Origin of the sequence: Dyadobacter frigoris (genome assembly GCF_005280585.1) — a bacterium.
In the GTDB taxonomy this organism is placed as follows: Bacteria; Bacteroidota; Bacteroidia; order Cytophagales; family Spirosomataceae; genus Dyadobacter; species Dyadobacter frigoris.
This window is the reverse complement of record NZ_SZVO01000002.1, coordinates 461,371-519,041: the sequence shown is the minus strand read 5'-3', so window position 1 is coordinate 519,041 and position 57,671 is coordinate 461,371. Positions and strand designations below refer to the sequence as shown.

Sequence of the window (57,671 nt, the reverse complement as noted above, 5' to 3'; positions counted from 1 at the left end):
TGAAGTTTTGGCTGCTACCGCTGCTATCATCACCTCTGGCGCTCTCGAAACGATATGGTTGGCATGGTGTTCAGAAAACCAAATTCTCTCGTATCCAAGAAATTCAGCTTTTTGTGCAAGCTTCACGCTATGTTGAAGGGTCTGACCCGGATGGTCACCTGGCTGAATCACAGCCATATCTACGATAGATAATTTCATTTTAATTGTTTGTAAACTTAATTAATAGAAAAAATGTCACGCAAAAGTATACTAAAAAGTATACTTTTGCGGCAAAAAAAATTAACTTTCCTGATAAGACAGAAGTTCCTGTTTGAGACCAGATATGATCTGGTGCATTAGATTATTGTTCTTCAAAAGACGGGCTACGAGAATGCCGCCCTTAATAGCTGAAAATATTTTCAGGGCCAACTGGGAAACATCAATATCATCCCGAAATTCCTTTTCGTTTTTACCCTCTAAAATTACGCTCTCAAGCGCTTTTAAAGTTTCGTTTACAGCCCTAGCTACCTTAGTTGCAGTATGGGGATCTCCGTCATCATATTCAACGCCAAAATTTAATATTGGACAGCCGCCGTTGATATATACTTCACCCGTAACCGGGCCCGCACAGTAAGGGTTCTGGTAAAGGTCAAGGTAGGCAAACAAACGGTTTTGTGCACTGCCGCTTTTCAGAGCAGACCTGGTTTTGGCGAGTGTTTCATCCAATAAATATTCAACTACTTCTTGTGCCAATTCTTCTTTGCCCTCGAAGTGCTTGTACAGGCTGCGTCTTGTGACATCAATTTTCTCTACAATTTCATCTACGGAACTACCGGCAAACCCCTTTTCGTTAAATAAGGATGCGGACCGGATAACAATCTGTTTTCTTGTCCTTTCTGATTTTGTCATTCTTCGAAATACTTAAAACACTGTAGTAGAACTAAATTATGTGCCTAAAATTGTGAAATGTTGGTTTTTGCCATTTTTTCCACGATGTTCACGAGTCAGGCAAGGTATGAAATGCTGTCCATTCCACTAAGCTGCTGCGAATCATTTCGGAGTATCGTTCATTCTGCGCTTTTAAGGCTCCGTCAAGGGCGATTCGGGCTGTTTCTACGGCAGACTTCCAGTCACCCGTTTTTGCGTCGAGAAGCGATTTTAGCCAATAATAAAAATAAGGCAGATCTTCATTATTCTGAATTACCGAACTGATACTCCACAAGGCGCGGACAGGGTCATTGCCTTGGCTCGCATAAAATTCTGCGGCGCAGTAATAATCTGTCTCGGGTATGCCTCCTAAAAGGATGACCTCTGATTCCTTTTGTGTTTGCACAGGGATTCTGAAAATAAGTTTGACACTCGTTTTTTCCCAAAGAATCTCCAGTTCTCCGGATGAATTGGATAATAAATTAAGGTTAATCGTCATCGCTTCGGTGTGATAATCCAGGGAATGCCTTTCTACACTCACTTTTAGAACGACATCATTCGGAATCCAGGGCCTTGGTAGCCCATAATTGCTGTAATTGCTATAAAATATGATGTCCCAGCTGCTTGCACCCGGAACTGTATAAAGGGCATAGGTGCCTTGTCTTAAAATTGTTCCTTGTATCAGGACATCACTGGAGAAGGTTATCATAGTATTACCATTGGCACCTGTACGCCATACTTTGCCGAATGGAACAAGTCCATCAAATATTGTTCGTCCCTTTGCCAGCGGTCTGGAATATGAAACCTCGACTTCTGTTATCTCCTTGTGGCCGATAAAGGTCGCTGAAGTTTTGCTTTTTAACATACTTTTAAATTTAAATCCGCCACAAAGGTATATTAAAAAGTATACTTTTCAGTATACTTTTTAATTGATTTTTATTTTTAGGCAAATATGATTGTCTTTCAGAGCTGCCTTTGTGGATTAATTTTTTCTATTGATTTTAATTCGCCTGAACAATTCAGCCATTTTTTAGAAAATACAAAAATCTTCCTCCAGCAAATTATCGCAATCAATTTCTACATATTGGAGTGACCGGTTAAGCTCACGAGGCAACTTGGATCCATTCAATTCGCCTTGAACAATAAAAACTGTTTCACTAAATAGCACTGGCATGTGGTATAGCATAGCATACCGAATGGTATACATTGTTATGTTAAAGTACGGAAATATGTAACTTAATTGAAATATAACTTAACTAAACAAAGTTTTTGTGATACGTGTCTAATTAATAGAATAATAAATTTTTTATAATTAAATACCAATCGGTATATTTGAAGAAAAATGGTATGGTTGATAGACTCAATTGACCTGAAAATATTTAAAATAAATAATAACTTATGAAAGCGGCAGTATATTACGAAAATGGTGGACCTGAGGTCTTTAAATATGAAGACATGCAGGACCCGATATGTAAAGCAAACGAGGTTCTGATTAAGATCAAAAGCATCAGCATAGAGGGAGGAGATCTAATAAACCGTGAAATACGCCCGCTACCTCAGGTACCTAATATTGTAGGTTATCAGTGTGCAGGCGAGATCATCAAAGTTGGAATCGAAGTTAAGGATCGATTTGTTGGTCAGCGTGTGGTTTCTTTGGGCAATTCCGGTTCACACGCTCAGTTCATTGCAGTTGAAACTTTTCGGACTTATCCAATTCCAGAAGGGTTATCTTATGAGAGCGCCTCTGCAATACCGGTCGCGTTTGTTACGGCTCATGAATGCTTGTTTGGCAGCGGTAATTTAAAGGCCCGAGAAACTGTACTCATTCACGGAGGTACAGGTTCCCTTGGCTTGGCGGCTATTCAGATGGCAAGTCAGGCGGGAGCCATCGTCATAGCCACAGGTTCAGACGAAACAAAGTTGAAAAAATTATTGCAGTTCGGCGCAGGTCATGTTATTAATTACAAAACGCAGAGCATTGTTAATGAAGTTATGGCGATCACCAAAAATGTTGGTGTCGATCTGGTCATTGATTCAGTCGGAGGTAAGAACCTTGCCCTGAGCGCAGAGGCTCTTGCTTACCGCGGGCGAATTGCGTTTGTAGGTTTAAGCAGCCGAGAGCCAAATCTATTCGATCCGTTCCTTCTTTGGAAACAAAATGCAACACTCCATGGTGTATTTCTTCCGGGAATTGTAGAAACCGAAAAAAAGGAAACTGCAGAATTACTAGCGGAGATTTTCAAAGACGTGGTATCCGGTAAGCTCATTGTTACAATTGATCAAACATTTCCCTTAAGCAAGGTGAGGGATGCACATCAGTATGTTGAAGAAAGAAAAGGATTTGGAAGGGTGCTCTTAAATCCAGAATTATAGTGAAACTTCTAGCAATTTAGATTGTTGGTAGGGGCTTAAATTAGGCTCAATCCAATGAATTGTCCAGAAAAATTATAAGCAATTAAGAAGAAGCCAGAAAACGGTATATAATTTCATATGAATAGGAAAGTATTAATAACAGGCGCTACTGGTGCGACCGGGAGTAATGCAATAAACAGGCTTCTTGAGTTGGGTGTGTCCACCCGGGCAATGGTTCACCAAATTGATGACCGCTCTAAGGATTTAGAAAGAAGAGGCGTTGAGGTAATTAAGGGAAACATCACCAATCTGGAGGACCTGAGCAACGCGTTGAAAGGAATCGATGCTGCCTATTATATTTATCCGTTAGGTACTGAAGGAATTGTTGAATCCACCGCTTTTTTTGCACAAGCTGCAATTGAACAGCAAGTTGGCCATATTGTGAATATGTCTCAAATTTCTGCACGACGGGATTCCAAAAGCCACACGGCTCAAAGGCATTGGGTTGCCGAACGGATCTTTGATCGCACGGGTATTCCCATCACCCATTTGAGGCCAACTTTTTTTGCGGAAACAACGCTTAATTACGTGATGGAGGTCAAGAAAAACAACCGTCTTGCTTTACCTTTCGGGGACTCAAAATATGCGCCAATTGCTGCAGAGGATCAGGGTAATGTGATTGCAACTATTTTGTCAAATCCGGAAAGGCATGCCGGAAAGGTTTACCCACTCTACGGCCCAGAAGAACTAACACAGTACGATACTGCAGAAATTCTGAGTGCTGTTCTTCGGCGCAAGATTACATATATACCTATGGAGATCAGTGAGTTCGGTGAATATCTGAAAGGCAAAAGAACTGACCTTCAAATTCAGCATCTTGAAGCTGTTGCTCAGGATTGCAGGGATGGCTTATTTGCAGGGACAAATGATACTGTCGAAAAAATCACCGGTCAAAAGCCGATTAACATGCGCGACTTTATTTCCAGCCATAAAGAATCCTTCCAATAACCGAATATATAGTCTGTGGTAATTAGCGTGAATTATTGGTGACAGTGACGGTCGAAGGCTGGGCCATTTTGGGTGTTGTGACTTTGTTTTTAGAACATGCCTTCGGCCGTCAGTATTAAGTTGAAATTCATTTATCTATTGAATCTCGATCTATAAAGGCAAATGAATTGAAAAGGCGAAATTGGAATCTGACGAATTTCTAATGCCCGAATAATTAACGCAAATGAAAACTTTATGTCAATAGAAGCCTCAGAGCAATCACAACAAGAGAAAGGCGGTTTTGCAACCAATTTAGTTGATGTCGATCAATGGTTTTCAACATATTTTCAGACCTTTATCGATATCGGTGCCGGGTTGAAAGATCCGAGTGAGATATTAACATATTGGGGTGTGCCCCTTCACAGTTCGAGCCCCAAGCATTCCAAGTGGCTTAAGTCCGCCAAAGAAGTTATGGACTTTCTTCAGGATATGCAGAAAGGCTTAAAAGAAGTAGGATACACACACACTGTTGCAATAGACAAAATGATTACGATGTATAGTGAAAACGCAGGCAGGGTGGAAACGATCATGTCACGTAGGGGCAAAGACGATTTAGAAGTTGATCGCGCCGCAATATCTTTCGAGCTCAGGCGTGGAGGTAAGGAGTGGATCATCATTAGCACTACCGCCCAACCCACCAAATTGACGAAATTGCAGGACGTTTGGTTAGAGTTCTAAGTGGTAATTGAATCAAACGCTGCAAGCATTGATCTGTTATAACCAACACTAGATCTGATGGTTAAGTTTTTAGGGATTGCTCAAAAACGATTTTTGAAGAAGGGGCTGGAAAACTGACTGTCCCTTCTTCATTTCGTTGGTCAGAGTATTCCTGACAAGCTGCTCTTCTGCAGTGCTCTTTTCCGCTTTCTGCGGGCACGCAAAACCTTGCACTGATCTATGGCTTTCAATTCGAAACCGGCAGAATTTTAATAAGTATTTTGCCCATCCTCTGATAATCTGATTAAGCCTTCTGGTCTAAGGTAAACAGGTTGCTACGAAATCTCCAGCCCGGGACGGGCGGTCCATACCCTCAGCATTTAAATTAGTGACATGTAACGACAATGATTTCTTTCCGTAAGATTTCTAAATTCTCATCGCATATAATTGCTATGCACTTAAATAAGCTGTATTCCAGAAGGCCTTGTGATTCAGGGATATGATGGGATTTGAAAATGATACCTCCTCATTAAAACAAAATGCAGCCCGTTAAAAATTTAAAGGGCTGCATTCTTCATGTGACATTACGCTATCAATAGTGTTTCGTTTGTGTCAAAAAAGGGTTTAAGCGGGTTCTGCTTCGGCTTGCAAAATCTCATTATTACCTTCTATGTATTCTTCGTTGTTCTCTAGGCTTGGTGGAATTAATTTATACATCACAGGGGTTACGATCCGTGATAAAATAGTTGAACTGGTTAACCCTCCAATCAATACAATCGCCAACGGCGCGATCTGTGGATTAGGATTAAATGCCAGAGGAATCAGCCCACAGATTGCAGTGATCGAAGTTAATACAACCGGTAGAAACCGCGTCTCACCTGCTATGGCGATGGACTTCTCAATACTATGCCCCTCTAAACGCAATTGATTGGTAAAATCAACCAACAAAAGAGAGTTTTTTACCTGAATTCCGGAAAGTCCTATGAATCCGATAATAGATACAAGGGATATCGGATATCCGGTCATCAACAGTGCAACGACACCCCCGAAAATTCCCAATGGAATAATGGAAAGCACAATGATTATACCTTTGAAAGTTTTGAACTGCAAAAGCAGCACGCCTATAAAAAGGAAATTGCTCAGGATGATAACAGAAAGAAAATTCCCTCCCAGCGTATCTCCTTCTGTTTCTTTTTCACCAGATAATTTGTAATAATAGCCAGGCGGCATTTTTAGCTCGTTCAGTTGAGGAATAACATCTTTGAGGATATCATTGGCCAGTACATGTTCCTTCGTTAAGGAGGTAACTTTTGCAAATTTTGACTTATTAAAATGATTGATTGCTGTAGGCGAAGTTTCGAATGAAATCGTCGCGATCTGATTTAAGGCTACGGGAACACCCTGGGTATTATTAATGTACAGGTTTTTAAACACATCCAGATTTGGATACTTATCCCGGTTCACCGTGACAACAACACTACGGGTATCCCCGCGGTCATCAATATAATCACCCACTGCAAGCCCGGCTACCGCCATTCTCACTGTGTTATCGATATCCCCTGTGAGTACACCAAGCGTGTGGGCTTTTTCCTTGTTAATAGCAATTCTTACATCGGTTTTATAAGTTGTCAACTCGTTATTTACATATTCTGTACCCGGATGTTTTCGCAAAATGCTATCTACTTTAAAAGAAAGGCCTCGTATCACATTCAGATCATCGCCAAATAGTCGGACAACAATATTGGCCTCTATCGGTGGCCCCTGTTCAAAATCCTTTACTTCAATCTTCGCATAAGGAAAAGATTTAAATTTAGCCCTTAGTATCCTGATCAGCGCAGTCTTTTCAACAGGCGTGGCATGGTCTGAAAGTTGGACCAAAACCTGAGCGAAATCTGGCTTAATGTCCTGTTGATGAACATTGTAATATACCTGTGGATTTCCCTTTCCAACATTTGTTGTATAATAGGCGATCTCTTTGTAGTTCTTTAATTCTTTTTCCACAAGTTTTGCTGCCCGGTTGCTTTCTTCAATATTTGCCTGTAAAGGCATTTTAAGATTAATCAGAAACATTGGTTTTTCAGAGGTTGGAAACAATTTAAAACCTGCTTTCCCAAACATCATAAAACCAGCAATACTGATCATTACAGAAAGCAGTATTGTTGTTTTAGGCCATTTTAATGCTGCCGGCATGACGTGCTTGTAAGAGCGGTTCAAAAATTTCTGCAGGTATTGCAAAAAGATATTTCCTTCACCGTGAGAATGCGTTTTCAGCATGATGCTTCCTAGAAAGGGGACCAGTGTTAAGGCCACTACCATAGATGCCAAAACACTGGTAATGATTGCCATAGGTAAACTTCGTACGAATTCCCCTGCACTGTCGGGTAAAAGGGCCAATGGGATAAAAGCAATCACCAAAGTTGCGGTACAGCCAATAACTGCATTCCCGATTTGCTTAGTGCCTTTCAATACCGCATCCATTTTGGAATGACCCTCCCTTAACCACCGTTCTATGTTTTCCACAACCACGATGCTGTCATCTACCAATAAACCCAGGGCGACCACGAGCCCGACTATGCTTAATTGATTCAAAGAGAAACCGCATAAATTCATCACGATCAGGCCAAGTGCCAATGACAACGGAATGGCAATCATCACCATGAGAGATGCTCTTATTCCTAAAGGCAAGAGCGTAATGAGAACCAATACAATTGCCAACGTAAAGTCAAACCCCAAATGGCCCAGACGCTGCGAAACCATATTGGCCTGGTCAAAGTTCTTGACCATCCTGATGTTTGCAGGAAGACTGGTTTGGAACTCATCCAGAATCGGCTGGTACTCTTCCATGACCGATGCAATGTTTATTCCATCCTTGAGTTGGGCATTAACCAGAACACAGCGGTGTCCGTTAATCCGCGTGATGTGTGTTACTGTTTCCGCCTTGTAGTCCACAGTAGCCACATCTTTTAAATAGACAATTTTACCATTTCCGTTATAGATAACGGTATTGCCAACGTCATCCGCATTTTTAAATTTACCACTGGTTTTTACATTAAAAACCTTGGTATCCATGTGAATGCTTCCACCGGACAAATCTTCGGCTTCACTTTGGAGGCTTCCAATGACAACGGCCATAGGAATATTCAGTTGAGCCAGTTTATCGACTTGTATATCCACTCTGATCTGCTGTTCCGGCGCACCGGCATAATCGACTTCTTTTAATTTGGTTAATTTTTCTAAAAGCGTTTTCAGTATATCAGCTTGGTCTTTCAATACTTTCATAGGCGCATTGTCTGAAATTAATGCGACTTGAATAATATTCACATCGGAAGCCGATATTTTTTCGACTTTGATTAACCGTATATTTTTGGATAATCCGCCATTTCTCAGCGCATTTACTTCCGTGGAAAGTTCCTGGTATTTATTGTCTACATCCACACCATATCTGAATTTGGGTTGTATGACTGCAACACCATCTTCGATGGTCGTTAACATTTTTTCTATATCATCCATTTGAAAGACCTTGTTTTCAATGGGTTTGACTACCTGATCCTGAAGGTCCTTGGGACTTGTGCCAGGATCAATAACAGTAATCAGGAATTCCGGGGGATGGGTCGAGGGATCTTCCGACCGGGGCATAGTCAACAAAGTCAGAAAACCTACCACTGCAACCAGAAGGAAGATTACCAATGTGAATTGATAATTTTTTACGGCAAAATTTGTTAGTTTCATCTTTTAAAAAATTAACGGGTGATCTTAATAACGGACTGTTCGTTCAGAAAAGCACTATTGGATACGATGATTGAATCTGTAATTCCCAGCCCCGAACGGATATAGGCTCCGCGGTTGTCAAAACCCGAAATCGATACAGGTTTGCGTTTAACCGAATTCTTTCCTGCTGGTACAAATACAAATGCTTTGTCACCATCAATTTCCACAAGCGCGTCATAGGGTATGACCAACACATTGTCAGCTTTGCCTGTTTGTATAACTGCCTTACCGAACATACCCACTGCGGGATGGGTTTTGTTAAGAGCGATCTTCAGTTCAATTTGAAAAGATCCTACGGCTTTATCCGAAGCCTGCGATTTGCGAAATACAGAGGCATTAAAATGCTCACCTGGATAGCCATCAAGAGTAACAATGGCTTTCTGCCCCGGGCTGACCGCTGCCCATTCTTTGTCTGTGACACCGACCTTCAGTTCATAATTACTATTACCCTTGGCTTCATTGATTAATAATACAGGAGTTCCGGGCGCGGCAACCTCTCCCTCGTTAGCCATTTTCTGGGCAACAAAACCATCAGCTGCTGCATAAATTCTGGAATACCGCTCATTGAATGCTACTGCCTCTTTGGCGTGCTGGGCAACATCTAAAGCAGTTTTTGTATTTTGCAGCTGTTCAAGGGTATAAACACTGTCTTTATATAAATTTGCCGCTCGCCTGTAATCTCGCTGAGCTTTTTCAACATTTAAACCGGATTGGGAAAGACCGGCATTAATTTCTGTTGAATTAAGCGTAGCCAGTACCGTTCCCTTACGAAAAAACTGACCTTCATTCACAAATATTTTATTGATTACACCGCCGATTTTAAAAGAATATTGTGCCGTATTCTCCGTAGTGACAAGCCCTGTTGCACTAACAGTATCGGGCAGGCTCAGGGAGGATATGGCTGCAATTCTTACCGGGATAATATTCGCTTCAATCTGATTTTTGCTTTCGTTTTTTTTGTCTCCACATGAGATTACAAGCATTGAAAAAACAATTAAAGTCGGACAGATTAGGATTATTTTTTTCATTTTTGAATCAGTTAATGATTAGTGATTATTTAATGGGAAAACCAGCTGTGGCACGTTCAATCTCTGCATGTGCGATCCAGGTGTCGTACAACGAAATATTCATCCGCAGACGGGAATCAATCAATTGGTTCTGTGCATCCAATAACTCGATATAAATCGCCAGACCTTCTTTGTAGAGTTTTAATTCATCATCGTAATAAGTTTGTGCTGTCTTAACCTGGGTTACGGCGGCAGCGTATTGCGCAATTGAGCTGATTAAGCTGTTCTTGCGTACATCCAATTCCGTTTCAAGTTGTAGTCTGACGTATTCACTCTGCGCTCCAATACTTTGCTGGTCTGCGATGGTCTGATTGATTCTATGCGTATTTTTACCAAAAGCAAACAGGTTCCATTCCAGATTTACTCCAAAGAGATAATACCTGCTACTTCCATTAAATTTCCAGTCAAAGGCCTGAGAGCCAAGATTCAGCGATGTGCCAATTTTGGGTATGATATAAGATTTTGCCAAACCTGTCAGATTTTGGTTTATATCAGACACGATACTTAATTTGGATAGTTCTTCTCTTTGATTGACACCTTGATCTGAAAAACTATCGACCGGAGGTTTGGAAAAACTAGAATCCACCATAATGCTATCGGTCAGCGGTCTGTTTAAAAGGAAATTGAAGTAATCTCTGGCGGAGTCTCTGGCCTTTTGCGAGGTAGTAAGTGACGCGCTGATGCGTGAAACCTCATTCTCGCTACGCAGAACGACTGTCCTGTTAACTTTATCATTTTTTAGCAAGGAGGCGTTAACCCGCAACTCCTCCTTTACCAGCGTAAGGGAAGATATATATATATCGGAGGCGTATACAGCTTTTAAATATTGGTAATAAGCTGCTTTAATGTTCTTGACCAGCTCCCGTTTATAAAGCGACACTTCTTCTTTCTGCAAACCGACCTGTTGTCCTTTAATTTTTTTGTTATAAATCAGTTCCGCATTAAGGATAGGATAAGTAATTCGGAACCTGGTATCATAAAAATTATCGGGGTTGATCAGGATATGCTGATTCTGTACCTGTGGAAAAGCGCCGCTTCCGGTTAATTTGTTCAGGGACGAATAAGCATTATTAAGCAGGTCGCCCAATGGCAAATCAATAGTCCGTCCGCCATGTGTTTTGGTATAAGATCCGCCGAATGAAACGTCCGGCAGGAACATCGACTTAGCCTCCTGCAAGGCATACAAGTTCTTTTCTAAAATGAACTTCTGCTGTTGTATGCTCTGATTTGATTTAAGCCCGTACTCTATGTAGTTGTCCAACGTCGCCTGGGCTTTGGCGGGCATCGTAAAAAGCAGTCCGTAGGCCCCGGTACATGCCAATCGAAAAATTAACTTTTTTATTCTCATTTTTAAATGATGTTATAAATTTAAACACTGTTCAATAATTAAAAAAAATGTATAGAAAATCAATTAATATCTTGATTTATATCAATACCATTACAGTATATTATTTTTATACACTGTTCAATATTTGAAGAAAAATTATCCCCTTTCGAGCAGGGCTAAAAAGCAGTCATATCCATTTAGCATCAATTCCTCGTTTGTCTTATTAATAAAACTACTGGTACGATCTTTACAAAAGAGTGCGCAAATTCCGTGTACAGAAGAAAGGAACATGAATGTCAGGTATTCCAGATCCATACCTTTAAAGCGGCCTTTCGCCTGGCATTCTTCCAGCACTCCTGCGAGATAACTTATTGCCACCTGAGCAATTTGAAAGCCTGGTTTGGCAGGTTGAACACGTTCATCCACAATGAACATTAGATTATAATAATCCCTGTGATCCTGTGCAAAGTCAATGAATATCAAGCCAATAGCTTTGAGCCTTTCAAATGGATCCGCGACTTTGGCGAGTACTTTTAAACGGCCCATCAATATATGAAAACCTTCCTCATGCAATTCATGGAAGATTTCCGATTTATCCTTATAATAAAAATACAGCGATCCCGGACTATAATTAATTTCATTCGCAATATTGCGCATGCTGGTATGTTCGTAGCCTTTTTCCAGAAAAATCTTTCTGGCCCCATCCAGTATCAGCTTGCTCATTTCCTGTTTCTCTTTCTGTTTGCGTTCTGCTATACTCATGTGCGTTGTTGTTAATCCTAACAAATGTATTGAGCACTGTTCAAAAATAAAATATTATTTAAAATTATTTTTATGATGCATTTCCCTGTATATAATTACCCAAGTTGCCGGAATTGGTCAATCCTGTTATAGGCAGGCCAATGCCTTTGTTTTTTCTGGGAATTCCAAGGATATCCTGTGCGTCGCCCGGATAACTTTCAATGATCGTATACCCCAGAGATCTTAACTTTTTTGAAAGCGCAGTACCTATTTGGGTGAGCTTCTGCATACTTTAAATTAAGGGAGGATAGCTCCTGATTCCCTGGCAACGAGCAACCTTTCACAAGATCGGTTGATACTGACTCCATTAGTTCAGAGGAATGGCGAGGCAAGGGAGAAAATCGTTTTACCAAGGGGATTATAATAGTTACGAGGGCGTAAACAGATTAACAGGATCAACAGGGAAAAATTACTCTGATATTGATTATGCTGACATTAAGGCCTTGCTTAGAGATGTACCCCCGTTAAAGACAAGGTGATCGCTGACGCTCATTTCGAAGATGATCGCCAGTGTTTCTGTTACCCACTAATCTTTTTCAACCGCGAATGCCGGCATTCCGGTTTCATTACTGATGGTGTCGAAAATTGCCTTTTTTTTCTCGGCTTTTAAACCATTAAAATTACTTCTCGACATCGTGCAAAGCTTTACTCATTATTTTCTGAATCCATACCGGAGCCAAAGCAATACCCTGTTTAAGGGTAGCTTTATCTTCTGTATGCAACATCTTTAAAATCATTTTTTCTTCATGCTCACTGATATTTTCCTTGCCCAGTTCTTTCAGTGCCTGAATTGCCAGCCTGCTAACTTTCCCCTTTGCAAGAAGATTCTTAGGCGAAACCTTTTTAAACTTAATGGTTCGCCTGCCCACTTTGATTTCGCGGGGGGACCCATCGGTTAAAGGAACAATCTTCATTGGAATCTGCGTACTTAATCCAAGGGCATTCAGTGCATAGCTCCCGCTGGGGACTGTTCTTACTTTATCTCTTTTTGCAATTGCCTCCGCGACCTCCTCTTGCAGTTGGGATCACAGCTCCAATTAAGGGGCTTTCTTTGGGCCTTACATAAATTCCCTGGGCCACCCGTACAAGCACATTTTTATCCTCCTAGCGTTCCAGCGCTTTTCTTACAGCTTCAGATGAACCATATGAGGAGAAATCTTCGGGGAACATAAGCGAACCCCGATGTTTTGCCTTAACTATTCTTTCTATCTGTTTCTCAGTGCCTAATGTCGCCATGATAATTGATTTCTTGTCACAAATATTGACAAGATTTGTGACGGAATGTTTACTGGGAAAATGGATTTGATCCTAAGCAGGGATTCTTTTAAACGATTTGCTTTCAATTTTCTGAAAAAATCACGGTAATACGTAATGCCCAGCGTAGCTATTTAGACCGGATAGAACGTATTTTTCTAAAAATTTCCTGGATGTGCTAGTGGCGTCGGTGACAAGTCTACTTAATATGACCAAACATTAAAAACGAATTATTTTAATGTTAGCTAGTTGGTTTGACCTTAAAATTTATCTAAGTAAAAGATTCAACATATAAAATATGATAATGTTAGACTACTAGATTATCATCATAACATTTACAGCAAAGCTGTTAACTGGCACTGTGTGTCAAAGGAAATTTACTAGTAAACTGAAACAATAATAGATTGCGGTGTTAGCCATTAAAGCGCCGGACTGAACAGAAGATAATATGGTAGTTGTCTCACAAAAAGCAATCTTTCATCAAGTAGATTAAATGCTTCTCCCCTTATTTTAAACTAGATGGATACATAGACACAAAATCGTCATACAGGTCCGAATTTCTCCATAGCACGCATCAGGAAATCTGTTAAACATATGTTCGTTTTACTCGTTTGTTCGTGTTCAGCGAACAAATCGAAATAATGAGGAATTAAAATCAGTGCTTATATCTGTTAGTTGTCAGGGCTTAGGTGAAATCCGAGAAGGAAAATTTTTACGATGATTGGATGAGATTATTGAGGTATTGCATTCAATTCTCCTACCTATCAACTATTCAAGTGAAGTTTATCAACAAGTTGTAGAAAATGCTCGTGAATGAAAATACATCAATGCTCTCACTTGCAACCAGGCTAATAAACAAATTTGTATTGCACAAAAAAGAAAAAGGATCTAGTGAAATTCGCTAAGTTATTGATTTTAAAGTGTCCCTACCTGGAATCGAGCCAGGAACCTACTGATTATGAGTTAGTAAATTTGATGCGCTACGCGATTAGTTACAACGGAATGCCAAGACTCCATATTTCGTATCCAATTTTTTCATCATTCTTAGAGGTCGTCACCTATTTGGTTTTTAACTAGGTTGCAGTAATCTCTACCTGCTTTTTTAAATTTGGTACAAAGTTTTTTTTAACAGGCATTGTATAGGTTAATTGTGTAGAACGAAAACGGAGAGAGAGATGAACCTACATTCAAATTTACAGTATCCCTTACTTAAGTACCTGTCAGAGGAATTTACCGGGGTATTTTATCAAAATGAGCTCACCTGTCTGAACAGGATGCTTATTCTTTACCATAATCGGTATATATTCTCGATTTATGATGATACCGAAAATTACCTGGATGATTATGAAAGGTATCTGGAAAAACCCCTGAACCTCTGGTATCTAACAGCTTTCAAAAGAGAGCGGATCGAGATGGTAAGGAAAAGAATGTATTTTCTTCTTAAAAATAACCGCCAGATCTTTGATCAGCTTCTGGCCCGAAAGGATTACAGCTCCTGGGAAGCCAAAAAGCAGACAATTCTTGAAATTTACAGATGGCTTGAAGCATTACCATCCGGAATCCAGCCGCCCTCAGATATCGATTGTAACCAATGGAAGTTGGAGTTAGAAACGGCAATTGCACCTTTTCTATCAGCATCAACTCAGCCAATGGCTGTAAAATCTTCGAAAAAGTCTGCGTATGAACATTTCTGTCAGGTACTTTCCGGTGCAGACCAGAGAGAGAAGCGGCAGAAATTCGAGCGGTTGATTTCAGTTCTAACGCGGGAACAGTGGATCGCTCCAACAGATAACGATGGCGTTTACAGATTCCGGAATACCGGCAGAGGCGCAAGACTGCAACTGGCGGCTTTGTATTATGTGCTCAACAAACAAGGACATATTGCCCAGGAGCTCATGGCTACACAAATCGCAGCGCTCTTTGATAGCTGGCTTTCCCATCATATTTCAAGGGACTCATTTGTCAAGGCGTTTCAACCCGAACAGCAGGATGCTTTTAATTGCAGTGTCCGCCAGCCGCGGCATAAATATGTCCAGGATTGTACGTTGCTGATTCGGGATTTATAGTGCCGATCCCGGCCTGAAATTTCACTTTTATGTTCTTTTCATTCCCGCCGGAACTGCGGGAATGTTTTTGTGATTTGCCCGGATCAACTTTGCAGCATGTTTTACTAAAACGAGCTGCAATATGATAAACAGTCAAACCAAAGTTTCGGATCTAACAGTCGTCGATTTGGAAACCATTTTAGTCCGGGTTAATTCATCGGACACCGGACAACACGCCGCTATGCTTCTGGATACCCGCCAGGCGCGCGTCTTTCTGGGTGGGATTTCAAAGCATGCGCTTTACTACCAATGCGCTCACAACAGGATCCCGCACATCCGTCAGGGAGGTCGGTTGTATTTTTTCAAAGATGTTCTGCAGCAGTGGAAAATACTGAATGGCTGGCAGGATGTGTCTCTATCATCTCAAACCCAGCCGGTATGAAAGCAAGCAAAGAGCAGCTCATCCGGCTTTTAGAAAGCAGGGATGTCAGAAGGCGCAGGAAACTATACGAGTATTACGAACACTATTTTCAGCAGCAGCATTCCGCCCGGTTTACCATCGAGCTGATCAATGCCGATCTAGGCTTTGCATTGGTAAACCGTCAGGATGTCAAATACATCCGGGCCCATTGCAATCAGTGGAAAACAGCTCAGCCAGAAACTGCTGAAAAAGAGCAGCATACGGTAGAAAAGAAAAGCGTAAAGAAAGAAATCTGGACAAACCAGGAAGAATTGAAAAATCCAATTTTCACAGGATCTAAACTTGACTCATTATGAAAAAGCTACATTTTATTGCCCAGTCTAAAGGGGGCGTTGGTAAATCGCTTCTGATGTATCTGATGGCTCTTAAAAACCATCACAAAGAGAATTGTTTATTTGTAGACATGGATGCCTCTACGTTTACAAGCAGACGTCAGCTGAGCTTTGTAGATGAAGACAAGCTTGATACAGTAAGTCTTTTGAATGAAAGAGCAGCCATTCAGCGGGACAATCTTTTTGTTTATTTGGATAAGCTATCCCGGAGCCGTTATCAGGAAGTATACATTGATCTGGGTGCACCGGAAAGCGAGCAGCTTCCGGCATTAATTGAGTTTGATGACGTGCAATTGCCTCTGAGAGAATTTGCCGATGACATGGACATCGAATTTCACATTGTCATCGGTGGCGCGGGTGCATACAATGCTTCGGTTGAATATCTGCTTAAAATGGTAAAAGTTGTAAGAGATGACTTTAAGATTACGGTGTGGGAAAGTGTTACCGGATTTCGTAAGTTTCCTGAACTGGCAAAGGAACTCGCTGAGAACTGTGAGAACATGGGCATCACTTTCCGAAGGTTCGGTGACTTTGAACCGGAGACATACGTTGGTACAGAAATACTCTCTGGAGTAAGCAAGGGGCTAGCCCTGGAAGATTATGATCGTGGTCCAAGAAAAAGACTGATAAGAGAACTTGATATCAACTTTCGCTATGACTGATCAGACTCCACTGCAGCAGAAAGAACTGCTGCTTATCAAGGCAGATTACCTTGCCCGCTACGGCATGGAGATGGATGACTGGACGGCGATCACGATGCTGGACAATCAGGTGCAGTTTAATAAAATGAATATGCAGCTGCTGGCAAACCTGAGAGAAAACAAAAGGCTCAGTGAAACCTTCAAAGGCTCCGTCAAACAGATACACTTCAGCTCAAAACCGGAAGCTTTTCGTTACGGTTTTGGGCGGAGCCTTCCGTACGCTGTCTGCGCGTTGATCCTGGGTATTTTCTTTTACGTTTACATGAGTACGTATAAGGATTATGAAAATCTGAAAGACACTGTCCGCAGCTACCGTAACGTCACCAGCTATGAATACCTGATCAGTCAGGGGGAATTGACAAAGGATGACGGGGTTGTTTACCTGATCTTAAAGCCGGTCAAAAAGGGCAGACACATCTTCGGACAGACCTACGAGTTTGACGAAAGGCAAAAAGTGGTCAAAGTGCCCCTAAAAAGGCTAGAATGATCCCAAACCTTTCCTATTGATCTCAAATAGTCCAAAAATTAAGCACAAGTACGTCAAGGCAGGCGACAATAAGCCAAAGTCAGCCCGAAAGGGCAATCATAAGAGCCATTTTAGAAACATTTCAGCTGCAATAGATCATAGGCGTTGGCTTCTCCAAATCAAGCTATCGCCGGTACGCCGTAAAAACGGCGACCGGCGGAAGCTTGCAAGGGGCACAGCCCCCTTGACCCCCAGCTATTCGCCTTTGGGCTCATAGCTCATTGCCAGAGACCACTTACAAATTTTCAAGATTATGGAAAAGAAACAAAAAGGCAGACCAGCCAAAAATGAAAAGATTGTCAGAAGATCCCATTTTTCTATATGGGCGACCAAAGAAGAAAAGGAGCTATTGAACCAGCACATTGAAAGAAGCGGGCTTTCAGCCAGCCAGTATTTTTTAACGCTCGCGCTGAACAGCCCGATTAAACGGCCACAGAAAAAATCACTTCCGGCAAGGACTGCCGAAACCATCCTGATCCTTGAAAGGCTCAGCGGTATTCTTTCGCTGGCCGTGCTTAAAACAAGGGATTCGGATATGCTCTCGCAGCGCTGGCAGGACAGCAGTAAAAATGTAAGGATGCTTTCCGATCTGATTACCAAGTGGGTGTTTGAAGATTTTGAGATCTGGACGATCAGAAAGAGCCTGTCAGATATCGAGGAGTGGATGCAGCAGCTTGAAATGTATCTGGGAAAGGTGCTGCCGGAAAGTGAAAACAAAGCCAGTGTGTTGGAAAAGACAGCCGATATTTTAAAAGTAAGCAAAGAGCTGCTCGAAAAATACGAAGGCTATTATCTGACGGAAGAAGCTGTCCATACACTGAAAGCCTGGAAACATACCCGGCTGGAAAATCCTCAGTTGGTGCATGAAGCGGTTAATCAGTCGATGCAGGAACTATTAAAAAACAGACAGTCATGATCGGAAACGTAAACCTGGGCAATTACCCCAAAGAGCTGCTTTATTACTGCTACTATGACAAACTTCTGACACCGGAGCAGCGCAAGCAACTAGGTCCGGATGATGTTCGGGGCGAAATCCTTTATATTCAGAATCTATCACTTGAAAAGCTGCCGGACGGTCGTTACAATATGGATAGTCTGACAAGGCAGTTTCTGGGTAACCGGGATAAAAATAAAAAGCTCAACAAGTTCGTATGGCACCAGTCATTCAGTTTTCCGCCTGGCGAAAAACCGACGGTTGATCAGATCAGGGAAATCTCCGTCGCATTTGCCAAAGATTTCGGTTTTGAAAACAATCAGCTGATTGTTTTCCGGCATCTGGATAAGGCCCATGAGCACATCCATGTCGCTGCAAACCGGATCAACTACAACGGAAAAAACACGGCGGATCATTTTAACAATTATGCCAGAACGGGAAAATTTTGCCGGAGGATGGAGCTGACTTTGGGGCTTCAGGTTACGCCAGATATGTATCTGACTAACCCTGAAAGGCAAGAGGAGCAGCTTGCAAATAAAGCGATAGTAAAACTCAGAGAGTTGATCGATCAACATTTGTCGGTAGTCCGCTCCCTTCAAGAGCTTAAAGAAAAGCTCAAAGGTCAGGGCTATCGAACCTACCTGGGACGCGGTATTGCGTTTGTCAACACTAAAAACGGAACGAAGATTAAGGGTTCCGAGATCGGAAGAGATTATTCGTTGAGCGGTCTGGAAAAACGATTGGGTGTAGGACTGCAACCAGATTTAAATCAGAAACAGGAAAGGAATTTACGTAGAAGAAAAGGTCTCAGTGTTGGATGACCAACCGGAAATCAGTTTCCATTGTAAGCTATGAATGAAGAGATTGTCAATTGATTTTATAAAACATTCACAATCAGGTGACCTTACATGAATTATAAATAACTTTAAGCCAATTACTATGAAAGTTAAACCGATAAATTTCTTCTCACCAAAGGATAACGTACCAGATAAAAAAAAACTGTCAAATCGAAAACGGCACCAACGGGATACATCTCTGCTCGCTCCTAGTTATGCTTCCTGGCTCCGCGATGCATAATCTTGAGTATGCCCCAGCAATCAACAGTCCCTAAGTTATCTTTTATAAAAATTGGATAGCCTAAAGGGCTTTTTCGTAGAAAGGTACTTGTTCACAAACTCATCTTCGTGACTAATAGATTTTTCTGTTTCAGAAATCTTGGTTTTAAGTTCAGCAAGGTATCGTATCGCATCAGGCTCCTGTGTCTTGATGGTTTCCAGTAGCGCTGCACACCCCCGAACGTTGGTCTTTAATAAATCCATCGTGGTGCTTAGCTGCGGATCAGACCACTGTGGTTTTCTAAACTGTTTGTTTTTTGCAGTGATGTAAATGTTGTACTGAATGATCACCGAGCTGAGCGAACTGTTAACTAATTTCAGATTCTCAGAGAGGGTGCTGTAAGATATATTGCGCTCTAGAATTTTGGCATACTGCTCAATCAGCTTGTTTGTAACCCCGACACTCTGTATACGTGTAAGCCTTGATATGAGGGCCAGCTTCTCAGGTTTTGATATATCGGTGGTAATTGAATCCTGAAAATTGTAGTTAACGGACTTGCCCCGGCTAAAGTCGTTAGCTTTGATCTGGTGATTGGAAAGTGGCGGATTTAAAAGCTGCCATATAGGATCAAAGGGTATATGGGTCAGAATAAACTCCTGCGGTGGAACCTGATACCATGTGTTATTGAGATCCTTGACGAACTGAAAATTTCCATCAACGGTGCCAGAAGACCATGTAGGATCATACAGATACCAGCCTCTCGAAGTTCTCACAGCATTCCATGCGTGGGCCAACTTGTCATTTATTTTGGTCGGACCTCTAACATAGCCGGAAACGGTGTAAGACTCATAGCCAGCACGCCTGAGCAGCGCATTAAAAAGCTCCGCATAGTGCTCACAAACGCCCTTATGCCTTCTAATTGTCTCCAGTACAATTGACTTTGATGACCAGTTAAGTTGATAACTGGGCCTAAGCATCTGCGCTTTTTCAGTATCGTACTGTATCTCATCAGCCACATAGTCAAAGATCGACCTAATTGTGTCTGATTTATATTTGATAATGCTTAGTACAGAATCGAGCTCCGCTGTCTGGGCTGTGGACAGTAATGGGCACATCAGCAGCACAAATGCGTAAATAAATCTGTTGATGTGCCTTAAAGGGATCAATGCAACCTGATTTTAGTAGTTATGCCTTGTCTTTGCCGAGAAGCGTCTGCAATAATTCGACTTTTTCTTTTTCTGATTGAAGCAGACGTTCGTATAACTTCTTGTTTTCGTCAAGCGCTTCCATCAATTTGTCGATAGGGTTGAAGGTACAGTTAATTGCATACGCTGGGCTTGAATTAACAGAAGATCCCTGATAATTATTCTGAATATTTACAATCGCCGCCTCTTCATCAAAATTTTTGATTGCTTCGGCAGGTACTTTAAGAATTTGAGCCACCTGTTCTAGAATGTCCTGCTCAATTTCTTCTTTCTGTTCTAAAAGAGACACCCTCTTTTGGCTCCAGTCTTCTCCCATTTCAAAGGCCAAACCTTCCTGTTTGATACCAAGCATCTCTCGGAAACGCTTGATGTTTCTGCCGTGATGGATTTTGCTCGTTTTGTCACCTGTCATATTCATAATAGCAAGTTAACCGGTTTTAGCCAAATCTGCAAAACATTCTCTTCTGTGCCCATTCGGTATATTTTATTCCTCAGCAATTCTAAAATAGAAAAATCCGGAATGGATTATACGCTGTCAGCAGATTTACTTCACCGTGTCATTTCTGTTAACAGTCAAAAAGAAGCATATTATGGAGCTGAACGGACATATATTAAGCGAAGATCAGCAGCATGATCTATCTGGCATTGTCGAGGCGATCTGCTTAAAATTTGACATCCAACACATCTTCCTGTTTGGCTTCCGGCAAGCGGCATCTGCTGATTGCAGCTGCTTTGCCACAAACCAGTATTCAGAGTTTAAGGCGTATTGTATTTTGGTAGTTACCCACACCCGTCAAAGCCAGCAGCACACGATTCAGGACTTTCTGACTCATCACTTCCCCGACCTTCAAATAACTGTCCTTTCCCACTGGAGCGGACAGGTCGACAAACTCCTCGCTGAGGGCAACCGCTTTTTTTGCGAGGTATTCAAAACCGGACTGCTATTAACAACATCGGACGGTTATAACGCCCTGTCGTATACTCACACTGGTACCCCTGGCCAGTACCATGATGATGCCCAGCAGTATCTTATCCATCACAGCACACTGTCCAAGGGATTTCTTGCTTCTGCCCGTCAGCGCTTTACCGGTCAGGATTTCAAGCTCGGTTTGTTTTTCCTGCATCAAGCCATGGAGCAGTCAGCCATTGGTCTGATCAGGGTATGGATGGGATACCGGTACAATATACATCATCCTGCCAGGTTGCTTGCACTCTGTTACTATTTCTCACCAAAGATCCCTGAGATCTTCACCAATAGTAAGCAAGATCAGATCTTGCTCCAAAAGCTAAACCGCGCCTATCTGGATACTCGCTATCAAAGCGATTTTCAAGTCACCGCTCAGCAGGCTGAGGCGCTACTGAAAAAAGTGGAAGTATTCAAAGACATCACGGATTCGCTTTGCATCAGTAAACTCGCTTCACTCCAAGAGCAAACAAATATGGTAGCTACACTTTAAACTCCTATTACTATGAAAAATCCTGCTCTCATAGCTGAGCCAACCGTGCATCGCACAGCCGCTGTGGATTACCTGATCCCATTTGAAGATCAAAATTTCACACTCACAGAGCAAACCATTGATGCTCATCATGTGCTTGGTAACACTGTCCGAAACAATAAACTCTCTTACTTCGACATCACCTTTATCGGATACAAACATCAAGTTCTCGATCTTCAAGTACCTTTCGGCAAACTGTTAACAAGGCTACAGATAGCGATCCTTCCCACGCATCTGCTAGTTTCGTGCAGCTGTAATGAGCAAACAGAAAAACTGTGCGCACATGCCCACAAAGTCCTGGTAACATTGGTAAGTCGCAGGGGGCAGGACTACTTTTCGAGATTCTACAAGCCTGACCTATTCAAACTGGCAGAAGGATATCCGGATCTGTTTGAGCTGAAAACTGGCTTGGAAGGTATCCGGTTCGAATCGGCCAAAACGCTTGGCACTGTTTACATACCGAGCCAGAAGATTGCTGCACCCCAGTCCGAACCAGTGGCTGATCAGCAGCCAACCATCACACATGACCAGGTCGGTTACAGTCTGTATACCATTTTCCGGCAGGATCACTTGCCTTTTCTGGCAGGGTTCACCGGGCAGCTGCTCAACGATGGTAGTGCTATTAAATCCTTCAGTACCATTTTTCAGACCAGTGTTGCGCCCGAACACATTGTTTTCACGGACCAGCAGTTGATGTTAAATGCAATCGGCTCACGGATTCAAACTACCACAGAGCAACTGTTGCAGATCCAAGGGGCTAATACCGCGCAGAGCCTGGAAGAAGTGGTATCGAAATACACTACTCCCGGAGTTTCACAAATCCAAATATACCGGCAGCGTTTGCTTGATCTTTGGTCAAGGGCGAATCCACTGCTGGCCGGTGAGCGTTTGGTAAACCGTTATAGTGACGGGCGCAAGATCAAATTTGATCACAAACCCAAGAAGGGGTACACAAAACCTTTCCAGACTGCAAGTTCAGAAGTTGGCGTGAGTTTTACTTTGACCAGACAAAAAGCCTGTTACCGGTTACAGCTGCACGTGTTGAGAGACGGAAACCCACTGGACTGCTACGAGCTTTATCCAGCGAGGTCTCCACTTTTTGTTTTCGATAAACGCGGTGCTGTATATCTATTAGCATCTACCCTCAGAGACATTGATCTGATCACATCGCTTACAATAACCGGGCAAGTACTTACAGTGATGGACATCCATTTCGAGCATTTTAACAGATCTGTACTTCAATTCCTGACACGGCACTACCCATTTCAATATAATTCTGTTGGCGCAAATCAACGGATTTTACATGTGCAGCAAATGCAATTGCGGATCTTCGAGCATGCTGGTTCATTTTGCTTTCAGCCGCAGGTGGACTACGGACAAGAATTGCTGGTGCCAACTTTAAGTGCCGGGGCCAGCTGGATTGAGATTCACAGACAGCCGGTCATTTTCATCCGTGACAAAGCCAGAGAAGCTACGTTAACAGAGCTTGTAAGATCACTACATACCGATTTTGCAAGTCAGGCTTGCAAAAATGAAGATTGCTTTTCTCTGCCTAAGACTACCATTCTAAACACAGGTTGTCTGCCTGACATGCTATCAAAGCTGAAAGAAAATCAGATAACTGTGACGGGCATCGAGGACATTGGAGCACTGGCAGACTATATGAATCTGGTAGATATCCGAATGGGCATTCATGCAGATAAAGACTGGTTTGAGATTACATTGAAAGCGTCATGTTCCCAGATTTCAATAAGTAGTGAAGTGCTCAGAAACGCGATTTTGGAAAATGACGGACAGCTGGCACTCAAAGACGGAACACGTGCCACCATCCCAGTCAGCTGGCAAAAGAAGCTGAAAACTGTTATGTCCTTTTCGCAACCGTCCAAATCGGGGATGCGCCTGTCGGGCTTTCATGCTCAGTTATTGGATCAGCTCAACGATCAGTCAGGCCAGCAGGGTCTGCAAGGATTTGCCCAAAACCGGAAAAGTAACGCAGCAAGGGTCAAAGTGATCACAGACAGACAAGTCCCTGATAACGTGCTGGCGACACTTCGTACGTACCAGAAGGAAGGCTTTAACTGGCTGATGTTTTTAAAAGACAATGGTTGGGGAGGAATTTTAGCTGACGAAATGGGACTGGGAAAGACACTGCAAGTATTAACACTTTTACAAAAGGTGTATCAAAATGGTCTGCATACCAGGCCAAGTCTTTTGATTGTACCGACCTCGCTCTTATTTAACTGGCAGCAAGAAGCGGAAAAGTTTACACCAGATCTTCGCATAGTCCGCTATCATGGCGCATTCAGACAACAGCAGGCCTCACGACTTGATTCAGGTGATGTTATTTTGACTACCTACAAAACGGTGGTACACGATATCGATATACTCAAATATGCCCAGTTCGAGTATTTGATCCTCGACGAAGCGCAGGCCATTAAAAACCAGGCCTCACAGCGCTATAAAGCAGTCAGCATTCTGGATGCTCGAACCAGACTGGCTATGACGGGGACACCCGTCGAAAACAGTGGCAATGATCTTTATGCCCTGATGAACTTTGTAAATCCCGGCATGTTGGGAAGCTTGCGTGGGTTCAATAAACTGCTCTCAAACAAAGCGGAAACGGATAGCGTAGCTTACTTGCAAAAGGTAATCAGCACCTTTATTCTCAGGCGAACCAAACAGCAGGTAGCCAAAGACCTGCCTGAAAAAACGGAAATGGTCATCTACTGTGAGATGGAAACCCAACAACGCGCTGTCTACGAGGCCTACCGAATCCGATATCAAAATGCGATTAAAGAAAAAATCAGCGAAACCGGTGCAGTCAACTCCAAATTGTATGCGTTGGCAGGACTCTTGAAACTCCGTCAAATTTGCAATGCACCTGTGTTGGTTGAAGCTCAGGTTGAGCAGGAAGCTGAGCCTGCGAAAATCAAGGAACTCATGCGGCGGTTGAAAGAAATAACACCCTTCCACAAAGTACTGGTGTTTTCGAGCTTTACCGGGTTTCTTGGGCTGATCAGACAGCAGCTGCATGCATTACAGCTCGGATATGCTTATCTGGATGGTAAGACGAAGGAAGATCAAAGAAGCAAAATGGTGGATCTCTTTCAAAACGATAATGACACACGAGTATTTCTGATCAGTTTGAAAGCAGGTGGCATCGGACTAAATCTCACCGCTGCTGAATACGTTTTTCTCGTCGATCCATGGTGGAACCCTGCGGCAGAATCGCAAGCCATTGACCGCTGCTACCGCATCGGGCAAGAAAACAACGTGATGGCTTACAGGATGATTTGCAAGGATACGCTGGAAGAAAAAATCCTGAACATGCAGGCGCAGAAGCGTCAGCTGGCTGATGAGCTTATCTCGTCAACGGATGGGGTACTTAAATCACTGAGTGCAGAGGATATTCTTGAATTGTTTAGCTAGATAAATTGCATGGAAGCGGTTACCATAAAAATATCCATGTCACAGGATCAGGTCTAGGTTATGGAAGATCTCAAAGAAACTTTCCGAAATTCTCAACCTACTTTGGCAAAGTCTGGTTAACTGAAAAGCAGGCTCCTCAAAGGTTGAAAGTTTTCATGAGCACATTTCGCAAGCGGCGTAACGACGGATGGATATGCTACTTTGCGGAATGGAGAATGTATTTACTCCTGTTGCGGCTGGAAAGATGGTAGAAATTAATAATGTCTAAACTTTCAATTTTCCATAACTACACGTTCTTGGAGATGTTTTAGTTAATTCTCAATCAAATAACTGATTGGGTAAATCGACCTCATAAATACTAGAATCAAATTCTCAATTCTTTCCGAAGCCGCGGTTGTTTTCTCTACTGGAAAATCTTGGTGCATTTTTCATTAAAGGTAAAATCTGACGGAAGCAGGTTTATTGGGTTCTAAATTAGATTTACAGCTTAAATAAGTTTTCGAAAATCCATTCGATACTCCTTACTACTCTGAAATGCTTTAAATAGTCCAACATGACCATATCTGGATTCAGCCAAAACGCCCTTGATCCGTTCTTCAGGGGCTCTTCCTATCTTCATCCCCATGTAGATGTTCGATATCTCCGCGGCATCGAAGTGATATAGAAAAATGCCAAGACTTTCGTTGACACAGGAACACTCTTGCAACCCTTTCACAACCCTAAGTTCTTGTTCGTATTGCCAGGATAAACCTTTTGTTAAAAACACATCTCCGGCCAATTCTTCAATCCATTCTTGATTTGGAGTAAGCGTCTTAAATAGATATAATTCAGGCCTTTCCTTCTTGTATCGTACCTCGCTAATTTCGTTTAGACATGCAATAGATGATTTCCTATTTTTCAAAAGGTCTCCTGAGTGATTGAACTCAATTACAAAGCCAGTATCGCTTTGTGTGTAATGTGCCCACATCAGCAAATTGTCATTTCTCTGTGTTAGGCTAAGAATTCCTAGTTTATTCTGAAACCTTTCCCGGAACTTCTCGGCCAAATCGTCGTTTGTTGGCTGCAAATTCAAGGCTTTCAAAACTGGCTTGACTAATGTACTCAGTAATTTATCCGGTTCAACTGTATTTAAAATATCAATAATTGCATTTGGATCAATTTCAGGGTTTATTTTAAAAACTTCCTCAAGTCCTATACTAAGATTGTTCAGTATGTCTTGCCCACTAATAATCTTCGGAATTTCCTTATCAAACAAATCATCAATTTTTTCGGCTGTGTCTATTCCAGAAAGATACGGTATGGTTTCGAAAGTATCGTTTAGGTAATGTGGTTGTGTGAAACGAATGTTCTGGTTTAGGATGACATCGATTCTATCGGGGGGCAAATATTTAAAAATCTTCATTTCGTTGATTCATTAGGAGTTATAGTTTATTAAAGTCGCATTCTGTTCACTTAGCTCATTTGTTCACTGTACTCACATCTGCATTATTCTCGGATAATCCGAATTATTGATCCAGCTCTGTCCGTTATGCATAAAACAAGCTGTTACCATTTTTTAGAATTTGAGTCTGGTTAATGTCATAGGATTCATTTCGGGAAGTCTTAGATTTATCTCGACTCCTTCATTCGTCAGGAAATTCTGTCCTTAGAGTTTTGTCCAAATCCCAGTCCGGAATTTTCCTTTCAGGATCTCCTTCTGTTTTATAATAAATCTCCTCATATGGCATCTCTTGGATATCAAATTTGCAGAACAAATGCGGCTCAGAAAAGTATTCATCTCCATCCCGGAGAATCTCTACGATGTGATGATAAGGAATTCTTCCAATCTGGATAGCATAGAATGTTTTGTATTTGGGGCTATTTCTCCTCTTATCATCATGGCTTAACGGCTCCCAAAATCCATGCTCATCCATAATAATAGGAGTGCTCATCGCCACATTAAGCCAGAATTCTATTCCGTTATGGTAAGTATCATAAAAAAAAGTTCTGAACCAAGGACTAATCTTTCCATCTGGTGTTTCATCCGAGTCGGGATACGATGTGTCATCGACTGATCGTATGAAGACTTTATGAGTGATAAATTTTGCATAGGGTTTAAACGAAAGCAGATCCGGAGTCCTATTTTTCTTTAAATATTCATGATCTATTAGTTCCTTTTCTACACGCTTCTTCATTCTGAGCGAGTACTTGATTCTAGTGGCGTTATCCTGGGTTTTCTTCTCTACCCGTACACCAAAATATACAAAAAGTAAATCCTTGTAATCTTTGTATAATTTTGCTTCAAGAACGCTTGCTGTCCAGATTTCCACCTCGGAAATTCCTTTTTCACTAGAATAATCCTTCAAGTATTGATGAAGGTTCCGGCTCACATCGCAGGCTACAATCACCAGCAGCTTGTCAGGTAATGCCACATTCATCGCTACTTTATCGACGATGTCGGTGATATCTGCTTTTCCGATCCGAATGAACCGTTTGCATTGTATGAACCAAATTTTTTCCTTGCCTTCCAGGTTTTGTATCGCAAATATATCTACACCTAGATCTGCACCTTTACGGCCGAAATGATTGATTTCTCTAAAAGTGTCAGTTCTGGAAACAATATTCAGGCACAGGTCTTCAAATCTTAGCGGGTCAAGATCCGAAAAATGCAGTCTGTTGGTCGTTCTTGTCGGTTGTTTCATTCTCAGTTTTATACAAAGTTTCCTGAAATCAGGTAAAAATTTCCTATCTGCTATATTCTAGTGGACTATTTGAACTGGTAGCTATAATGATGTTGAAATTCTATGATGGTTAAACAAAAAAATAGCGGCCGTTCCGGAAAATATGGCCGCTATTTTTACACCGTTCTTCCTACTTCTCTTTTGTTACGCCTTTGAACGGAGTACCATCTTGTTTTCCATCCATAAATCGACCGGTCTCACGATCCCGCTTGGTCCATGTTTCCGTTACAGGATTATACACCTGTGTTCTTCCGGTAACAGCACCATCCCGATGTCCGTCACCTGTTTTGCCATTTCTAGCCATAAGTGAAAATTTGTTTAAGTTTAAAATCTGTTAATTGTAATTGTACTGTTTCCAGGGAATTCGAGAAATGTGAATCTTACTAAGGAAGTTCACGATATCCTTTCTGCCCTGGTACGTTGCAGTGCCACGCGAATCCTGCGCCATCAAAATAATGGGCACTCCGGGGAATGCGCCTCTGAAGGCTGCCCGCGCCTCGTCACACTGGTTCGTGCTGTTCAATACATGCGATTTTACCACTACAATCGCGAAGGTTACACCCTGCTCTTTTAGAACAGCTCCTTCAAATTTCATTTTACAAAAATTTATATATCCACCCCGAACTTGCAGCGCCGGAGATTATCTGGATGGTGTTTTCCTTTATTGTAGTACACAGATAAATAATTTAAACAAATTGATATCTTTGCAGCGTTCAAGCACAATAAAGTAGAATGCCAAAGGGGTACCAACCCGGATAAGCCACCAACAGCTTTATACATTCTAAATTGAATGCCTTTGAAGTTAGCGCTTCAGGGCATTTTTTTGTTTCTGTAGTATTTTTATTAGTTAACCATTGTTTAAACGTAATCTGACTTCCTCTTTTATTTTCACATTGCTATGTATAAAGCTGAAATTATCCAATAACTGGGTGACTTCATTGTAGATATTACCTCTCCTTTTGGTATCCTTTATGGTAATGATCAGACAAAAGTCCTGTGCAAGCGTCACTTTATTAATTTCTGCCTTGGATTCTGAAAAATCACGGTAAAGCCCTTTGATTTTCAAATACCAGTTTTTAGGCGCTTTCAAAAATTTCTCCTTGTTGGATTCTGTGAATTCTTGAAAATTCACACACCATTTTTTTACAGGCTGATACTTATCTCCGTATGAAATCAGCATTCTTTCTGCGGCAAACGGGACATCCATATTCTTTCCGGCTCTTTTACTATAGACTGAGCTACTAAGGATATTCTGCCGTCCATCAGCACCGATTGGATTTTTGATTTGTGGTTTTGAGGTGTCCCGCTCCGTTTTTTCGTCATAAGTCCCAAGCATCACATCGATGTTGGACTGACAGTATTCCGCTCCCTGTGAAACTTCCAAAATAGGAGCAGTTACAAGTGTGACCGTAATCTCTCCATAAAAATAGCCATCCTCATCTACCATGCTTTGCGGAAACGGAAAATCAAGAATGTCAATAAAATTCCCCTTTTCAAGCGTATCCTGCAGTATCAGCGTGATTTCATTTGGTTCGTTAAAAAGGATATCGGATATATTAGATGGCATTCCGAAACCAACCGCGTTAATTTTGTCCGAAATCGCCATTTTCATTTCGGGCGGATATTTAGCAGAATGAATGATCAAAGCCTTTATCAGGGTGGGGTTGAATCTCTCATTAAGCATAGAATTTAACCCTGCCGCAATGGCTGAAATCCTTGGCGTGGAAAAGCTCGTACCGATAATTTTTGCCAACCTGCCATCCGTTGAAAAAGATTTGACAGGACTTATAGTCACATTATTTCGCGCGTCCGTTCCTGCATTTCCGCCCATGTGAACAATGTCCGGCTTGATCAAATGCGCTGGTCCTGGTCCCGTTCTTGAAAACGGTGACGGGTGATGTTTTCCGGCATGGTCCGTCGGACTTTGATCATGCGTCAAAGAACCGACAACAAGCCCCCTGACTGTATCGGCAGACTTGGTTATCCTGCGCTTTGGTGCGTTTATTTTAAAATTATCACAGTTTCCGGCAGATTTACAAATCAGTACATCATGCTGCTCCTGTATTTCATCGAGTGCCTTGGCAAAATCGGAAAATTCATTTAAGTCGACTTCCTGATCTGTTCCCAGTGACAGATTCCAGATCTTAATATGATCATGTCTGCTGATTGCGTCTCTGATCTGCTCTATTAATTCACTTTCATATATTTTTTGCCTGGTAAGATCCGGCATCACAACCGCTTCAAATAATTTGCATCCTTCAAACCCGGTATAATTCACTCCTTCAAGAATATCTCCGTAAATCAGGATTCCGGCGACACCGGTACCATGCTTTTTGTTGGTATCCTCATCGGTATAATAGGTAATGTTATCCTGATGAAGCCAGGGCGAAAGATGTGGAATGTTGGCAATCCCTGTATCCAGCACACCGATGATAGGATAGTCCACACCAGCCTTTGGTGTTTTAATTTCTACTGGCGTGTCCTCAATCACTTCGTCAAGCGTAAGTTCGTATGAAGGCATTTCGGTGATAAGCTGTATACCATCGAAATCCTTCAAAAATTCCAGCGCATCTGTTGTTACCGCATCGACCCGGTAAATATTTAAATCGCCGGAGTAGACGGTACGTTTAAAAGACAATTTTCTGCTTTGGCAAAACTGTTCAAACATTCTGGCCAGTATGCCGTCCAACTCAATATTGCCATAATTGAAAAGTTTTATTTTTAAGACATGATCCTCTTCAATGTCCGAATCAATGGCTATTTCTGGTTTGAATTCCTCTACGTCACTAATGGCAGATATCCCGACTACCGTAGAAAAGCTTGGAAATGCGTTGTTTGCCTTCTCGAAATTTCTGATCATTCCCTGCAAATCCTGAACATCATCCACTTTCACCAATACCTCGTCCACTCCGTTAACCCCAATAATATTCAATTCTGTGGTATTGAACAGGTTTCCGATTTCTTTGCGGTATGATTTGGCCAGTGCATCTTCATTGACTTTCAGTTTTAGCACTGACGGTATGTAATTATTTTGTTTGACTTTATTGGTCAATTTGACAGAAACATCCTGAAGTACTTCTCTGATATAAGCTGATTTCTGAGACGCTATGGCGGGACTTGCCCAAGTGGGCATCTTCCGCTCTCCACCACCTTCGGTGTCCATCTCATCTTTCTGTCTTTTTTGAAAGAATTTTACAGGGAGGTTCTTTTCTGCCATGACCTAGATGTTTTTGTTTAAAAAATTTCTTACCTGTCTGATGGATATCTTCATCCTTTCGGCGATGGCCACTTGTGGAATACCATTGTCATTTAAAAATTCCACCAGCTTTTCGATGGATAAGTCTCCATGGTTGGTAAATTCAAAAAGCTCTACCAGTAGATCTTCATAAGCAAGTGTTTCACGGCCATTAATGATCGTATGCGCCTTTGCATTGTTGATGATGCCCTTTATATCGGATGGAGACTTACCCGTCAGAAGTTTCACAAGTTTATCGTGACGTCTTTCATCATCTATAAAGTCTGTTTTGAACCCTGCTGTAAAAACTTTAATCAGCTGTGATACCTCAGCCTCCTGAGGAGCGCCAATCTCAATAACCGTATTAAACCTGCGCCATATCGCTTTATCTAAGAGCTCTGGATGATTGGTAGCGGCGATCAATATATTGTGACTTGCAAAAGCGTCAATGTTTTGCAATAGACTGTTAATCACTCTTTTAAGTTCACCAAGTTCATATTGATCGTCTCTTGCTTTTGCGATAGCGTCGAATTCGTCAAGAAAGAGTATGCACGGTTTGTTATCTGCAAAATCAAATATCTTTCTGATATTTTTCGCTGTGTTTCCAAGTAAGGATGATACTATCGCATCAAATCTCGCTACTACCAGCGGTAGGCCTGTTTTGTCGGAGATGTATTGCGCAACAGTTGTTTTTCCGCAACCCGGTTTTCCGTATAAAAGAAGTGTGTTGGTAGTTTCAATTCCATTTTTGATCAACTCACTTTGGTGTTTTACAACATTTATAAAGTCATCAATTTTATTTTCAATTAACTGAGGTAGTATAACCGGAGTTCTGCCACTAAGAGGCCTAGAAATATCGACTATGCTAAGTCTGCTTTCCTGATCAACGGGAGTGGTCAGAAGCTCATCCATTACAACGGTTGTAGCGGGACCGTTTTCGATGGCGCGTAAAATCAGTTTTGCCATTTTTTCGTCTCCATCCTTCGCCAGTTTATCGGCTAACAGCTTTGAGTAGTTGTGTACTTTTTTGAAGTCCTTAGATAATCCCCCTTCAATAATTTTTAATATCTCCGTATACATAGCAGAAAAGTTTGATTACAAAATTACGCATATCGTAATTAAAAATCAAAATATCGTACAAAATATTTAATAGTCGTAATAATTTACACAATAAGTGTAGTTAGATGATTCTTTTGAATTCTCGATGGTTAAGGTTAATTCAATTTCGATGAGTTTTTTACGACTTGTAAGAGTCTATCGCACAGGTTGTCAGTCAGTGCAACGAAAGTTACAAAGCCAAAAATGATGGCTTCAAGAGTAGCCTGCTATTTACCGCGGCTTAATGCCGCTCCTTAAACCGCTGGCTACTCTTGCAGCCAAAGGGGGTAAACCCCGTCATTTTTTCTTTGAGTGGAGGTAGCGATTGCCCTGAGCACAACGCCGGGCTAAGCTACTTTTAAAGACTTTCAATCATGAAAAATCTTGAAAACACTCCAAAAATTTATGTTGGAACTTACTGGCAGTATAATGACGGATCGCTTTTCGGTAAATGGTTTGATCTCTCAGACTACTCTGATTGCAAAGAGTTTTATAAAGACTGTTATGAATATCACCGAAATGAATTCCTGCCTGAATTAATGTTCCAGGATTGGGAATATATTCCGGATTTCCTGATTTCAGAATGCAGTCTGCATGAGGACACATTCAAGTACTTTGAACTGACGGATGAAATGGGCGAGGAACGCGCGGAGGCATTTGAGATTTACTGTTCCAGGATCGTATCATGGCCTTCAAACGGAAATGATTTAGATGAAACGCTACAAGGATTTGAAGAATCGTATCAAGGTTGCTTTTCAGGATCGATGAAAGATTCGGAAATAGAATTTGCATATCAATATATCGAAGATACGGGAATGCTATCGGACGTGCCCGAGCTGTTGCAAAGATATTTTGATTACGAAGCTTATGCAAGGGACCTATTTTTAGATGGCTATTCACAGTACGAAGGTCATGTTTTCATGGATTGATTATTAAACGGCACGGTCTGATTTAGGAAGATCAGGCCGTGTTTAGTTGCATAAAAGCAGAAATGATATTCTTTTCATTCCGGAAAGTATCGCCGGAACATCTTGATGGCCCTCGAAGATTATTTTGCCGCATGTTGGACTAAAACAAGGTGAGCAGGATGGAGGCGTTAGAAAAAGAGAGGGTATCCCCACAAAAAGCGGTGGAAGTGTTAAGTCGTGAAGGACTCGAGGTAACTGAAATTCAGGCTAAGAAAATCTTGGAGTTTTTAGAAAAATTGGCTAATATAGTAGTAAGCCAATGTCTTAAAGATTTAAAGGATGATGTTTTGTAACATGATCTGATTCATTAAATTATCTGTGAGGTAACCATATTCAGATGAAAACGGCAGATTTATATGTCCGCGTCAGCACGGACGAGCAGGCAGATAAAGGCTACTCCCAAAGAGGACAGGAGGAAATGCTTAGAAAGTATTGTGGCATCAATCATATAGAGGTAAGAAAGGTGATTTATGAAGACCATTCGGCCAAGACCTTCAACCGCCCCCAATGGTCACAGTTGCTGCTGGACCTAAAAAAATCAAAAGGCAAGGTGGATCTGGTTCTTTTTACCAAATGGGACAGGTTCAGCCGCAACGCGGGCGATGCCTACCAGATGATCAGTATACTTAGAAGGTTGGGCGTGGAGCCCCAGGCTATTGAGCAGCCGCTAGATCTTTCTATTCCGGAAAATAAAATGATGCTGGCCTTTTACCTGGCTGCACCCGAAGTGGAAAATGACCGACGGGCACTCAATACGTTTCACGGCATGAGAAGGGCCAGAAAGGAAGGCCGGTATATGGGTGTAGCTCCGGTGGGTTACATAAATAAGATCACTGAAAGCGGCAGAAAATACATCGCACTACAACAGCCGCAGGCATCCGTCTTAAAATGGGCCTTTGAAGAATTGGCGCAAGGTATATATTCGGTAGAAGAAGTCAGAAGACAGGCGGTTCGTAAAGGACTCAGATGCAGCAAAACCTGCTTCTGGCGTGCAATCGAAAATCCGCTTTATTTCGGTAAGATCTTCATACCCGGTTACAAGGATGAAGAGAGCCGGTTAGCGCAAGGGCAGCATGAAGCGCTGATATCCGAGAATCTGTTTTACGAAGTACAGGATTCGATTGACGGAAAAAAGAAGAGACAGCGGCCTAATGTGAAAGAAATATCCAATGATATGTTTCCGCTGCGGGGTTTTCTGAAATGTCCTAATTGTCACAGGCTGTTAACGGCAAGCGCTTCGAAAGGTAGAAACGGCAGGTACCACTATTATCACTGTGTGGCCTCCTGCGGGCCAAGATATGCGTGTGGCCGACTCAACGATCAGTTTGTAAAAGAACTTCAAAAGTTTAAACCCCACAAAGGTGTGACAGAGCTTTTTAAACTGGTTGTAAACAAAGCATTCAAAGGACAGACAAAGCATTCACAAACCGAGAAGAAACATGTCCTCGACCAGATTGATGCACTGAACAATAAACTTGGTAAGGCAAGAGAGCTTTTATTGACCTGTGATATTGATCCAAAAGACTACCGGACGATGAAATCAGAAATAGAGGAAAAGCTTGTGCGGTTGGAAGCCAATTTAACGGAGATGACAACGAGCGTCAACAGTCCAGTAAATCTTGAAAAGATGCTGGATAGGGCAGTGAACGCACTTTCAAACATCGACCTTGTCTACACAAGATCAGATACAAATCAGAAGCGTGAGATCATTGGTTCGATGTACCCCGAAAAACTGGTGTTTTCAGAAAGTGGATATCGAACCACAAAAATTAATGAAGCAGCAGCCCTTATCTTTCAGATAAACAGCGACTTACGGAAAGAAAAAAGCGGAACTTTTAGTGATTTCTCACAAAAGTCCCGCTTTGTACCGGGGACGGGAATCGAACCCGTACGAGCCTTACAGCTCACAGGATTTTAAGTCCTGCTATTTATGGTTTCATGTGGTTTGATATGTATTAATATTAATTGATAATCTGATAGTTAAGTATATTTTGTATCATAAAAATATTTATAAAAACTCGATTTGTTTGGCATATGTTTGGCGAAAATCCATTACATTTGTTTATCAAACAGATCGGATATGGCATCAGTAAGCATAGTTCTTCGCAAAACTCCTAATAGAGAAGGGAAACATAACCTTTATCTACGGATAATAAAGGATAGGAAAATTTCACAAACAAGTATCGGTCATAGCGTTTCGCTAGCGGATTGGGACGATGCAAGGCAAATAATCAAGAAATCACATCCCAACTCTGCAAGACTCAATAACCTGATTGCAAAAAAGCTAGCTGAGGCGACTGACAAGCTTGTGGAGATGGAAACTAACAAAACTGACACTTCTGCAAAGGCTATAAAAAGGGCAGTTGCAGCATCCAAGGATGGTACTTTTTTCAAACAAGCAAAACTTTACCTGGACCAACTTAAAGCCACAGGGAAGTTCAATCAGAGATCTGCTGACGAGCCTAGGATTAATCGATTCAAGACATTTCTAAAAAATGAAGACATCAATTTTTCTGAAATCAGTTCCGGCTTATTGACAAAATTCAAGGCTTATCTGATAGGAACGTTTGGCGTGACGGAAAGGACAGCAGTCAATCATTTAGTGGTGATCAGGACTGTATATAATAGAGCTGTTGCAGACAACATTACTGATAGGAAAAATTATCCTTTTGGTAAAGGGAAGACCGTAATCAAGTTTCCTGATAGTTTAAAAATCGGTCTAAATGCGGAGGAGGTAAAGTTAATGGAAGAAATAGATCTACCACTTGGTGAAAACCATGCGCGAAATCTTTGGTTGGTCTCGTTTTATTTTGCAGGGATGCGTGTGTCAGATGTTTTAAGGCTTAAATGGTCAGACTTTCAAAATGATCGCCTTTATTATTCTATGGGTAAAAATTTGAAAGCCGGATCATTGAAGGTGCCAGACAAGGTGCTTGAAATCTTGAAACAGTACCCACGAGGGGCAAATGCCCATGACCTAGTATTTCCTGACCTAGCTAAACTGCCGGATCTTTCGAAATTATATGAAGTTCAGAGTTATATCAAAACGAGGGTTCGAAGCTGTAACGACTATTTAAAAAATGTTTCCAAGAAATTAGAAATAACGAAACCGTTATCTATGCACATTGCGCGCCACACGTTTGCGCAGATATCTGCGGATCGTATTCCAGCCAATGTTCTTCAAAGGCTTTATCGGCATTCTGATATTAAGACAACTATGGGTTATCAGAGTAATTTTATTAATAAAACGACTGATGACGCATTAGATTCCGTGATAAATTTATAGTGCACTGTTATATTGTCTGCAATAGGCTGAAATCTGCATGGTAAGTTGAATTAATCACCCGAGAATAATTCTTTATCTATAACCAACTAGTTTTAGAAATAATATTTTCTTATTTAATCAATATTTCAGAAGCAAGATGTAAGTTGAGATCAACACATATTTTTTTACGGCTGGATAAGCACAACAGGTTGAAGTATCTAAGTTATTTTGCAATCGCTTCCGTTTGAAATTTCGAATAATTAACAAGTTGCACTGATGTGGTATTCTATTATTTATTAAAAGTAGAAAATTGATTTACGTACCTTGTCAATATTAAACCCGTGGTTATCTACCGACTCCTCCTGAATCGATGAAATATAATGACTTTGAATTCAATAAACTGGATTATTTAAAGAAGAATGTGGATGATCCTAAAGATGGAATTCCTTCTGACTATGGTATTTATCAATGGGTTTACTGGCCAGCATTTGACGCAGACCGTATTGCCACTAATGATTTGATCAATACTTTGAAAGAATACTCCAGCCGAAATTTTTACATTGAAGAAGAAATTAAAGGCAAGTACAAATTTCATGCAAAAATTTGGGAGCAAGGTTTCAGAGACAATGCCAACATGTTTGGGCTAAGTGATAAAAAGCACTCAGAGCTAGAAGCATACCTCAGGAGTAGAACAAATATTCAAGCTTTCTATGAATTTTTTAAAGAGATCTGCTTCGTTAGACCTTTTTACTTAGGTAAAGCAAATAACCTCAGATCGCGACTATCTCAACATTTCAGTGGCAAATCAAACGTTATTGCTGAAATTGTTAAAAGTAGTGTGCCTGATCAACATGTTTGGGTGGGATATAGAAAACTTCCGTTTAGCCCTGCTGAAAGTTCTATCAATAATATTTATGAAGAGATATACTCACGCAGAGTCAAACCAGGATTAACGATAAAACCTGATTAAAATGAATGAATTAGACGACTTTGATGCAATAGAAGGCCAAGGTTTTAAAAAGTCAAATGTAAATTTTTCAAATGTCTATCCAGTGCGAATGGGAGGCTTTGGAACGACAACTGCGATTAGAACATACCTCACAACTTTAACTGTCGGTGAGCTTAAATCTGATGTTTCTCTTTATGATACACTAAGTAATGATAAGGAATGGCCAATTAGTCAAATTATCCAGAGAGAGGTAGATAAAGATAGAATTAGTGAAATTTCAAAAAAGTATCTCCTCGGTCAGGGACGGGACGTTAAATACTTTCCACCCATAATTGTGGCACTATTACCAAGAGAGTCTGATGGTAGCTTTTCAAAAGTTTATAATTTTACTGCTGATCAATCGCCAGAATCAAAAGAGCTAATCATTGATAAGTCACAGTATCGTTCGAATACTAAATTTAAAGAATTACTGATCTCGAAGGACAACGAAAGTATAATCGATGGGTTATATTTTTTCAATACTTCTCATGTATTTCAACATAACATTTTATGCTGGGATAAAGATAAATTTTATGCTGTTGTAATAGATGGACAACACAGGCTTGAAGCGTTAGTAAAAAGTCAAGAACTTGATACACTATATCATTCAGCCCAACAAGACGTCGTCTTTTTAGACGTAAGTAATTTAATCAGAGAAAAGAATGTCTTAACTCCTGTTCAAGTTTTACGGACAGTATTCATTGACATTAATACAAACGCCAGGTCAGTTGGTTTAGTTAGAAGAATATTAATGGACGACAAAGATCTCGCTTCCTTGTGTGTGCAATCTTTAGTCGAATCGGTCAATAAAGATGGCACTTCTAAACTAAGTGGCAATTTTATACCATCTATCCTAATCGATTGGTATGGAGATAGTCTTAAGCATGAGTTGCCACATATAACTGGCTTACTGACAATGCATCAAATTATAAGTGATGAACTTGTTGACCGGAGATTAGTATCAATTGAGGATCATAGAGATTTAAATAGAATAAAAGACTTTAAGAATATTCTAAATAATTACTTTTTTGTTGATCATACCATAGCAAATGATACTGATTATCAAGAAATAACGCCAATACAAACTTCATTTAATGAATATTTGAAGGAAAGAAATGTTACGCTAGAAATTTTTGCGGAGGAACTAAGCGAATATGCGTTGGAAAGCATATTATTTACTTATGATTATCGTATATTGGATGTAGCACAAAAGAATTTTGAGAAATACTATCTTCGGTCAATAGTGCAAATTTTTGAGAATATAATTCCTAATATTAAGGTGATTGAGAAATTAGACTCTTTAGGAGCTTTTAATATCACCTCTAATTTATACAAGGCATTACTTTCGAAAAGGCGAAAAATTTTGGAAATTTCTCACCTTAAAAAAGCCTATATTGATGCTAGGCAAATTTTGAATAGCGAATTAAATCAGCAATACTACCTTTTGTATACTGTAGTGGGACAGAAGGCTGTTTTTAAAACTTTTTTCGAGAGATTAAATCAAATATTTAAAATTGGGAGTACGGAGGATACTGTTTTAGTAACTCAGAAAACCTTCGTTAGTAAGTTTAATTCAATGTTATTGATTTTAGACTCCAATAATTGTTTTCTTTTTGGAAAAGATGAGATTTTGATTGATGTATCAGATGAACTTGAAGAGTACGGTACATTAGCATCATCATTCTGGGAAGGGATATTATTCGAAGATAAAAGGATTATTTACAATTCTCAGGGTGTCAGAGCGTTCGCTGATATTATAAAATTAATTTTTGAGGTACAAGCTAAATTGGAAAGCAAGCCGAGTATTGATGATACAGACTATCAAGACCTTATGAGTTTCTCTATTAGATTTTCGACGCAAAGGACAAAGAGGATGCTGAGCAAAAGATTTGGATACAAGACCGACCTTGAATGGGATAGAATTAGCAATTTAATTCTGTCGGAGAAACGACGGTATTTGATTGATCAATATTCAACTGCATTCAGATTGAAGACAGAAGCTAAAATTTAGTTTTTATTTATAAGATTTTAAATGGAGCTCGTTAGAGATTGTTCAAATATCATAATGCTGAATTTATAACAGAAATGGAAAATAATGATTTGAATTTGTCTTCCTTAAAATTTAGTGTTGATGCTGGACTTATTGATAGACTGGGAAGAGAACTTGTCGGCAGAGCTGAAACGGCACTTTCTGAACTTGTCAAAAATTCATATGATGCTGATGCGACGCAGGTTGATGTGGATTTTATAGATTCTTCAAAAAAGGGTGGGACACTAATCATAAAGGACAACGGAGTCGGCATGACCTTCGATCAACTAAGAGATGGTTTCATGACCATTTCTTCTACCGATAAAATTCATAATCCAAAGTCCGTTCGATTTGCGAGAGGAAAAGCAGGTAAGAAGGGAATTGGAAGATTTGCTACCCAACGTTTGGGAGAGAAGCTGACGATCATTACACAAACATTAGATATCGATAATGCTATAAGGCTTGAAATAGATTGGACAAACTATAAAATTGATACCAACATTGGTTCAGTAAGTAATCCATATACATATGTTCCGAAAGTTCAAAAAGAAGGAACAGTGCTTATCATTGAGAATTTGAGAGAATGGTGGTCAGAGAATGACATCAAAAGGGTTTATCGATACGTATCTGATCTTCTACAACCCGATTACATTTCGGATCGAAGCGAGGTTTTACGTTTGGCAAACCAAACAGATGAGTCCTTTAGGGTCAGATTCAAACAAATTAACAATGAAGTTGAGAGAATTATTGCTGATCCAGATAAAATGCTTTTTAGTAAAGCACTGGCAGTTATAGAAGGATTTGTCGATAAAGTTCATGATGGATTTTATACGATCACAAGCAGCAGCCTAGATGTGGGTAACGAAATTGTTGAAATTAGTCATAACAAACAGTATAGTGTTGATGAAAAGCCAGACACAAAATATAGAAATTTAAATGAACTACATTTCAAAGCATATTATTTTATTTATAATAGAGAAGAATATTACACAAACATTTCGAAGATTGAATTATCCAACATTCTAAAATTGTCCAAAGAGCAAGGTGGTATTCGATTATATCGAAATGGTTTTAGGGTGTTACCTTATGGAGAACAAAAGGACGACTGGTTAGAGATCGATAGTAGGTACTATAATGAATCAGGAACAAATGCTCCATTTGGAAATAAGAATTTGTTTGGTTTTGTGGAAATTATTGATCCCACCGGTGTATTATTTGAAGAAACAGCTAGTAGGGAAGGCTTAATCGAAAATGATGCCTATCGAGAATTGACAGATTTTGTACATAAAGCTTTAGAGGCAGCTAGAAACCGATTACGTTACAGCGTAGAAAAAATTAAGAAACAAATTCGTGTTACCAAAGTTAACACAGCCACGGGGGTGGTAGAACCTGAAAAAACTACAGCTGAGAAGCTTTTGCAATTAGAAAAGGCAATTGATGTAATTTCAATTATTACTTCAGCCGGAAGTGATCAAGATAAGAAAAATACCAGTGAAGCTAAAAAAGCTTTGTCGGCGATAAAAGAAGAGGTCAACCTGATTTTGCAGGAACTTGGAATGGTACGTGTGCTTGCTGGTTTAGGTCTGACAATAGGTGAATTTACTCATGAAGTTGTACAGTTTTCGCCATCTATTCTCGGAGATTTAAGTGTTATTAGTAGGCAAAAATTAGATAGTTATGGCATCAATAGTTTGGAAAACCTTAGACGAACTATACATGTCTTTACGTCATACACTTCTTATTTTAACTCTACGGTCTCAGCAAACGTAAGTCGGGAATTAAAACCTCAAATATTAGACGAAGTTGTTCGTCATTTTAAAAATATAATTGATGCTGATTTGACAAAGCTTGAAACGGTAATGACTGTGGAGTTTTATGGATATGATTTAATAACTATACCAATGCACGCATCAGAATGGAGTTCCATTCTTTTCAATTTATACACTAATTCTAAAAAAGCTATTCGCAGGAATAAACAAACTGGGGAAATTAAAATAGTTGTTGGAAAGGAAGATAAAAATGTATATTTAGAATTTTCAGATAACGGAGATGGGATTCCAGAAGAAAACAAAGAGAGGATATTTGATGCGTTTTTCACTACATCTTCACCAGTCGGATTTGACGCATCAGATGATGAAAAGCTTACAGGAACTGGATTAGGTTTGAAAATAATGAAAGATATTATTCAAACTTATGGTGGTTCTATTAGCTTGATAAACCCAGAACGAGGTTTTTCTACATGTTTTAAAATACAATTACCATTGGCATCTAAAAAACAAATTGAAGAGTATGGCGTATAAGTACATATATATTGATGATACCCAGAATGAAATAGAGCAGGGAACAATCAATGGTCTGGAAATTGGTAGAGAAATAGAAATAACATTTAAGAAACCAGCTGATTGGGAAACATTAATTTCAAGCATCACTGAAATGATGCCAGATTATAATGGTATTATCCTTGACTTAAGATTAAATGGTAATCCTTATGAGGGAAATAAGTATGCACAATACAGGGGAAGTACCCTAGCACAGGAGCTAAGAACATTATCTAAGGAAAGTTTAGAAAGTAAAGATTTTCCGATTATTCTAGTGTCGGCAGATGAAAACTTAGAGAAGTCATTTGATCCAACAAGCTTGGATTTGTTTGACCTTATAGTTAGTAAAAATATTCTAGGAAACGATAAGAAAATGCCCTTCGAGCTATTTAGGGATAAATTGAAATGGCTATCCGATGGATATAATTATTTAAATGAATGCGACAATTCGATAGAAGGAATTTTGGGTAGAAAGCCGATTCCCCAACTTGATACAAGATTTTTAGATGCATTGAGGGCTAATCTTGAGAAACCTAAACATATTATTGCTAGATTTTTAACCAAGCAAATTATCGGAAGGCCGACATTTTTGATAGATGAAAGATATTTGTCCGCTAGATTAGGTGTTGATCGAAGATCTGGTGATTGGGGAAAACTGATTAACAATTTCTTGCCGGCAGACATGAAATATGTAGGTGCTTTCTCTAATTATTATACAAGATGGTGGATGCAGGATCTTTATTTGTTCTGGGAGGAGAAAGTTTCTGATACGTTTGACATTAGAAGCACTGGTTCAAAGAAAAAAGTTGAGCTGCTAAGTGCTAAGAGTGGTCTTACGAAGTTAACTCCGTTAGAAAAACAATCGGATTCTAAAAGTGATTCTTTTTGGGTTATTTGTAAGGCGACAGGAGTTGCTATCGATACTACAGACGCCTTTATTATTGCGGGTCAGGATGATAAGCATGCCTGGCAAGAGCATGAATATGTATCAGTTAAAGAGGCACTCCGGCCGACGGCATTTTTTGGGATAACTTCTATAGAAAAACCTAGACTTGAAAAACTTAAAGCATTTTTAGAGAAAAATGAAAAAAGAGTTAGAGAATAAACAAATTGCTGCTGATCTATGTAAGCTAGCCATACTTTTAAATACATATAATCTTTGCGGGGATGTTAGTCCATTGGATGGCGCAGGGCAATCTTTCATCGAAACGGAATCCAAAATATGGAAATATAATTTGCGAAAAATTACATTTAATGATGCTGACGAAGTGGGAGGGCGTATGCCTTCTGAATCGGAACAAATTTCTGTTTCCTTATCATTATTTATAAAAAGTTCAGGAGTGATCGGAGATGAAGTGTCCAATCCATTGTCAGAGTTAAATGTTGACATAGAAATAGGTGGACAACGACTTAACTCCCGAACCTATGAAATTGACGATTTGTATTCTTCGTGGCATTTGGACTTGCATGAAGAAGAAATGGGTGATGGTTCTCCCAAATTCTCTCACCCATTGTACCATTTTTCTTTCGGTGGAGAAAAAATGGAAGGAATGGGTGAGGACCTTATAGGCAACACAATAATTCTTCCGGCACCTCGGCTAATGCATCCACCAATGGATGCAGTTTTAGCCATTGACTTTATCCTTCAAAATTATTTTATTAGAGAGAAGATCAAAAAACTACTCAGCGATCCGGAATACAAAGAAATTGTAAGAAATTCTCAATTAAGACTTTGGAAACCTTATTTTGCCTCGATATATTCCTTTTGGGATAAGGGCAATTTTAATGTTCATGAAAACTTCAATTGCAGTAAGGTATTGCCGTTTTATTGCTGAAAATATCCTTAGTTGAGTACGTTTATGGAACATCGTGTGCCGATAATAACTTCCAAAAATCTGAAACCCCTTTTATATGAAGCAGCTTGCACATCCTAAATCTTCAGAGGCGTCAGAAAAAATATCTATTAGCTTTGAACTTCTCCTGATTTTTTCCGTTCGGGTTTTACGTTTAATATACTCTAATTTTATCGCCTCAATTCGTTCCGGTTTAATAAGTTCACTAAGTGGCTCGTCCTGATTCCATGTGAAATCATCCTTTTCATACTCCATAGCTTGGGCAAACAAGTCGGGATGTTGTTCATATAACCATATCCACTCGATATTTTGTTGATAAAAACAAAAATAACAGCCTGATCTGGTTCGGGAGTAAGTGGCTACCTGGCCATTTACGGTAAACTCAATTTCATTATAATAAGCGGGAATTCCTACTCCTGACGTTTCCAGTAAATTATATATATCTTTTAAGACCAGTACTTCATTATTATCTATTAGAGGAAACTGCGTATCGAATCCAGCAGGATAATTGGTATGCTTTAGAAATTCATGAACGATAGTATTAAATTCTCTTGTATCAAGCTCGAGAAGCTGTAAAAGTTTATCTGAACGTGTATAAAGTTCGTTAACGTTTCGTGATAAGATTTCAATAAATCTATTTGTTTTTTCACCTGATAGCTTCTCATTTGCAATTGCTAAACATCTATAAATATTTTTGTTGTCAAGTACCAACCTAATAATATCTTCACTCCAAATATTTTGGCGAAATGGAAAAATTGACTGAATTGTGTCTTTTTTTGAAATATAACCCTCTCTGTTTTCGTCACCACGAATTCCTACGTAAGATATGACAGGGTCATTCCCTACGAATTTTTCAAAGATATCTAATTTAAGACTTTTTGTACACCAACGATTCAGAGGATTCGGCAGAAATCCATTTAAGCTTTTTAATTTATGGTCAAACGGATCTTCTGAACTATCAGGAAAAGCTTGTAACTTAATAATCTCTTTCCCTAGAAACAGTTCCAGGTTCTTGATTAATTGATACGTTTCCTTAAGTTCTTTGCCAGTATCCGCCGTGTAATACTCTACATCTAGTTCTGGATAATTATTTTTCATGTAAATAGCAAGGGCAGCACTATCTTTGCCGCCAGAAATGCCAAGAACATGTCTTACTTTTTGGCTCATGTTATCTCAATTGCTCGTTCAAAATTTTAGTCAAGATAAAAACATTTAAATTTTTATCCGTTGTTAAAAACTTGACTATTTTTTTTTCTATTGACGCCACTTCCTTTTCCTTAGACTTTGGAAAAGTTAGGGTCTGTTTTAAAGTTCCGCTTTCAAGACTAGTAATCTCAATTTTTAAAGAATTTTGCAAATTCTCAGATGATGGCTTATCTTGTAAATCTACATAATTATCTAACTCATGGATCCAATCCTTAAATCTTCTAAATAGTATTAACTCGTCTTCATCATTTATCTCGTCCAACTGTTTACCTAAAATTGCATGTGCTAGTGAACTAAGCCAAGTATTTTTTTCTTCTATCTTTGAGTGAATACGTTGAAGAAAAACTTTTAAATGTGGTGCGACTAAATAACCTTTGATATTTTTGAATCTTTGTTGAAAATTATTCTTCCACTCCTCGAATGGTAAAGTTTGATTTCCTATTATTTCCTCAAAAATGAAGGTTTCGTATCTTGTAAGGAGGTTAGGATAAGTGGTTCTTATCTCTGTTATTCCATGACTTAAATCTAAAAAGTAACGCTCTAATTTCTCTGCGTTTTGATCGAGATCCACCAAGCTGTAACCGAATGCTTGAGGAAAATCTTCGAAGAATGTTTTTTCAGGATCCGATGAATTTTGGATCGCCTTCCTCAAGCCAAGTGCTTCCTTAGATAACTTATTGGTATTTTTTGAATATGTAGGGAGATTTTGATAAAATGATAAAAAAGGTCTTATTGTTTCTATAAAACCAACATTTGTATGTTTTGATATTTCTTTTTGATTTAGTAATGCTCTGTATTTATTAAAGACTGATAAATTAATACCTGACGCGGAAAAGGACTTGATAGAATAATCTGACGGTTTTTTTATAATTAAATCTAGGATATTCGCATTGAGTTTTGGAATGAAAACATCATTATTAAAAAGTGAAAAGTCTGACTGGCGGACTAGTAAAGCAATAGGAAGGAAAAAGTCAACAAAGCCTTTTTTTACTTTTATGGGTCTCTCCAGTAACCGATCCGAAAGTTCCTGAAGTGAAAGTTTGGAATGCTTAGCATCAGTTAAGAATTTATTAAAACAATCCCAAATACCTGCTAGGCTCAGATCCGTAGGCTCCGTGAGCTGCCAAATGCCATCAACCTTTTGATGAAAGCCTTTCTCCTTGATTAATGAAAGGTATATAGTCTTTTCTGGTGGAAATAAATTAGGAGAAAATCCCAAATCATATTCATTTGAATTCTCCACAAGTCGATTTAACAATGATTTTCTTGCTGTGACAATTGATCCCCCAAGCTTTGTTTTATTTACCATCTCATTTAAAAAGACGGGTGTTCCTTGGTACGTGGTTATTGAGATATCGCTCAAAAAGTTATTTAAAGAACGACGATTGTGTATTGTATTAACTTTTATACCACGATGATAAAACGAAACTTCATTTTGATCGGCTGCGTAAAACTTATCTAGTACGTAATGTCGTAAAAGATTTTGCTGATGAAGAAGTATATGATCAAATTCAAAACGAGCTGTTTTGTCATCGCCATACTTCTGTCGTGCTTGCTTTATTTTTTCGATCTCGGTGACTTGTTCCCTAATTAATTGATTGTGTTTAAAATAAACATATATGATTGCGTCGTCAACATTTGCAGAGTATGTTCTAATTTGCTCTTCGGTGTGTGTTGAAGAAAACACTAAATTTATAAAACCATCTCTTTCTCCAGCAGGAGAAACAGCTATTGGACTGTCGCTTATTTTAATTTCAAAAAAGCGGGGAGTGCCGATTTCAACTTGATATCTTTTTGCGGGAATAATTGGAAATTTGAAGTACTCGTTTAAATATTGACTTATCTGACTTACATGTCCAACCAGCTCACCAGCGGCATTAATCGCATATTCTATATCTACGTCGGTTCCTTCAAAAAGAACATATCTGTTGCTATGCTCCCTGAATCGAATTATTTTATGCTGCTCCAAGAGCCTGAGAGTTTCCGCAGTATCTTTTTGATTTTGTACCAATCTTCCATAACCAATAAGAAAATCCTTATTAACTTTTGAAGAGGTTTTACCAAATAAGTTTAGCAGCCCTATTGTCTTTATTAATTGCGTTGCTTCTAATAATAACTGATCATCAAATAAACCCTCGGCCCTTTCAATGTTATCTCTCATTAATCGCCAAACACGGTAATCTGGATTGTCTTTTACCGTTATCTGATTGTAATAATGATATGTGATATAATTGTATACATGAGCTAGATTATACATCGGAGCATCCGGTGCTTCAATGTACTGATGTAGTCCTTTAAAGTCTTTTGATTCAATAAATGAAAATACAGACCTTTCATTTTGGCCATATCTTTGCAAAGCAATAACAAGGCTGCTACCAGCTAATATATCAAGTGGAGTGAGCTTTCTAGCAGTATCTAAATTGAAATAATCTTTTAAAGGAAATAACTTTGCAATATCTAGAACATGTAAAAGTTCAACAATTAAAGTGTTATCGACTGGATACCTTAGCTCCTGAAGCCTGTTTGCTACTAAAAGTAGTAATTGTTCGGTTGGTTCGTTAAAGGTTATCTCTTTAAAGCGACCTTTAACTTTCGCCCATTCATTACGCTGACGATCATTTAAATGGTAAGCATAAGCGGCGAAATCTTGATGTAACGTAGTGATAAGGATGATATTTCCCTGTGGATTATTTACCATTTCCGCTAATTGCTGAAGAAAGTAAAATTCCCCTTCGGGATTTGATTTGGCTGCGTGCTCAAGGAATTTCCCAAATTCATCAATACGTATTAATAAAGCGGTATTTTTGTTTTTTAAATCCTCTGCGTGAGCATGTAAGGCCGCTATTACATTTTCTTTTTCACATTTAAGTTCTCGAGCAAAAGAGTCTATAACAGATGAGAAGTCTCCTATAAAATCAATAATCTCATTCTTGCTATAGCTTTTCAATAAATAATTCCATCCTTCAAAATATGGTTTATTCTTATTAATTGCTTCTGCCAACGCCCATAAAAACGCAGACTTGCCAGATCCATATGCACCGACTATGGAGAAAGATCGAGTCCCAATTCCTGACATTGAGATTATTTGTTCAAATGCTCTTTGGCCGTTGTATGTCGGAATATAACGTATCTCCTTATCTTTATCTCTGATAATGTTGACAGATGGGGAGTAAGTATAGTCTTGTGTTGAGTCAGTTATTGTCATAATAGTTTTGTAAAATCTCCCACTTGTCCAATCCACTTTTCATCTGTAGGACAGGGTTACCAGCTGTTTCTGTGTAAATTCCATGAATCGATGCTAATTCTTTGAACTTTTCGCTTAACGAAATTTCGGTTAGCATAAATACACTTCCCGGTGCTGAGTGATCAATTGCTAATTGAGATAGACTTATACTCTGTCCGTAATTTTCGTTGTCTAAAATCGCAAATAAAATAGCCTCAATTGGCAGATCGAATTTAGGACTTACATTAAAACGGTACCATTCATTTTTCTGTCCTAGGCTATTAGTAATGGTAAATGTGGATAGAAGGTTCAGCTCTTGAAGTAAATTTGTGTAAGCTTCCTCAATATCATTTGGATTACTAGGGACATAATTGGATAGGAAAACTCTAATATCACTTTCCAAAGTATTATTACTAAAATTATCTCCATTTTCTGCAATTTTCCTTTCCAAAAAATTCAATAAATGTGTCTTTGTAAAGTCATTACGTTCACGTCGGAACTCGTTGAATGTCAGTGAATATATTGATGCCTTATTTTGTTTTATCAGTTGATAATGCAAAAGCCATAGTGTAAGAGAATCTTCCAAATATAGGTCAACACCATTCTCCCCAAAGAGAAATTCTGCCAATGGAGTAGGAACGTCCCTGTCATCAATCATGCCGAATGCCTTTAGCCAGAATTTTATTGAATTAACCATGTTCTTTCCAACACCAAGACTTATCACTGCATGTTCATCAGCAAAAGTGTTTCTATTGTTCAAATGATCTATACCCTTTTTAAGCCAGTGTTGCTTACAGGCAAATGTTTCATGTCCAGAGAAAGAAAATTTCATATAATTCAATGATATTTATTTACAACAGAGCATCAACCTGCTGTTATTCTTAATTGATTTGAAAGTCGTTTGAAAGTTGAGATGGTAATTTCTACTTCCTCAGAGGTAGTAAAACGCCCTAAGCTTAATCTAATAGATGAATCGGCTTGTTCTCTTGTTAAGCCCATTTTTAGTAAGACATGTGATGGTTCGATTGTACTGGAAGAACAAGCAGAACCGTTGGATACACATATTGTGTTAAGATTGATCAACAAATCTTCATTATTTATCTTGTCAAAACATATGTTGATAGTATTGTACAAACGTTGCGTTTTATTTCCGTTTAAAAATGTATTTTCAATTGATAGAAGTGCAGTTTCTAACTTTGCAGTAAGCAACCCAACTCTTTCACGATCACTCTCCATTGCTTGCTCTGATAATTTTGCTGCGGCACCCATTCCTATTATGCCAGGGACATTTAATGTACCACTTCTAAGACCACGTTCTTGCCCGCCTCCAAATATTATAGGCTTAATGTTTAATCCAGGATTAACGTATAAACACCCAATACCTTTTGGTCCATAAAACTTATGCGCAGAGAAAGCAAGAATATCAATTTCCTGAGCTACTACGTCCACAGGCAATCTTCCAACTGCTTGCGTGGCATCAGTCATAAATAAAGCACCGTTTTTATGAGAAAGTTCTGCAATTGCTTGCACTGGTTGAATAACGCCAGTTTCATTATTAGCTAGCATTACACAGATTAGAGCTGTTTGAGGTGTTATTCTTGCTTCTAATTCTTCTAAATTTATGAGTCCGTCGTGATCAACATCAAGGTAAGTAACATTGATGCCAGACAACTCCATTTCAGCACATGTTTCAAGGACCGCTGGATGCTCGGTAGAAACAGTAATAACATGATTCCTATTTTTGAGGGACTGCTTGAATAGAATTCCTCTCAACGCCAAATTTATTGATTCAGTAGCACCAGATGTGAATATTAAGTCCTCTGAATTGCAATTAACTAAATTTGCAACATTTGCTCGCGCCTTTTCAACCCCATTGTTTGAAATCCGCCCTAATTGGTGAGAGCTGGAAGCATTTGCTTGATTGTAAGTTAAATATGGCATCATTTTTTCTAGCACCCTGGGGTCTAATGGAGTGGTAGAGTTATTGTCTAGATAAATATAATTCTCCTTCATCTGCTTTACATCTTTTACAAATATAAAGATAAATAAGCGTTTGAAGGCTTAACAACTGGGAAACATAGAGTCGGTATTTTTGGAGATGTACTTAAATACGGGTTAAACTCCACCGGGTCAATGGATAAAGGTGTATACAGTAAATAATGAATTTCTTTTCCAACACCCGTTAAGGTAGTTATTTGCCCTGAGCACTGCTTCAGAATTTTTACGGCACAATATGATAAGTGAGTATATGCGGTTTCTTTTTAGCACTCCAAATTGTTTGTTCATGCCGATTGGAAGTGATAAATGATTTCCCTTCTATCCAACAATTGGGTAGCGTTTAGAAAATCTTTCTTTGTTGTCGAAAATAGTGCATGACTCAGATTACCTACATTTAATGAAATAATTAAGCTGCGTGAAGTACAGGTTGTACATCTTGTTCAATACCTGAATATTTTGAACTTCTTATGCTTTATTACCCATTTACACTACAAATTCAAATAAAATTTGTATTGGAGTAATCCATCGTTTACCCTTGAACAAAAATCCTCGTTTTTAGAGATTTCCTTCATTGCAACAGACTGTATTTCAACTCCTTTTTTTAGATCGGTAACCGGATTTTAAACAAAATCTGTTCAAATATAAACGATGGTTTAGCCTCGAACAGATACGGAGATGAAATGACTACCAAACAGGCAGTTGCGTATTACAGGGTTTCAACGCAAAGACAGGGTAGGAGCGGCCTTGGGCTTGATGCTCAGCAAACGGCAATCACAAATTATTGCAAACTCAATGATTATGATCTCGTACATGAAGAGGTTGAAGTTAAATCAACACGTAAGTACCGGATTGGTCTTTTTCAAGCACTTGAACTTTGTAAAAAAATGAAGGCTACACTGATCGTAGCAAGGTTAGATAGATTAGGTAGGGATGTCGAGGAAATCGCCGGAATTGTAAAATCAAACGTAGAGATTATTGTCGTCGATAATCCACATGCAAACAGGTTGACGATCCATATTCTGGCTGCTGTTGCCGAAGACGCCAGGCAAAATATCAGCAAAGCAACAAGGGAAGCCTTAAGTGCTGCAAAGAAGCGGGGAGTTATTCTGGGAAAGAATGGGAAAATACTCTCTTTGATTAATAAAAAAACTGCCGAAGAGTTTGCCCACAAACTGCTACCAATTATTACACGACTTAAAGATAGGGGAATAACATCAATGCGTGCCCTTTCCAAAGAACTCAATAAAAGGAGAATTCCGACTTTTCGAGGGGATAGCCACTGGCACCCCAGTACAGTTTTCACGCTCATACACCGATTGAAATAATATTATCAATTCTAATAATCTCATCAGCTATGATTTACGCGAATGAAAATGACATCCTATTTGATGACGTTCAACTATTGGAAAATGCATTAGGCAAGAATTCTTTAAAAGTATCGTCAGCAAATGCCAATTGCGATTGCACAAGTTATACCACAATTTTCGATGATGAAGACTTTGATACCGAAAAAGGCACCGCAATTATTGCTGCAAAAAATTGAGGGGACTTCTTTCGGATATGCTGTCAATTGTGCCGTCCCCCATTCATTTCGGGTGCTTAACAATGCTCAATACGGGATCTTAAAGGCCATTAACGAACAGGATGATCTTGCTGGACTTTCCGGCAAGCTTTCTATGCAACCTGATACGCTTGAAGCATTTCTGTCGATCATGGCTAAATCCGAAATCGTTCGGTTTGACGATTATTTTAAACTGCCTGAAACACCGGCCAGCGCCCAATCCCTGAACTTCTGGATACATACCACCGATGCATGTAATTTGGGGTGCAGCTATTGCTATATATCGACCTTGAATACCAGTAAGGGAATGTCAGACACCGTAAAGGCACAGTTGCTTTCAAAACTTGTAGAGACTGTTGAAAAAAGGAAGATAGGGACAGTTAAATTCCGTCTGGCAGGAGGTGAACCTTTAAGCCAGTTTAAAACTTGGAAAACATTCATCCCCGAGGCCATTGTTAGCTTAGGAAAGGTGGGTTGCAAACTGGATGTGGCTTTTATCACGAACCTTACCATCCTGAATGATGATATTCTGGAATTTTCCAAAGAATACAATATTACATATGGTGTTTCTATGGATGGGGTTGAGGGTGTGCATAATATGACACGCAAATTCCGCTCTGGTGCGGGTTCGTTTAGTGTGGTCGATACCAATCTCAGGAAATTGCTAGCACATAATATTCCGGTCTCCGTCAATACTGTCGTTAGCAATCAAAACTTGGATGGACTTCCTGATCTTACCAGATACTTGATTGCGTTGGATGTGCCGTTTCGGTATTCGATTGTTAAAGGCGAAAAAATTAATGCCGAGTTGCTTGAAAGCAATCTAGTTGAATCTTATTCCATCATGCAGGAAGCTATTGAAACGGGATGGCAGTTCTCTAAGCGGCACCAATTCTGTGATTTAAAGCCTAATGAATTAGGGTTTCAGACCTGCGCCTCCGGTTTTTCAGGTGGCGCGATCTATGTGGACGGGTCATTCAAATATTGTCATGTACAGTTCGGCGATAATTCCGCGTCTACAAATTCCATTTTTAACCTGGATTTGGATTTGGTTGATATGATTAAGCAGAGCGGAAACCATCAAGACGAGAAATCTGAGGATTGCAAGCAATGTAAATTCAGATTTGTTTGTACCAGCGGTTGCCCGGTTTATCGCGAGGACGGCAAAGACCCTCAATGCAGCCTTTATCACAAATTCATTCCCTTGTATTATCAGCTTCAAGGCCGGGAGCGCTTGAAATCATTGAAGGATTGTGGAATGATCTGACCAAAGGTGTAGAAATGCCCTTTTGGAAAATTTAATTCTTGCATAGTGGGTTCCTTTGATTGTCGTAATCTCATCCCTGATTTCTCTGTTTACGCTACTGGCAGCTTTTTATCAGCTCCGTTTGCAACGTATTCATAACGAGAGATCACTTCGGCCACTCGGGCAAATTATTTTCAGTGACCGTGAAGCAGAGATTTTTGTGCAAACCAGAAATAACGGTGTTGGGCCCATGATTATCGATAAGGTTACTTTTACCAAAGACGGCGTTTCTTCTACAAATATCGAAGACTGTTTAGATCTGGACCCCAGATCTTATATGCATGATATTGTCAGTGCTGAATCAGTGCAAAAGGTCATTCTTCCCGGTTCATTTATGGAGATATTCAAGACAATTTTTGACGGGCACACTGCTGAAAAAGAAAGGGATAATGTCATTGGGCAACTCGCTCCATTAGCATTGAAAGTGAATTACCGGGATATGTATGATAATAAATTCATCATCGAGAGAAGTTTTGAATGGTTTGCAAGGCACGGGTGTGAAAAGCGATCTTTACAGACTGTCTAAAAAAAATACTCACATAAAATGTCAAGTTTATTGATCTAAAAACTTGACAAATAGATAAAGTTGCGATATATTTACAGTATGAGCAGCTTATCAGACAAAATTACCCAGCAGATTAAGGGAATGCCAGAGGATATCAGTTTTGGGTATGCCCAACTGATTATTTCCGGGCAGCAATATCAATCTGCGGCCAAGATACTGGAGCGGCTGCAAAAAAAAGGAGTTATCCGGAAGCTTTCGAAAGGCATATTTTTCAAGCCCAAGATAACGCCGTTCGGGGAAAAGATACCGGGAGAGGAGCAGGTTCTTAAACCTTATCTTTATCAAGACGGCAAAAGAACGGCCTATATTACCGGAAACTATTTGTACAATCAGATGGGGCTGACTACCCAGGTTTCCGCAACGATCCAAATAGCGAGCAGAAACAGACGCATTTTTGTAAGCAGGGGAACCATCCAGGCCACAGCCGTAAAAAGCTATGTGGATGTTTCAGATGAAAACTATCAACTATTAGGTTTACTGGACGCTATGAAAGATCTGAAACAGATTCCGGATCTTGATATAAAGTCAGCCATTACAATGTTTAAAAAGCAAGTCGGGCAATTGGATGAAAAGCGACTTCTGGAGCTGATCGGATATGCCCTTAAATATCCACCCCGCGTCCGGGCCTTGCTAGGCGCTTTACTGACAGCAATGGGAAAAAGAATTGAAACCAAACCACTCAGTGATAGCCTTAATCCACTGACGACGTTTAAGCTGAATATTGATGAAACGCTCCTGCCGTCAGCGTTAGAATGGAACATCCAATGAAACTACACGAAAACACCGAACTGTTTCAGGATGCGGTAAGCATTACCGCTCAACAAATGAAGCTACCTGAAATATACGTGGAAAAGGATTACTGGGTAACACTGGCACTCCATCATATTTTTAAAGGAGCCTTGGCAGAGTATACGATATTTAAAGGCGGCACTGCCTTGTCAAAATGCTTTACCTATATCAACAGGTTTTCCGAAGATATCGACCTTGTCCTGATAAAAGAACCGGGTCTTTCACCTAATCAATTAAAAGAACGCCTGAAAAAGATCAGCCAGGCCGTGGATAAGTTTCTGCCGGAACTGGATGTTCCTGGCATTACCAACAAAAAAGGAATGATACGTAAAACGGCGCATTCCTATTCCAAGGTTTTTAAAGGAGATTTTGGACAGGTCCGAGATTTGATCATCGTGGAATCCAGTTGGCTGGGAGCCTCCGGGCCGGTCGTAAAGGGCAAGGTCAGTTCCTTTATTTACCAGATGATGCTTGCCCGGAAACTAGAACTCATCGCAGAAGAATATGGGCTTTTACCTTTCGATGTGTCCGTTCTGGCACCGGAGAGAACACTTTGCGAAAAAATCATGAGTCTTGTCCGTTTTTCCTACACAGAAGAGCCAATCAAAGATTTACGCAATAAAATTCGTCATGTTTACGACCTTCATCAATTGCTCAGGCAAGCTGATATTTCTGAATTTTTTGATTCCGCTGGTTTTGATCAAATGCTGCACAAGGTGGCACTCGATGACGAAGTGAGTTTTCGGAATAATAAAGCATGGCTATATTTTCATCCTTCCCAGGCATTGCTATTTCGGCAGCCTGATCAAATGTGGACTGAGCTGGAAGGTATCTATAATGGTTCTTTCAAAACCCTTGTTTTTGGTGAATTGCCAGACGCAGCAGATGTCAAACAAACATTGGAACGGATTGCGCAGAGATTGGCTCTTATTGACTGGAAGCTAAAACCGCAAGAAAGTTAAACCGATTTTAATCATTTAGTCTTCACCATTGATAATCAGTTTTGAATTCCTTGTCATCAAGAGGGAGAATTCGCTTTGGCACTCACAATATCATTGTTAGCCCTGTTAGGGATGTTCTATGAGCTTTATCTTCAACGTTCCCATAACGAAAAATCAGTCATGCCACTGGCACAGATTGTTCTGGGCGATATTGAAGGACATATTTTTGTGTATGTCAGAAATAATGGAGTAGGGCCTTTAATTATCGACAGGTTGACGTTTACCAAGGACGGTAAACACTTTTCAAATATTGAGGATTGCCTGAATGTGGCTCCTCAGTCGTATATGCATGATGTTTCAACTGTTGAAACAGGAAAAAAGGTTATTCTTCCAAACTCCTTTCTTGCGGTATTTGAAACAAAATTTGAACAGCAGGAAGGTGAGGAGGAAAGAAACCTGGTAAGGCAGCAACTTACCACCTTGGCACTTAAAGTTTACGGTCATGATGTCTACGACAACAAAATCAAGGTTGAAAGAGATTTTCAATGGTTTGGAAGGCACATCAATGAAAAAGTCATAGGATAATTATACCGGAAAACTGAATAGAAGAGAATTTTCATCTACTCTAAAATTAATCTTGACAATGTTGTACGAAAATTTACGCTCAACTAAGGAAACCATCAGCTCTTGAGGAAATTGATGAACCAGTCTATTTTTACTGAAATTCCGGAAGGTTTTGTAATACAATTATTCGGCCCGGTTGAAAATTCCTGGTGCTGTGAATTATTCAATCAAGATCATACGATTGAAATTCAAAAATATGGCGACAGTGCTGAAATGGCGGTACAGGCCTGTTTGACCAGGCTTCAAAAAGTTAGGCACCCGGTCACAAGAAGCAGAATAGCGCATTTGCCGACCAATCTTTCGGCAAGTCGGTTAAGGAAGATTCAAATCGGTTAAGAGAATAGTAATTAGACGGATTAATGAATGATAACTGTCATTTATATAGACGTATATTTTTAGTTGAAAATTTAAACTAGTCCGTTCCGGTTATTTCGGAGTCGCCGGGGCGATAAATTATTGAGATATAAATATGTGACGAATCTGAAAGTGTAATTTACTTGGGTCAATGTAAACGATAGCCCATAAATATTTTTGTAACCTCCATTGAAATATGTTCAACCATGCGATTTTAAAAACAAATCCTCGGCTAATTTCCGAGGATTGTAAGGACAACTATACACACACTATACTATCGTTGACGACAAGGATCTTTGATTAAGATATTTTTTGCCCGATGTGTTCATCATTATTCAGAAAGCTTTAAGTCATATTAAAAATAGAGAAGAAAATGATCTTAAATCTTGTTTTTCCAAAGTCATTGATAATTATATTTTATTATTCTCTCAGCACAAAAAGTCATTAGACTGAAAGCATCTCTGCGTTATTTTTTGCTAAAATGATTGCATTTTGGTATAGGCAGAAAGAAGAAAGAGCACTGGAAAATCCAATGCCCTTTACTAAATATTTCTCACATCAGATTGAGAATCTGATGTGAGAAATATAGGGCTATTAATTTACAAAACGAACGAAGGACTAGGAACATGTTCAATAAGGAGCAAAAGCCCGGCAATCAAGAATTGGAAGAAATATTTTGACGCGTTGAGGTTAACTCAATGGTACACTGTGGAATCACGTTCTTATTTTTTTTAAAATGTGATTGAATATAAAATTATTAATTATTATTTTGTAACCGTGTGGTCGCTATTGCCAATTAAAACTCAGTCCCAATGGCTAGAAAAATTCAACCGCTGATTGATTATATTTTATCCAGAAAATCGGAAATAATTTATAACGACAATGATACCATAGCCGGATTTGTCAGACGTAACATTATGCTGTTTGATGAATTTAGCCCGGAGTTGCGGGAAAGCACACGTCATTCAGTGGCCAGAGAAGTGCTTTTCGCATTAAGACAACAAGCAAATCGGTTAAAAGGAAATAATTTGAAGCCTAGAAGTGCGCCTAAGCAAACAGGCAAAGAATACCAGTTCTCTGTTATTTATTTAAACAATAACGGGAAAAATGAGCTGCATATACAACCAATTGACGAGCATAATATTTGCACTTTCGTGATCAAAATATCAAATATGAATTTGCAGGCATTACAAATGTTTTTGCAGCATGATTTCGATCAAAAATCAGGGCAGGTTCAATTTAAATT

The 57,671-nt window shown here is 39.7% G+C and carries 49 protein-coding genes and 1 pseudogene (2 of these 50 only partly in view); 29 read left to right on the top strand and 21 right to left on the bottom strand.

The genetic code is table 11. The features are described from left to right. The 3 genes from FDK13_RS05855 to FDK13_RS05845 all read right to left on the bottom strand — a co-directional run. On the bottom strand, nucleotides 1–198 hold the 5' portion of the coding sequence (locus FDK13_RS05855; protein WP_137339050.1) for an MsnO8 family LLM class oxidoreductase. The gene continues 807 nt to the left of window position 1, outside the view; the window shows 198 of its 1,005 coding nt (coding positions 1–198); it begins with the start codon at nucleotides 196–198; its stop codon lies off the left edge, out of view. An 81-nt stretch (nucleotides 199–279) separates the two neighbouring features. Beyond that, the gene (locus FDK13_RS05850; RefSeq protein WP_137339049.1) at nucleotides 280–888 is read right to left on the bottom strand and encodes a TetR/AcrR family transcriptional regulator; all 609 of its coding nucleotides are present in this window, start codon (nucleotides 886–888) and stop codon (nucleotides 280–282) included. An 88-nt stretch (nucleotides 889–976) separates the two neighbouring features. Further along, nucleotides 977–1,771, bottom strand: coding sequence for a DUF2911 domain-containing protein (locus FDK13_RS05845; RefSeq protein ID WP_137339048.1), 795 nt, complete (start codon nucleotides 1,769–1,771; stop codon nucleotides 977–979). Between the two features lie 533 nt (nucleotides 1,772–2,304). Here FDK13_RS05845 and FDK13_RS05840 point away from each other — a divergent pair. From FDK13_RS05840 to FDK13_RS05830, 3 genes are all read left to right on the top strand, one after another. Beyond that, the gene (locus FDK13_RS05840) at nucleotides 2,305–3,279 is read left to right on the top strand and encodes a quinone oxidoreductase family protein (protein ID WP_137339047.1); all 975 of its coding nucleotides are present in this window, start codon (nucleotides 2,305–2,307) and stop codon (nucleotides 3,277–3,279) included. A gap of 117 nt (nucleotides 3,280–3,396) precedes the next feature. Beyond that, nucleotides 3,397–4,266 (top strand): NmrA family NAD(P)-binding protein, encoded by an 870-nt coding sequence (locus tag FDK13_RS05835; RefSeq protein WP_137339046.1) that lies wholly within the window; start codon nucleotides 3,397–3,399, stop codon nucleotides 4,264–4,266. Nucleotides 4,267–4,500: 234 nt separating this feature from the next. Then, nucleotides 4,501–4,983 carry a DUF6841 family protein gene (locus tag FDK13_RS05830; RefSeq protein WP_137339045.1) on the top strand — a complete coding sequence of 161 codons (483 nt, stop codon included), beginning with the start codon at nucleotides 4,501–4,503 and terminating at the stop codon, nucleotides 4,981–4,983. Nucleotides 4,984–5,586: 603 nt separating this feature from the next. Here FDK13_RS05830 and FDK13_RS05825 read toward each other — a convergent pair. The 7 genes and pseudogenes from FDK13_RS05825 to FDK13_RS36550 all read right to left on the bottom strand — a co-directional run bounded on the left by FDK13_RS05825 (nucleotide 5,587) and on the right by FDK13_RS36550 (nucleotide 13,161). Beyond that, entirely contained in the window at nucleotides 5,587–8,691 is a 3,105-nt protein-coding gene (locus FDK13_RS05825) for an efflux RND transporter permease subunit (protein WP_137339044.1), read from the bottom strand. An 11-nt stretch (nucleotides 8,692–8,702) separates the two neighbouring features. Next, nucleotides 8,703–9,758 (bottom strand): efflux RND transporter periplasmic adaptor subunit, encoded by a 1,056-nt coding sequence (locus FDK13_RS05820; RefSeq protein ID WP_137339043.1) that lies wholly within the window; start codon nucleotides 9,756–9,758, stop codon nucleotides 8,703–8,705. Nucleotides 9,759–9,783: 25 nt separating this feature from the next. Then, on the bottom strand, nucleotides 9,784–11,145 hold the full coding sequence (locus tag FDK13_RS05815) for a TolC family protein (RefSeq protein WP_137339042.1): 1,362 nt from the start codon (nucleotides 11,143–11,145) through the stop codon (nucleotides 9,784–9,786). A 135-nt stretch (nucleotides 11,146–11,280) separates the two neighbouring features. Continuing rightward, on the bottom strand, nucleotides 11,281–11,886 hold the full coding sequence (locus FDK13_RS05810; RefSeq protein ID WP_137339041.1) for a TetR/AcrR family transcriptional regulator: 606 nt from the start codon (nucleotides 11,884–11,886) through the stop codon (nucleotides 11,281–11,283). Between the two features lie 70 nt (nucleotides 11,887–11,956). Continuing rightward, nucleotides 11,957–12,154, bottom strand: a complete 198-nt coding sequence (locus FDK13_RS05805) for a hypothetical protein (protein WP_137339040.1) — start codon at nucleotides 12,152–12,154, stop codon at nucleotides 11,957–11,959. Nucleotides 12,155–12,545: 391 nt separating this feature from the next. Continuing rightward, nucleotides 12,546–12,944 (bottom strand): DUF6088 family protein, encoded by a 399-nt coding sequence (locus FDK13_RS35780; protein ID WP_220417330.1) that lies wholly within the window; start codon nucleotides 12,942–12,944, stop codon nucleotides 12,546–12,548. Beyond that, a pseudogene (locus tag FDK13_RS36550) lies at nucleotides 12,904–13,161 on the bottom strand (DUF6088 family protein). Before FDK13_RS36550 ends, FDK13_RS35780 begins: the two are co-directional and overlap by 41 nt. A gap of 1,193 nt (nucleotides 13,162–14,354) precedes the next feature. Between FDK13_RS36550 and FDK13_RS05795 the strand changes: the two are divergent. The 7 genes from FDK13_RS05795 to FDK13_RS05765 all read left to right on the top strand — a co-directional run bounded on the left by FDK13_RS05795 (nucleotide 14,355) and on the right by FDK13_RS05765 (nucleotide 19,019). Then, nucleotides 14,355–15,245: a hypothetical protein gene (locus FDK13_RS05795; RefSeq protein WP_137339039.1), complete on the top strand. Its 891-nt coding sequence runs from the start codon at nucleotides 14,355–14,357 to the stop codon at nucleotides 15,243–15,245. Nucleotides 15,246–15,366: 121 nt separating this feature from the next. Then, the gene (locus tag FDK13_RS05790; protein WP_137339038.1) at nucleotides 15,367–15,666 is read left to right on the top strand and encodes a helix-turn-helix domain-containing protein; all 300 of its coding nucleotides are present in this window, start codon (nucleotides 15,367–15,369) and stop codon (nucleotides 15,664–15,666) included. Beyond that, nucleotides 15,663–16,001: a hypothetical protein gene (locus FDK13_RS05785; protein WP_137339037.1), complete on the top strand. Its 339-nt coding sequence runs from the start codon at nucleotides 15,663–15,665 to the stop codon at nucleotides 15,999–16,001. The genes FDK13_RS05790 and FDK13_RS05785 overlap by 4 nt, the downstream gene beginning before the upstream one ends. Then, nucleotides 15,998–16,699 (top strand): P-loop NTPase family protein, encoded by a 702-nt coding sequence (locus FDK13_RS05780; RefSeq protein ID WP_170982718.1) that lies wholly within the window; start codon nucleotides 15,998–16,000, stop codon nucleotides 16,697–16,699. Before FDK13_RS05785 ends, FDK13_RS05780 begins: the two co-directional genes overlap by 4 nt. Further along, nucleotides 16,692–17,225 carry a hypothetical protein gene (locus tag FDK13_RS05775; protein WP_137339035.1) on the top strand — a complete coding sequence of 178 codons (534 nt, stop codon included), beginning with the start codon at nucleotides 16,692–16,694 and terminating at the stop codon, nucleotides 17,223–17,225. The genes FDK13_RS05780 and FDK13_RS05775 overlap by 8 nt, the downstream gene beginning before the upstream one ends. 292 nt (nucleotides 17,226–17,517) lie before the next feature. Then, entirely contained in the window at nucleotides 17,518–18,180 is a 663-nt protein-coding gene (locus FDK13_RS05770; RefSeq protein WP_137339034.1) for a plasmid mobilization protein, read from the top strand. Then, complete coding sequence (locus FDK13_RS05765) at nucleotides 18,177–19,019, top strand: relaxase/mobilization nuclease domain-containing protein (protein ID WP_137339033.1); 843 nt, start codon at nucleotides 18,177–18,179, stop codon at nucleotides 19,017–19,019. The genes FDK13_RS05770 and FDK13_RS05765 overlap by 4 nt, the downstream gene beginning before the upstream one ends. A 291-nt stretch (nucleotides 19,020–19,310) precedes the next feature. Here the strand turns inward: FDK13_RS05765 and FDK13_RS05760 are convergent, their stop codons facing one another. Next, nucleotides 19,311–20,420: a transglutaminase domain-containing protein gene (locus FDK13_RS05760; RefSeq protein WP_137339032.1), complete on the bottom strand. Its 1,110-nt coding sequence runs from the start codon at nucleotides 20,418–20,420 to the stop codon at nucleotides 19,311–19,313. Between the two features lie 19 nt (nucleotides 20,421–20,439). Continuing rightward, nucleotides 20,440–20,877 carry a helix-turn-helix domain-containing protein gene (locus FDK13_RS05755; RefSeq protein WP_137339031.1) on the bottom strand — a complete coding sequence of 146 codons (438 nt, stop codon included), beginning with the start codon at nucleotides 20,875–20,877 and terminating at the stop codon, nucleotides 20,440–20,442. 172 nt (nucleotides 20,878–21,049) lie between these two features. On the opposite strand from FDK13_RS05755, the gene FDK13_RS05750 reads away from it, so the two are divergent. Then, on the top strand, nucleotides 21,050–21,916 hold the full coding sequence (locus FDK13_RS05750; protein WP_137339030.1) for a HEPN domain-containing protein: 867 nt from the start codon (nucleotides 21,050–21,052) through the stop codon (nucleotides 21,914–21,916). A gap of 12 nt (nucleotides 21,917–21,928) precedes the next feature. Continuing rightward, entirely contained in the window at nucleotides 21,929–25,384 is a 3,456-nt protein-coding gene (locus FDK13_RS05745) for a DEAD/DEAH box helicase (protein ID WP_137339029.1), read from the top strand. Between the two features lie 487 nt (nucleotides 25,385–25,871). Here FDK13_RS05745 and FDK13_RS05740 read toward each other — a convergent pair whose 3' ends face one another. The 5 genes from FDK13_RS05740 to FDK13_RS05720 form a co-directional block, all read right to left on the bottom strand. After that, nucleotides 25,872–26,786, bottom strand: coding sequence for a DUF2971 domain-containing protein (locus tag FDK13_RS05740; protein ID WP_137339028.1), 915 nt, complete (start codon nucleotides 26,784–26,786; stop codon nucleotides 25,872–25,874). A gap of 220 nt (nucleotides 26,787–27,006) precedes the next feature. Then, nucleotides 27,007–28,065 carry a restriction endonuclease gene (locus FDK13_RS05735; protein WP_137339027.1) on the bottom strand — a complete coding sequence of 353 codons (1,059 nt, stop codon included), beginning with the start codon at nucleotides 28,063–28,065 and terminating at the stop codon, nucleotides 27,007–27,009. A gap of 169 nt (nucleotides 28,066–28,234) precedes the next feature. Continuing rightward, a complete protein-coding gene (locus tag FDK13_RS35310; RefSeq protein ID WP_170982717.1) occupies nucleotides 28,235–28,408 on the bottom strand; it encodes a hypothetical protein in 174 nt (57 codons plus the stop codon). A gap of 543 nt (nucleotides 28,409–28,951) precedes the next feature. After that, nucleotides 28,952–31,321 (bottom strand): S8 family peptidase, encoded by a 2,370-nt coding sequence (locus FDK13_RS05725; protein ID WP_137339025.1) that lies wholly within the window; start codon nucleotides 31,319–31,321, stop codon nucleotides 28,952–28,954. 3 nt (nucleotides 31,322–31,324) lie between these two features. Next, the gene (locus FDK13_RS05720) at nucleotides 31,325–32,419 is read right to left on the bottom strand and encodes an AAA family ATPase (protein WP_137339024.1); all 1,095 of its coding nucleotides are present in this window, start codon (nucleotides 32,417–32,419) and stop codon (nucleotides 31,325–31,327) included. A 392-nt stretch (nucleotides 32,420–32,811) separates the two neighbouring features. Here FDK13_RS05720 and FDK13_RS05715 point away from each other — a divergent pair, with 392 nt between their 5' ends. The 9 genes from FDK13_RS05715 (at nucleotide 32,812) to FDK13_RS05680 (ending at nucleotide 43,840) form a co-directional block, all read left to right on the top strand. Next, the gene (locus FDK13_RS05715; RefSeq protein ID WP_137339023.1) at nucleotides 32,812–33,366 is read left to right on the top strand and encodes an antirestriction protein ArdA; all 555 of its coding nucleotides are present in this window, start codon (nucleotides 32,812–32,814) and stop codon (nucleotides 33,364–33,366) included. 158 nt (nucleotides 33,367–33,524) lie between these two features. Continuing rightward, complete coding sequence (locus FDK13_RS35305; RefSeq protein ID WP_170982716.1) at nucleotides 33,525–33,698, top strand: hypothetical protein; 174 nt, start codon at nucleotides 33,525–33,527, stop codon at nucleotides 33,696–33,698. A gap of 44 nt (nucleotides 33,699–33,742) precedes the next feature. Further along, nucleotides 33,743–35,323 (top strand): recombinase family protein, encoded by a 1,581-nt coding sequence (locus FDK13_RS05710; protein WP_137339022.1) that lies wholly within the window; start codon nucleotides 33,743–33,745, stop codon nucleotides 35,321–35,323. 162 nt (nucleotides 35,324–35,485) lie between these two features. Beyond that, nucleotides 35,486–36,691 carry a site-specific integrase gene (locus tag FDK13_RS05705; protein WP_137339021.1) on the top strand — a complete coding sequence of 402 codons (1,206 nt, stop codon included), beginning with the start codon at nucleotides 35,486–35,488 and terminating at the stop codon, nucleotides 36,689–36,691. A gap of 349 nt (nucleotides 36,692–37,040) precedes the next feature. After that, a complete protein-coding gene (locus FDK13_RS05700; protein ID WP_137339020.1) occupies nucleotides 37,041–37,640 on the top strand; it encodes a GIY-YIG nuclease family protein in 600 nt (199 codons plus the stop codon). A gap of 1 nt (nucleotide 37,641) precedes the next feature. Further along, complete coding sequence (locus FDK13_RS05695) at nucleotides 37,642–39,669, top strand: ParB N-terminal domain-containing protein (RefSeq protein ID WP_137339019.1); 2,028 nt, start codon at nucleotides 37,642–37,644, stop codon at nucleotides 39,667–39,669. Between the two features lie 74 nt (nucleotides 39,670–39,743). Beyond that, the gene (locus FDK13_RS05690) at nucleotides 39,744–41,987 is read left to right on the top strand and encodes an ATP-binding protein (protein WP_137339018.1); all 2,244 of its coding nucleotides are present in this window, start codon (nucleotides 39,744–39,746) and stop codon (nucleotides 41,985–41,987) included. After that, nucleotides 41,977–43,110, top strand: a complete 1,134-nt coding sequence (locus FDK13_RS05685) for a hypothetical protein (RefSeq protein WP_137339017.1) — start codon at nucleotides 41,977–41,979, stop codon at nucleotides 43,108–43,110. The genes FDK13_RS05690 and FDK13_RS05685 overlap by 11 nt, the downstream gene beginning before the upstream one ends. Beyond that, complete coding sequence (locus FDK13_RS05680; RefSeq protein WP_137339016.1) at nucleotides 43,088–43,840, top strand: hypothetical protein; 753 nt, start codon at nucleotides 43,088–43,090, stop codon at nucleotides 43,838–43,840. The genes FDK13_RS05685 and FDK13_RS05680 overlap by 23 nt, the downstream gene beginning before the upstream one ends. 72 nt (nucleotides 43,841–43,912) lie before the next feature. Here FDK13_RS05680 and FDK13_RS05675 read toward each other — a convergent pair whose 3' ends face one another. Genes FDK13_RS05675 through FDK13_RS05660 form a run of 4 tightly spaced genes read right to left on the bottom strand, consistent with a single transcriptional unit; the run spans nucleotide 43,913 to nucleotide 50,300 of the window. Continuing rightward, nucleotides 43,913–45,025, bottom strand: coding sequence for an adenine nucleotide alpha hydrolase family protein (locus tag FDK13_RS05675; RefSeq protein WP_137339015.1), 1,113 nt, complete (start codon nucleotides 45,023–45,025; stop codon nucleotides 43,913–43,915). Nucleotide 45,026: 1 nt separating this feature from the next. Next, nucleotides 45,027–48,269, bottom strand: coding sequence for a P-loop NTPase family protein (locus FDK13_RS05670; protein WP_137339014.1), 3,243 nt, complete (start codon nucleotides 48,267–48,269; stop codon nucleotides 45,027–45,029). After that, the gene (locus FDK13_RS05665) at nucleotides 48,256–49,119 is read right to left on the bottom strand and encodes a DUF4007 family protein (RefSeq protein WP_137339013.1); all 864 of its coding nucleotides are present in this window, start codon (nucleotides 49,117–49,119) and stop codon (nucleotides 48,256–48,258) included. Before FDK13_RS05665 ends, FDK13_RS05670 begins: the two co-directional genes overlap by 14 nt. Nucleotides 49,120–49,151: 32 nt before the next feature. Continuing rightward, complete coding sequence (locus tag FDK13_RS05660; protein ID WP_137339012.1) at nucleotides 49,152–50,300, bottom strand: cysteine desulfurase family protein; 1,149 nt, start codon at nucleotides 50,298–50,300, stop codon at nucleotides 49,152–49,154. A gap of 665 nt (nucleotides 50,301–50,965) precedes the next feature. Between FDK13_RS05660 and FDK13_RS05655 the strand changes: the two genes are divergently transcribed. The 8 genes from FDK13_RS05655 to FDK13_RS05620 form a co-directional block, all read left to right on the top strand. Then, nucleotides 50,966–51,610, top strand: coding sequence for a recombinase family protein (locus FDK13_RS05655; RefSeq protein ID WP_137339011.1), 645 nt, complete (start codon nucleotides 50,966–50,968; stop codon nucleotides 51,608–51,610). 123 nt (nucleotides 51,611–51,733) lie between these two features. Further along, nucleotides 51,734–53,113, top strand: a complete 1,380-nt coding sequence (locus FDK13_RS05650) for a radical SAM/SPASM domain-containing protein (RefSeq protein ID WP_229215917.1) — start codon at nucleotides 51,734–51,736, stop codon at nucleotides 53,111–53,113. Nucleotides 53,114–53,168: 55 nt separating this feature from the next. Further along, nucleotides 53,169–53,678: a hypothetical protein gene (locus FDK13_RS05645; RefSeq protein ID WP_229215916.1), complete on the top strand. Its 510-nt coding sequence runs from the start codon at nucleotides 53,169–53,171 to the stop codon at nucleotides 53,676–53,678. 78 nt (nucleotides 53,679–53,756) lie between these two features. Continuing rightward, a complete protein-coding gene (locus FDK13_RS05640) occupies nucleotides 53,757–54,485 on the top strand; it encodes a DUF6088 family protein (RefSeq protein WP_137339010.1) in 729 nt (242 codons plus the stop codon). Continuing rightward, on the top strand, nucleotides 54,482–55,468 hold the full coding sequence (locus FDK13_RS05635; RefSeq protein ID WP_137339009.1) for a nucleotidyl transferase AbiEii/AbiGii toxin family protein: 987 nt from the start codon (nucleotides 54,482–54,484) through the stop codon (nucleotides 55,466–55,468). The genes FDK13_RS05640 and FDK13_RS05635 overlap by 4 nt, the downstream gene beginning before the upstream one ends. A 159-nt stretch (nucleotides 55,469–55,627) precedes the next feature. Then, the gene (locus FDK13_RS05630) at nucleotides 55,628–56,032 is read left to right on the top strand and encodes a hypothetical protein (protein WP_229215915.1); all 405 of its coding nucleotides are present in this window, start codon (nucleotides 55,628–55,630) and stop codon (nucleotides 56,030–56,032) included. A gap of 114 nt (nucleotides 56,033–56,146) precedes the next feature. Next, a complete protein-coding gene (locus FDK13_RS05625) occupies nucleotides 56,147–56,407 on the top strand; it encodes a hypothetical protein (RefSeq protein ID WP_137339007.1) in 261 nt (86 codons plus the stop codon). Nucleotides 56,408–57,237: 830 nt separating this feature from the next. Then, nucleotides 57,238–57,671, top strand: partial view of a hypothetical protein gene (locus FDK13_RS05620; RefSeq protein WP_137339006.1) — the 5' portion only. It continues 34 nt past the right edge of the window; 434 of the gene's 468 nt are visible here — the first part of the coding sequence; it begins with the start codon at nucleotides 57,238–57,240; its stop codon lies beyond the right edge, outside the window.

Bases quoted from the DNA above. Each gene is read 5' to 3' on its own strand.
- FDK13_RS05850 (WP_137339049.1), bottom strand. From the start codon at position 888: ATGACAAAATCAGAAAGGACAAGAAAACAGATTGTTATCCGGTCCGCA.
- FDK13_RS05845 (WP_137339048.1), bottom strand. From the start codon at position 1,771: ATGTTAAAAAGCAAAACTTCAGCGACCTTTATCGGCCACAAGGAGATA.
- FDK13_RS05840 (WP_137339047.1), top strand. From the start codon at position 2,305: ATGAAAGCGGCAGTATATTACGAAAATGGTGGACCTGAGGTCTTTAAA.
- FDK13_RS05835 (WP_137339046.1), top strand. From the start codon at position 3,397: ATGAATAGGAAAGTATTAATAACAGGCGCTACTGGTGCGACCGGGAGT.
- FDK13_RS05830 (WP_137339045.1), top strand. From the start codon at position 4,501: ATGTCAATAGAAGCCTCAGAGCAATCACAACAAGAGAAAGGCGGTTTT.
- FDK13_RS05825 (WP_137339044.1), bottom strand. From the start codon at position 8,691: ATGAAACTAACAAATTTTGCCGTAAAAAATTATCAATTCACATTGGTA.
- FDK13_RS05820 (WP_137339043.1), bottom strand. From the start codon at position 9,758: ATGAAAAAAATAATCCTAATCTGTCCGACTTTAATTGTTTTTTCAATG.
- FDK13_RS05815 (WP_137339042.1), bottom strand. From the start codon at position 11,145: ATGAGAATAAAAAAGTTAATTTTTCGATTGGCATGTACCGGGGCCTAC.
- FDK13_RS05810 (WP_137339041.1), bottom strand. From the start codon at position 11,886: ATGAGTATAGCAGAACGCAAACAGAAAGAGAAACAGGAAATGAGCAAG.
- FDK13_RS05805 (WP_137339040.1), bottom strand. From the start codon at position 12,154: ATGCAGAAGCTCACCCAAATAGGTACTGCGCTTTCAAAAAAGTTAAGA.
- FDK13_RS05795 (WP_137339039.1), top strand. From the start codon at position 14,355: ATGAACCTACATTCAAATTTACAGTATCCCTTACTTAAGTACCTGTCA.
- FDK13_RS05790 (WP_137339038.1), top strand. From the start codon at position 15,367: ATGATAAACAGTCAAACCAAAGTTTCGGATCTAACAGTCGTCGATTTG.
- FDK13_RS05785 (WP_137339037.1), top strand. From the start codon at position 15,663: ATGAAAGCAAGCAAAGAGCAGCTCATCCGGCTTTTAGAAAGCAGGGAT.
- FDK13_RS05780 (WP_170982718.1), top strand. From the start codon at position 15,998: ATGAAAAAGCTACATTTTATTGCCCAGTCTAAAGGGGGCGTTGGTAAA.
- FDK13_RS05775 (WP_137339035.1), top strand. From the start codon at position 16,692: ATGACTGATCAGACTCCACTGCAGCAGAAAGAACTGCTGCTTATCAAG.
- FDK13_RS05770 (WP_137339034.1), top strand. From the start codon at position 17,518: ATGGAAAAGAAACAAAAAGGCAGACCAGCCAAAAATGAAAAGATTGTC.
- FDK13_RS05765 (WP_137339033.1), top strand. From the start codon at position 18,177: ATGATCGGAAACGTAAACCTGGGCAATTACCCCAAAGAGCTGCTTTAT.
- FDK13_RS05755 (WP_137339031.1), bottom strand. From the start codon at position 20,877: ATGAATATGACAGGTGACAAAACGAGCAAAATCCATCACGGCAGAAAC.
- FDK13_RS05750 (WP_137339030.1), top strand. From the start codon at position 21,050: ATGGAGCTGAACGGACATATATTAAGCGAAGATCAGCAGCATGATCTA.
- FDK13_RS05745 (WP_137339029.1), top strand. From the start codon at position 21,929: ATGAAAAATCCTGCTCTCATAGCTGAGCCAACCGTGCATCGCACAGCC.
- FDK13_RS05740 (WP_137339028.1), bottom strand. From the start codon at position 26,786: ATGAAGATTTTTAAATATTTGCCCCCCGATAGAATCGATGTCATCCTA.
- FDK13_RS05735 (WP_137339027.1), bottom strand. From the start codon at position 28,065: ATGAAACAACCGACAAGAACGACCAACAGACTGCATTTTTCGGATCTT.
- FDK13_RS35310 (WP_170982717.1), bottom strand. From the start codon at position 28,408: ATGGCTAGAAATGGCAAAACAGGTGACGGACATCGGGATGGTGCTGTT.
- FDK13_RS05725 (WP_137339025.1), bottom strand. From the start codon at position 31,321: ATGGCAGAAAAGAACCTCCCTGTAAAATTCTTTCAAAAAAGACAGAAA.
- FDK13_RS05720 (WP_137339024.1), bottom strand. From the start codon at position 32,419: ATGTATACGGAGATATTAAAAATTATTGAAGGGGGATTATCTAAGGAC.
- FDK13_RS05715 (WP_137339023.1), top strand. From the start codon at position 32,812: ATGAAAAATCTTGAAAACACTCCAAAAATTTATGTTGGAACTTACTGG.
- FDK13_RS35305 (WP_170982716.1), top strand. From the start codon at position 33,525: ATGGAGGCGTTAGAAAAAGAGAGGGTATCCCCACAAAAAGCGGTGGAA.
- FDK13_RS05710 (WP_137339022.1), top strand. From the start codon at position 33,743: ATGAAAACGGCAGATTTATATGTCCGCGTCAGCACGGACGAGCAGGCA.
- FDK13_RS05705 (WP_137339021.1), top strand. From the start codon at position 35,486: ATGGCATCAGTAAGCATAGTTCTTCGCAAAACTCCTAATAGAGAAGGG.
- FDK13_RS05700 (WP_137339020.1), top strand. From the start codon at position 37,041: ATGAAATATAATGACTTTGAATTCAATAAACTGGATTATTTAAAGAAG.
- FDK13_RS05695 (WP_137339019.1), top strand. From the start codon at position 37,642: ATGAATGAATTAGACGACTTTGATGCAATAGAAGGCCAAGGTTTTAAA.
- FDK13_RS05690 (WP_137339018.1), top strand. From the start codon at position 39,744: ATGGAAAATAATGATTTGAATTTGTCTTCCTTAAAATTTAGTGTTGAT.
- FDK13_RS05685 (WP_137339017.1), top strand. From the start codon at position 41,977: ATGGCGTATAAGTACATATATATTGATGATACCCAGAATGAAATAGAG.
- FDK13_RS05680 (WP_137339016.1), top strand. From the start codon at position 43,088: ATGAAAAAAGAGTTAGAGAATAAACAAATTGCTGCTGATCTATGTAAG.
- FDK13_RS05675 (WP_137339015.1), bottom strand. From the start codon at position 45,025: ATGAGCCAAAAAGTAAGACATGTTCTTGGCATTTCTGGCGGCAAAGAT.
- FDK13_RS05670 (WP_137339014.1), bottom strand. From the start codon at position 48,269: ATGACAATAACTGACTCAACACAAGACTATACTTACTCCCCATCTGTC.
- FDK13_RS05665 (WP_137339013.1), bottom strand. From the start codon at position 49,119: ATGAAATTTTCTTTCTCTGGACATGAAACATTTGCCTGTAAGCAACAC.
- FDK13_RS05660 (WP_137339012.1), bottom strand. From the start codon at position 50,300: ATGAAGGAGAATTATATTTATCTAGACAATAACTCTACCACTCCATTA.
- FDK13_RS05655 (WP_137339011.1), top strand. From the start codon at position 50,966: ATGACTACCAAACAGGCAGTTGCGTATTACAGGGTTTCAACGCAAAGA.
- FDK13_RS05650 (WP_229215917.1), top strand. From the start codon at position 51,734: ATGCCAATTGCGATTGCACAAGTTATACCACAATTTTCGATGATGAAG.
- FDK13_RS05640 (WP_137339010.1), top strand. From the start codon at position 53,757: ATGAGCAGCTTATCAGACAAAATTACCCAGCAGATTAAGGGAATGCCA.
- FDK13_RS05635 (WP_137339009.1), top strand. From the start codon at position 54,482: ATGAAACTACACGAAAACACCGAACTGTTTCAGGATGCGGTAAGCATT.
- FDK13_RS05630 (WP_229215915.1), top strand. From the start codon at position 55,628: ATGCCACTGGCACAGATTGTTCTGGGCGATATTGAAGGACATATTTTT.
- FDK13_RS05625 (WP_137339007.1), top strand. From the start codon at position 56,147: ATGAACCAGTCTATTTTTACTGAAATTCCGGAAGGTTTTGTAATACAA.